58 protein-coding genes, 3 tRNA genes and 2 pseudogenes (1 of these 63 only partly in view) are annotated in these 57,671 nt (G+C 44.3%); 20 read left to right on the forward strand and 43 right to left on the reverse strand.

Annotated elements, in window-relative coordinates:
- Positions 1–597: 597 nt before the first annotated feature.
- From ASG93_RS14965 to ASG93_RS14975, 3 genes are all read left to right on the forward strand, one after another.
- Positions 598–1,326: an ABC transporter ATP-binding protein gene (locus tag ASG93_RS14965; RefSeq protein ID WP_056833200.1), complete on the forward strand. Its 729-nt coding sequence runs from the start codon at positions 598–600 to the stop codon at positions 1,324–1,326.
- The gene (locus tag ASG93_RS14970) at positions 1,323–2,369 is read left to right on the forward strand and encodes an ABC transporter permease (RefSeq protein WP_056833202.1); all 1,047 of its coding nucleotides are present in this window, start codon (positions 1,323–1,325) and stop codon (positions 2,367–2,369) included. Before ASG93_RS14965 ends, ASG93_RS14970 begins: the two co-directional genes overlap by 4 nt.
- A 115-nt stretch (positions 2,370–2,484) precedes the next feature.
- A complete protein-coding gene (locus tag ASG93_RS14975) occupies positions 2,485–3,087 on the forward strand; it encodes a TetR/AcrR family transcriptional regulator (protein WP_235550858.1) in 603 nt (200 codons plus the stop codon).
- Between the two features lie 78 nt (positions 3,088–3,165).
- Here the strand turns inward: ASG93_RS14975 and ASG93_RS14980 are convergent, their stop codons facing one another.
- Together ASG93_RS14980 and ASG93_RS14985 are read right to left on the reverse strand one after the other, a co-directional pair.
- Entirely contained in the window at positions 3,166–4,338 is a 1,173-nt protein-coding gene (locus tag ASG93_RS14980; RefSeq protein WP_056833206.1) for an MFS transporter, read from the reverse strand.
- Between the two features lie 34 nt (positions 4,339–4,372).
- On the reverse strand, positions 4,373–5,635 hold the full coding sequence (locus tag ASG93_RS14985) for an MFS transporter (protein WP_056833208.1): 1,263 nt from the start codon (positions 5,633–5,635) through the stop codon (positions 4,373–4,375).
- 170 nt (positions 5,636–5,805) lie between these two features.
- Here ASG93_RS14985 and ASG93_RS14990 point away from each other — a divergent pair, with 170 nt between their 5' ends.
- Together ASG93_RS14990 and ASG93_RS14995 are read left to right on the forward strand one after the other, a co-directional pair.
- Positions 5,806–7,275: an aminotransferase class I/II-fold pyridoxal phosphate-dependent enzyme gene (locus ASG93_RS14990; protein ID WP_056833210.1), complete on the forward strand. Its 1,470-nt coding sequence runs from the start codon at positions 5,806–5,808 to the stop codon at positions 7,273–7,275.
- Positions 7,276–7,362: 87 nt separating this feature from the next.
- Positions 7,363–7,782 (forward strand): DUF1885 family protein, encoded by a 420-nt coding sequence (locus tag ASG93_RS14995; RefSeq protein ID WP_056833211.1) that lies wholly within the window; start codon positions 7,363–7,365, stop codon positions 7,780–7,782.
- 61 nt (positions 7,783–7,843) lie between these two features.
- Here ASG93_RS14995 and ASG93_RS15000 read toward each other — a convergent pair whose 3' ends face one another.
- The 3 genes from ASG93_RS15000 to ASG93_RS15010 form a co-directional block, all read right to left on the reverse strand.
- Positions 7,844–8,155 carry a DUF1292 domain-containing protein gene (locus ASG93_RS15000; RefSeq protein WP_029196098.1) on the reverse strand — a complete coding sequence of 104 codons (312 nt, stop codon included), beginning with the start codon at positions 8,153–8,155 and terminating at the stop codon, positions 7,844–7,846.
- A gap of 91 nt (positions 8,156–8,246) precedes the next feature.
- Positions 8,247–8,864: a stalk domain-containing protein gene (locus tag ASG93_RS15005; RefSeq protein ID WP_056833214.1), complete on the reverse strand. Its 618-nt coding sequence runs from the start codon at positions 8,862–8,864 to the stop codon at positions 8,247–8,249.
- A gap of 58 nt (positions 8,865–8,922) precedes the next feature.
- Positions 8,923–9,837, reverse strand: coding sequence for an alpha/beta hydrolase (locus ASG93_RS15010; protein ID WP_056833216.1), 915 nt, complete (start codon positions 9,835–9,837; stop codon positions 8,923–8,925).
- 97 nt (positions 9,838–9,934) lie between these two features.
- On the opposite strand from ASG93_RS15010, the gene ASG93_RS15015 reads away from it, so the two are divergent.
- Together ASG93_RS15015 and ASG93_RS15020 are read left to right on the forward strand one after the other, a co-directional pair.
- Positions 9,935–10,687: an MBL fold metallo-hydrolase gene (locus ASG93_RS15015; RefSeq protein WP_056833217.1), complete on the forward strand. Its 753-nt coding sequence runs from the start codon at positions 9,935–9,937 to the stop codon at positions 10,685–10,687.
- 200 nt (positions 10,688–10,887) lie between these two features.
- Positions 10,888–12,507: an ATP-binding protein gene (locus ASG93_RS15020; protein ID WP_056833220.1), complete on the forward strand. Its 1,620-nt coding sequence runs from the start codon at positions 10,888–10,890 to the stop codon at positions 12,505–12,507.
- Here ASG93_RS15020 and ASG93_RS15025 read toward each other — a convergent pair.
- Both ASG93_RS15025 and ASG93_RS15030 read right to left on the reverse strand, forming a co-directional pair.
- On the reverse strand, positions 12,504–12,941 hold the full coding sequence (locus ASG93_RS15025) for a GNAT family N-acetyltransferase (RefSeq protein ID WP_056833222.1): 438 nt from the start codon (positions 12,939–12,941) through the stop codon (positions 12,504–12,506). The two genes, ASG93_RS15020 and ASG93_RS15025, sit on opposite strands and share 4 nt — an antisense overlap.
- 76 nt (positions 12,942–13,017) lie before the next feature.
- Complete coding sequence (locus ASG93_RS15030; protein ID WP_056833224.1) at positions 13,018–13,479, reverse strand: divergent PAP2 family protein; 462 nt, start codon at positions 13,477–13,479, stop codon at positions 13,018–13,020.
- A 266-nt stretch (positions 13,480–13,745) separates the two neighbouring features.
- Between ASG93_RS15030 and ASG93_RS15035 the strand changes: the two genes are divergently transcribed.
- Positions 13,746–14,177: a CBS domain-containing protein gene (locus ASG93_RS15035; RefSeq protein WP_056833226.1), complete on the forward strand. Its 432-nt coding sequence runs from the start codon at positions 13,746–13,748 to the stop codon at positions 14,175–14,177.
- Here the strand turns inward: ASG93_RS15035 and ASG93_RS15040 are convergent.
- From ASG93_RS15040 to ASG93_RS15075, 8 genes are all read right to left on the reverse strand, one after another.
- Positions 14,146–15,357, reverse strand: coding sequence for an ArnT family glycosyltransferase (locus ASG93_RS15040; protein WP_056833228.1), 1,212 nt, complete (start codon positions 15,355–15,357; stop codon positions 14,146–14,148). The two genes, ASG93_RS15035 and ASG93_RS15040, sit on opposite strands and share 32 nt — an antisense overlap.
- A gap of 28 nt (positions 15,358–15,385) precedes the next feature.
- Positions 15,386–15,742, reverse strand: coding sequence for an EamA family transporter (locus ASG93_RS15045; protein ID WP_056833230.1), 357 nt, complete (start codon positions 15,740–15,742; stop codon positions 15,386–15,388).
- Positions 15,739–16,083 carry a DUF2304 domain-containing protein gene (locus ASG93_RS15050; RefSeq protein WP_056833232.1) on the reverse strand — a complete coding sequence of 115 codons (345 nt, stop codon included), beginning with the start codon at positions 16,081–16,083 and terminating at the stop codon, positions 15,739–15,741. Before ASG93_RS15050 ends, ASG93_RS15045 begins: the two co-directional genes overlap by 4 nt.
- Before the next feature lie 6 nt (positions 16,084–16,089).
- Positions 16,090–16,821: a glycosyltransferase family 2 protein gene (locus ASG93_RS15055; protein ID WP_235550848.1), complete on the reverse strand. Its 732-nt coding sequence runs from the start codon at positions 16,819–16,821 to the stop codon at positions 16,090–16,092.
- 330 nt (positions 16,822–17,151) lie between these two features.
- A complete protein-coding gene (locus tag ASG93_RS15060; protein WP_156410902.1) occupies positions 17,152–17,349 on the reverse strand; it encodes a hypothetical protein in 198 nt (65 codons plus the stop codon).
- Between the two features lie 215 nt (positions 17,350–17,564).
- Entirely contained in the window at positions 17,565–18,041 is a 477-nt protein-coding gene (locus ASG93_RS15065) for a hypothetical protein (RefSeq protein WP_056833238.1), read from the reverse strand.
- Between the two features lie 21 nt (positions 18,042–18,062).
- Positions 18,063–18,614, reverse strand: a complete 552-nt coding sequence (locus tag ASG93_RS15070) for a superoxide dismutase family protein (RefSeq protein WP_056833240.1) — start codon at positions 18,612–18,614, stop codon at positions 18,063–18,065.
- A 164-nt stretch (positions 18,615–18,778) separates the two neighbouring features.
- Positions 18,779–19,105 carry a hypothetical protein gene (locus tag ASG93_RS15075; RefSeq protein ID WP_047672455.1) on the reverse strand — a complete coding sequence of 109 codons (327 nt, stop codon included), beginning with the start codon at positions 19,103–19,105 and terminating at the stop codon, positions 18,779–18,781.
- 312 nt (positions 19,106–19,417) lie between these two features.
- Here ASG93_RS15075 and ASG93_RS35110 point away from each other — a divergent pair, with 312 nt between their 5' ends.
- The 3 genes from ASG93_RS35110 (at position 19,418) to ASG93_RS15085 (ending at position 20,431) form a co-directional block, all read left to right on the forward strand.
- Positions 19,418–19,576: a hypothetical protein gene (locus ASG93_RS35110; RefSeq protein WP_156410903.1), complete on the forward strand. Its 159-nt coding sequence runs from the start codon at positions 19,418–19,420 to the stop codon at positions 19,574–19,576.
- Positions 19,577–19,734: 158 nt separating this feature from the next.
- Positions 19,735–19,944 carry an alpha/beta-type small acid-soluble spore protein gene (locus ASG93_RS15080; RefSeq protein WP_029196083.1) on the forward strand — a complete coding sequence of 70 codons (210 nt, stop codon included), beginning with the start codon at positions 19,735–19,737 and terminating at the stop codon, positions 19,942–19,944.
- Between the two features lie 187 nt (positions 19,945–20,131).
- Positions 20,132–20,431, forward strand: coding sequence for a hypothetical protein (locus ASG93_RS15085; RefSeq protein WP_235550849.1), 300 nt, complete (start codon positions 20,132–20,134; stop codon positions 20,429–20,431).
- A 109-nt stretch (positions 20,432–20,540) separates the two neighbouring features.
- On the opposite strand, the gene ASG93_RS15090 is transcribed toward ASG93_RS15085, so the two are convergent.
- Positions 20,541–20,735, reverse strand: coding sequence for a hypothetical protein (locus tag ASG93_RS15090; protein ID WP_029196081.1), 195 nt, complete (start codon positions 20,733–20,735; stop codon positions 20,541–20,543).
- Positions 20,736–21,096: 361 nt separating this feature from the next.
- Here ASG93_RS15090 and ASG93_RS15095 point away from each other — a divergent pair.
- A tRNA-Val gene (locus ASG93_RS15095) sits at positions 21,097–21,169 on the forward strand.
- A gap of 310 nt (positions 21,170–21,479) precedes the next feature.
- Positions 21,480–21,941: a DUF2569 family protein gene (locus tag ASG93_RS15100; protein WP_056833242.1), complete on the forward strand. Its 462-nt coding sequence runs from the start codon at positions 21,480–21,482 to the stop codon at positions 21,939–21,941.
- Between the two features lie 195 nt (positions 21,942–22,136).
- Here the strand turns inward: ASG93_RS15100 and ASG93_RS36960 are convergent.
- Positions 22,137–22,292, reverse strand: a pseudogene (locus ASG93_RS36960) (site-specific integrase); the annotation flags it as partial.
- Between the two features lie 144 nt (positions 22,293–22,436).
- On the opposite strand from ASG93_RS36960, the gene ASG93_RS36345 reads away from it, so the two are divergent.
- The 3 genes from ASG93_RS36345 (at position 22,437) to ASG93_RS15110 (ending at position 23,486) form a co-directional block, all read left to right on the forward strand.
- A complete protein-coding gene (locus ASG93_RS36345; RefSeq protein WP_056833244.1) occupies positions 22,437–22,631 on the forward strand; it encodes a DedA family protein in 195 nt (64 codons plus the stop codon).
- 201 nt (positions 22,632–22,832) lie between these two features.
- Complete coding sequence (locus ASG93_RS36350) at positions 22,833–23,030, forward strand: phosphatase PAP2 family protein (protein WP_268796013.1); 198 nt, start codon at positions 22,833–22,835, stop codon at positions 23,028–23,030.
- Positions 23,031–23,105: 75 nt separating this feature from the next.
- Positions 23,106–23,486, forward strand: a complete 381-nt coding sequence (locus tag ASG93_RS15110; RefSeq protein WP_056833246.1) for a hypothetical protein — start codon at positions 23,106–23,108, stop codon at positions 23,484–23,486.
- A gap of 228 nt (positions 23,487–23,714) precedes the next feature.
- Here ASG93_RS15110 and ASG93_RS15115 read toward each other — a convergent pair whose 3' ends face one another.
- From ASG93_RS15115 to ASG93_RS15125, 3 genes are read right to left on the reverse strand one after another with little or no spacing between them, the layout of a single operon-like run.
- Complete coding sequence (locus tag ASG93_RS15115) at positions 23,715–24,227, reverse strand: metallophosphoesterase (RefSeq protein ID WP_056833248.1); 513 nt, start codon at positions 24,225–24,227, stop codon at positions 23,715–23,717.
- Positions 24,220–25,581: a Na+/H+ antiporter NhaC family protein gene (locus ASG93_RS15120; protein ID WP_056833250.1), complete on the reverse strand. Its 1,362-nt coding sequence runs from the start codon at positions 25,579–25,581 to the stop codon at positions 24,220–24,222. The genes ASG93_RS15115 and ASG93_RS15120 overlap by 8 nt, the downstream gene beginning before the upstream one ends.
- A 3-nt stretch (positions 25,582–25,584) precedes the next feature.
- Positions 25,585–26,418: an alpha/beta hydrolase family protein gene (locus tag ASG93_RS15125; protein WP_056833252.1), complete on the reverse strand. Its 834-nt coding sequence runs from the start codon at positions 26,416–26,418 to the stop codon at positions 25,585–25,587.
- Between the two features lie 167 nt (positions 26,419–26,585).
- Here ASG93_RS15125 and ASG93_RS15130 point away from each other — a divergent pair, with 167 nt between their 5' ends.
- On the forward strand, positions 26,586–27,722 hold the full coding sequence (locus tag ASG93_RS15130; RefSeq protein WP_056833254.1) for a hypothetical protein: 1,137 nt from the start codon (positions 26,586–26,588) through the stop codon (positions 27,720–27,722).
- Positions 27,723–27,822: 100 nt separating this feature from the next.
- Here ASG93_RS15130 and ASG93_RS15135 read toward each other — a convergent pair whose 3' ends face one another.
- The 18 genes and pseudogenes from ASG93_RS15135 to ASG93_RS15210 all read right to left on the reverse strand — a co-directional run bounded on the left by ASG93_RS15135 (position 27,823) and on the right by ASG93_RS15210 (position 50,429).
- Positions 27,823–28,569, reverse strand: a complete 747-nt coding sequence (locus ASG93_RS15135; RefSeq protein ID WP_056833257.1) for a DUF1906 domain-containing protein — start codon at positions 28,567–28,569, stop codon at positions 27,823–27,825.
- Between the two features lie 148 nt (positions 28,570–28,717).
- Complete coding sequence (locus tag ASG93_RS15140; RefSeq protein WP_056833258.1) at positions 28,718–28,996, reverse strand: DUF2277 domain-containing protein; 279 nt, start codon at positions 28,994–28,996, stop codon at positions 28,718–28,720.
- 277 nt (positions 28,997–29,273) lie between these two features.
- Complete coding sequence (locus ASG93_RS15145; protein ID WP_056833261.1) at positions 29,274–29,630, reverse strand: hypothetical protein; 357 nt, start codon at positions 29,628–29,630, stop codon at positions 29,274–29,276.
- A gap of 726 nt (positions 29,631–30,356) precedes the next feature.
- Positions 30,357–31,880: a xylulokinase gene (xylB, locus tag ASG93_RS15150; protein WP_056833263.1), complete on the reverse strand. Its 1,524-nt coding sequence runs from the start codon at positions 31,878–31,880 to the stop codon at positions 30,357–30,359.
- A 260-nt stretch (positions 31,881–32,140) separates the two neighbouring features.
- Positions 32,141–32,214: transfer RNA gene (locus ASG93_RS15155), tRNA-Ile, on the reverse strand.
- A gap of 11 nt (positions 32,215–32,225) precedes the next feature.
- Positions 32,226–32,302, reverse strand: a tRNA-Met gene (locus ASG93_RS15160).
- Positions 32,303–32,393: 91 nt separating this feature from the next.
- Positions 32,394–32,558 carry a hypothetical protein gene (locus tag ASG93_RS35915; RefSeq protein ID WP_164484139.1) on the reverse strand — a complete coding sequence of 55 codons (165 nt, stop codon included), beginning with the start codon at positions 32,556–32,558 and terminating at the stop codon, positions 32,394–32,396.
- A gap of 160 nt (positions 32,559–32,718) precedes the next feature.
- Positions 32,719–34,470: a hypothetical protein gene (locus ASG93_RS15165; protein WP_056833265.1), complete on the reverse strand. Its 1,752-nt coding sequence runs from the start codon at positions 34,468–34,470 to the stop codon at positions 32,719–32,721.
- A gap of 24 nt (positions 34,471–34,494) precedes the next feature.
- Positions 34,495–35,751 (reverse strand): efflux RND transporter periplasmic adaptor subunit, encoded by a 1,257-nt coding sequence (locus tag ASG93_RS15170; protein ID WP_056833267.1) that lies wholly within the window; start codon positions 35,749–35,751, stop codon positions 34,495–34,497.
- Positions 35,752–35,780: 29 nt separating this feature from the next.
- Positions 35,781–38,891 carry an efflux RND transporter permease subunit gene (locus ASG93_RS15175; RefSeq protein ID WP_056833269.1) on the reverse strand — a complete coding sequence of 1,037 codons (3,111 nt, stop codon included), beginning with the start codon at positions 38,889–38,891 and terminating at the stop codon, positions 35,781–35,783.
- Between the two features lie 272 nt (positions 38,892–39,163).
- On the reverse strand, positions 39,164–41,317 hold the full coding sequence (locus tag ASG93_RS15180; protein ID WP_056833271.1) for a hypothetical protein: 2,154 nt from the start codon (positions 41,315–41,317) through the stop codon (positions 39,164–39,166).
- A 53-nt stretch (positions 41,318–41,370) separates the two neighbouring features.
- Entirely contained in the window at positions 41,371–42,849 is a 1,479-nt protein-coding gene (locus tag ASG93_RS15185; protein WP_056833273.1) for an ABC transporter substrate-binding protein, read from the reverse strand.
- On the reverse strand, positions 42,846–43,778 hold the full coding sequence (locus ASG93_RS15190) for an ABC transporter ATP-binding protein (protein WP_082614906.1): 933 nt from the start codon (positions 43,776–43,778) through the stop codon (positions 42,846–42,848). The genes ASG93_RS15185 and ASG93_RS15190 overlap by 4 nt, the downstream gene beginning before the upstream one ends.
- Before the next feature lies 1 nt (position 43,779).
- Complete coding sequence (locus ASG93_RS15195; RefSeq protein WP_414858866.1) at positions 43,780–46,707, reverse strand: FtsX-like permease family protein; 2,928 nt, start codon at positions 46,705–46,707, stop codon at positions 43,780–43,782.
- Positions 46,707–47,807, reverse strand: a complete 1,101-nt coding sequence (locus ASG93_RS15200; RefSeq protein ID WP_082614907.1) for an efflux RND transporter periplasmic adaptor subunit — start codon at positions 47,805–47,807, stop codon at positions 46,707–46,709. Before ASG93_RS15200 ends, ASG93_RS15195 begins: the two co-directional genes overlap by 1 nt.
- On the reverse strand, positions 47,770–48,540 hold the full coding sequence (locus ASG93_RS15205) for an ABC transporter ATP-binding protein (protein ID WP_082614908.1): 771 nt from the start codon (positions 48,538–48,540) through the stop codon (positions 47,770–47,772). The genes ASG93_RS15200 and ASG93_RS15205 overlap by 38 nt, the downstream gene beginning before the upstream one ends.
- 949 nt (positions 48,541–49,489) lie before the next feature.
- Positions 49,490–49,873 (reverse strand): annotated as a pseudogene (locus ASG93_RS36355) (nitroreductase family protein); the annotation flags it as partial.
- Positions 49,874–49,883: 10 nt separating this feature from the next.
- Complete coding sequence (locus ASG93_RS15210) at positions 49,884–50,429, reverse strand: GNAT family N-acetyltransferase (RefSeq protein WP_056833275.1); 546 nt, start codon at positions 50,427–50,429, stop codon at positions 49,884–49,886.
- A gap of 179 nt (positions 50,430–50,608) precedes the next feature.
- Between ASG93_RS15210 and ASG93_RS15215 the strand changes: the two genes are divergently transcribed.
- Positions 50,609–51,985, forward strand: coding sequence for a dipeptidase (locus ASG93_RS15215; protein WP_056833277.1), 1,377 nt, complete (start codon positions 50,609–50,611; stop codon positions 51,983–51,985).
- A gap of 24 nt (positions 51,986–52,009) precedes the next feature.
- The gene (locus ASG93_RS15220) at positions 52,010–52,516 is read left to right on the forward strand and encodes a GNAT family N-acetyltransferase (RefSeq protein WP_056833279.1); all 507 of its coding nucleotides are present in this window, start codon (positions 52,010–52,012) and stop codon (positions 52,514–52,516) included.
- Positions 52,517–52,601: 85 nt separating this feature from the next.
- Here the strand turns inward: ASG93_RS15220 and ASG93_RS15225 are convergent, their stop codons facing one another.
- Complete coding sequence (locus ASG93_RS15225) at positions 52,602–53,009, reverse strand: RidA family protein (RefSeq protein ID WP_056833282.1); 408 nt, start codon at positions 53,007–53,009, stop codon at positions 52,602–52,604.
- Between the two features lie 11 nt (positions 53,010–53,020).
- Entirely contained in the window at positions 53,021–53,902 is an 882-nt protein-coding gene (gene dapA / locus ASG93_RS15230; protein WP_056833284.1) for a 4-hydroxy-tetrahydrodipicolinate synthase, read from the reverse strand.
- A 123-nt stretch (positions 53,903–54,025) separates the two neighbouring features.
- Here dapA and ASG93_RS15235 point away from each other — a divergent pair, with 123 nt between their 5' ends.
- Positions 54,026–54,898 carry a LysR family transcriptional regulator gene (locus ASG93_RS15235; protein ID WP_056833286.1) on the forward strand — a complete coding sequence of 291 codons (873 nt, stop codon included), beginning with the start codon at positions 54,026–54,028 and terminating at the stop codon, positions 54,896–54,898.
- A 246-nt stretch (positions 54,899–55,144) separates the two neighbouring features.
- Here ASG93_RS15235 and pyrE read toward each other — a convergent pair whose 3' ends face one another.
- The 3 genes from pyrE to carB form a co-directional block, all read right to left on the reverse strand.
- Positions 55,145–55,786 carry an orotate phosphoribosyltransferase gene (gene pyrE / locus ASG93_RS15240; RefSeq protein WP_056833288.1) on the reverse strand — a complete coding sequence of 214 codons (642 nt, stop codon included), beginning with the start codon at positions 55,784–55,786 and terminating at the stop codon, positions 55,145–55,147.
- Between the two features lie 39 nt (positions 55,787–55,825).
- Positions 55,826–56,515 (reverse strand): orotidine-5'-phosphate decarboxylase, encoded by a 690-nt coding sequence (gene pyrF, locus ASG93_RS15245; protein WP_056833506.1) that lies wholly within the window; start codon positions 56,513–56,515, stop codon positions 55,826–55,828.
- A gap of 95 nt (positions 56,516–56,610) precedes the next feature.
- Positions 56,611–57,671, reverse strand: partial view of a carbamoyl-phosphate synthase large subunit gene (carB, locus tag ASG93_RS15250; RefSeq protein WP_056833290.1) — the 3' end only. 2,149 nt of this gene lie beyond the right edge of the window; the window shows 1,061 of its 3,210 coding nt (coding positions 2,150–3,210); its start codon lies beyond the right edge, outside the window; it ends in the stop codon at positions 56,611–56,613.

Genomic DNA, 57,671 nt, shown 5'->3' on the forward strand with positions numbered 1-57,671 from the left:
TCAAAGTTACCTGAATTGATGCATGTTCTAAGTATTTGTTGTGATAGCGCTAGCGCACAAAAATTGTGCGCTAGGTCGTCAGATCGGTCGCCACCGGGCGCTAGCGCACAAAAATTGTGCGCAAGGTATGCAGATTCGTCGCCACCGGACACTAGCGCACAAAAATTGTGCGCAAGGTATGCAGATTCGTCGCCACCAGACGCTAGCGCACAAAAATTGTGCGCAAGGTCGGCAGTTTCGTCGCCACCTTGCGCTAGAATTACGAGTGCTGAACATTGCCAACCACTTTAGCCCATAACCCTTCACAAAGTGCTGAACGACTTTAATCCAAATTTTGCAGTCTCTCAGGCGTAGCTTGTTTAGTATCAACCTTTATAAACACTCTCACTTAAGGGCGGCTTAAGCCGTTTATTTGGTTGTTAGACGAGTTTTAGTGAACGTTCGGGGCGACAATTTATGAACATACTCTTTAATAAATCCATTTAAAAATATCCTCTTCAAATGAGTGATTACTCACTTCACAACGAGCATAAAATGGCGTATGATGAGTTCATCAGATAAATGAGTGATTACTCACTCCTGAAAGAGGTGCAAGAAATGACGACAGACATATCTATTCAAGTGAATGGTGTCAGCAAGCAATTTGACGAAAAGGTTGTTCTGAATGACATTACACTGACTGTACCGAAAGCCCATATTTTCGGATTGCTCGGCCCTTCCGGATCTGGGAAAACAACGCTTGTACGTTTGATTGCTGGCATTGATGTTCCCACATCGGGGACCGTTCATGTGCTCGGGCAGCAAATGCCCCAGTTAGCGATGCTATCGCAAATCGGTTACATGGCGCAATCGGATGCCCTTTATGCAGAATTAACCGCTCAAGAGAATTTGGAGTTTTTCGCATCTTTGTATGGGTTAACGGGAACAAAGCGCAAACAGCGGATTCATGACGTCATGGAGCTTGTTGATCTAGGGTCTCATTTGAAGAAGCAAATTTCTAACTATTCTGGAGGAATGAAGCGCCGCTTATCACTCGCTATCTCTTTGCTGCATGAGCCCGGCATTTTAATTCTCGATGAGCCTACAGTGGGAATTGACCCCGTCTTACGCAAATCAATTTGGCAAGAGTTAACGCATCTCAGTCTGCAGGGCACAACGATTCTCATAACCACCCACGTGATGGATGAAGCAGACAAATGTCATCAACTTGGGATGATCCGTGACGGCATACTCATGGCAGTAGGAACACCGGATGAGTTGAAACAGGCTACTTCCTCCGCAACGATTGAAGAAGCATTCTTATATTATGGAGGTGTCAAGCAATGAGAATTCGTGCGATTGTGATCCGTATTTTACGCCAATTCTTTCACGATAAACGTACTTTAATGATGATGCTTGTAGCTCCAATGCTAATTCTTTTTATGATGTCTTTAGTGTTTAACAGTAACACCTATGTCCCTAAAATTGGCGCAGTGAATATCCCCGCTCCGCTCATTCAAAAACTGCAGGATCAAAACGCTGAAGTAGTAACCTACAGTTCAGATGAAGCCCAAACTGAGCTAGAAGCTGTGCATTTAGATGCTATCATAGCGATGAATGGGACAGCGCCGCAAGTGACCTTGGAAGGAAGCGACCCCAGTAAAAATAGAGCCGTGCTGTTCTTGCTGCAAAAAGCACTGCAAAGCGCAGTTCCAGTGAACTCTAACACTAGCTCCAGCTCCTATTTACAAGCGCCAACCATCACCTATTTGCATGGCTCTGCCGATATGGCGGCTTTTGACAATTTCGGTCCTGTTCTCATAGGTTTTTTCGTCTTCTTCTTCGTCTTCCTGCTCTCTGGCGTTTCGTTCTTGAGGGAACGAACCGGAGGAACCTTAGAACGACTGCTGGCATCACCGCTTCGCCGTTGGGAAATCGTTGTCGGCTATATTCTAGGCTTCGGTATATTTACAACACTCCAAGCAACGCTCATTGCATGGTTTGCCACTAGTGTGCTGGGATTAATGTTGGTCGGCTCTTTCTGGTACGTTTTGCTGATCACCGTCCTGCTCGCGTTGGCTGCCTTATCACTAGGAACGCTGATATCAGCTTTTGCTAACAATGAATTCCAGATGATTCAGTTCATTCCGCTTATTATCGTACCCCAGGTGTTCTTCTCAGGCTTATTCAGCCTCGATACGATGTCGATATACCTCCGCTGGATCGGTGTCATCATGCCGCTTAAATACGGAGCAGATGCTCTGCGGAATATTATGATTCGCGGTGCAGGTTGGGATCGCATTTGGTTGGACGTTCTCGTATTAGCAGCATTCACGATATGCTTCATGATCTTAAACATAGTGGCACTGAGGAAGCACCGTAAGATATAATGTTAGGATGTCCTATGTTGCAAAGCCAGTTTTGCTAAATGAAGAGGTGAACACATTGTCCCAAGTCGAACCGTGGTTAAACGAGCTTCTGCGTCTAAATGACGAAGAAGAGAAGATGACCGATAAGCAGATAAAGATTGTTCAAGCGGCCGTAGAGATTTTCTCTGAGAAAGGGTTTGCTGGCTCCTCGACCAGTGAAATTGCTCAAAAAGCTGGCGTAGCGGAAGGTACCATTTTCCGTCACTATAAAACGAAAAAAGAACTGCTGCTATCGATCGTTGCCCCCATTATGACGAAGCTCATTGCACCGTTTGCAGTGAAAGATTTTACAAAGGTATTGGAAGCTGATTATCCAAATGTTGAACAATTCTTGCGCGCCATCACGGTGAACCGATTAGAATTCGCCCGCAAACATTTTCCTGTTATCAAAATATTCATTCATGAAATCCCTTTCCATACGGAGCTGCGTGAACAATTTAAAGAGACAGTTGCCGTATTAGTGCTGGAAAAAGCTTATAAAGCCATAAATCACTTTCAGGCTGAGGGTCAATTAATCGAACTCCCCGAAGCTACGAGTATGCGACTGATTGCCTCTACGATTATTGGCTTCTTAATTACTCGATTTTTGTTTGCACCGGATTCGGAATGGGATGAACCCCAAGAAATCGAGCACACGATTAACTTCATCATGCACGGCCTATCGCCTCGCAAGCCGTAGCTAGCCGTTATAAAGTAAAAAGCTGTACACTCGCCTTCCCCTTGTCGGGAAGCTAGTGTACAGCTTTTTCTCATCTTGTCAGGCGGTTTGCTGCTGCGCCTGCGTCTGACGATCTACAAGTACGAAACGCTGCAGCAGCAGGATCGCTGCTAAGCAGAGCACGCCGCCGATAATGAACGGCAGCGAATGCGCGATGGCGAATACCGCTCCTCCAAGGAGTGGGCCCGCAATGCGGCCCAGACTGTCCATAGAGGAGCTGAGGCCCGTCGCGACGCCCTGACCCACTTTCGTACGCTGTGTAATCAGCGACGTCACACACGGGCGTATGAGGGCGTTACCTGCGCCGAAGACCGATAAGTAAATCGCAGCGGTCACCACGCTGCTCGAGTACAGCAGCAGGAAGAACCCTGCGGCGGATAGCAATAAGCCAATGCCGATCACTCGCTGCTCGGCTCCCTGTTTAACCAAGCGGCGGACAACGCCACCTTGGATTAACGCGCCAACAATACCGCTAGCTAAGAACATCATGCCGATATCGAATGGCGTTGCGCCAATCTTGCCCATTTGGTAATACTGAAGCGTCGCTTCTAGTCCTGCCAATGTGAAAGATACGAAGAATGATAACACATAGAGATACTTCGATGCACCATCGAAAGCTGTCCATCTAGATGGAGCTTTCTCCTTCAAGGAGGTGCGCTTGTCTACGGATAGCGATTCTTTCAGTATAGCAAAAGCAAAAAGAAAGGAAGCTAGTGCGAGACCAGATGCAACAAAGAATGGAAGGTACGTCCCCCAGCGGCTTAAAATCCCGCCGATCGCTGGACCGAAAATAAAGCCTAACCCAATCGACATTCCCACCATACCCATGCCTTTTGTCCGATTCTCAGCGGTTGTAATATCAGCTACATAAGCCACAGCGCAAGCCGTTGCTGCTCCTGAGAATAATCCGCCTAGAATGCGGGATACGTACATGACCCACAGATTACCGTCAGCGAATCCAAATATCAAAAAGCTAACACTAAACCCAAGCAGTCCAATTAAGATAATCGGTCTGCGGCCGATGCGATCCGATAATCCTCCCCAAATGGGGGACATGAGAAAAGAGGCAGCGGAATAGACCGACAATAGCAGCGCATTATGATATTCAGCGCCTGCACCTTTAACAACTTCCGGCAGCACAGGAATGATGATCCCGAAACCTACGAATATAGTCATCAACAAGAGCATGATAATTCCGATCTGTTTATTCATGATGCTTATAATCCTCCAAACGAATCAATTTCCCTTATCGTACCATACCTTTTTTGGGGATGGAAATGAACATTTGAAGAACAAGCAGCACGACCAGCACTAGGCCGCTCATCAAGAATGGCGTATGATAGCCATACACGTCCCAAAGCTTTCCAGAAACGATCGGCCCAATGATCATCCCCATTCCTTCAATCGTTAGGAAGAACCCCCAAACTGCGCCTCGTTTCTCCGGTGGAATGGCTGAAGCAATGAGCGCATTCCAAGAAGGAATAAGGAAGGCATAGCCGGCTCCAAGTACAGCAACCAAGATATAGAGCAGCGTCATTGTCTTCGCGAAGGTAAACAGGAGAAGCGCAGAAGCGCTTAGCAAACAACCTGCAACCAAAAATGGACGAATACCTAGACGATCAACCAATTTCCCCATCGGAACTAAGAAAATGACAGTAACAGCCCCGCCAGCAATAAGAAACATACTGTACTGAAAAGATGTAAGCTTCAATACCTCTTTGGCATAGAGTGTGAGAATGGGAGTCAATATACCAAGAGCGAACGTTTGCAGGAACATCGCAGGGAATAACAGCGGGCTGACAGACATTGAGCGCCTTACTTCACTTAGATATGTTTTTATCCGCTCCCAGAGTGGTATTGCTGCAGCTCGGTTAGAAACCAAGGCCTTCTCCGCCCTGCCCTCTCCATCCGTTCTTATTACGCCACGCTTTCTTGGCAGCATGAGCGCAACAAGAACGACAACCGTCATACAGCCGATCAATAATCGAAATCCGGTGCTGTAGTTATTTTCTCCCACGAAAAAGTTAATAGCTACTGGTCCCAGTCCAACGCCCGAGAGCCAAGCCATATAGACAACGCTCATGATCGTGGCTTTACCATCGTCGCCGGCCACTTCCGTCGTTCCTGTGATCACACAGGGCCATAATGGCGCCGTACCAAAGCCAAGCAGTGCACATCCTAGGATCATCCACATATATTGGGTTGTCGTTGCAATTAGAATGACCGAAACAAATGTCAGGAGCACACCGGTAAGCATGGTTGTTCGGTACCCCAACTTGTCAATAATCCAGCCAACAGGTGTACGAAGCACATTATCACCAATATATTGAGCAGCAAGCGTCCAGCCAATAATAAATGTCGATGCACCTAATGTCGATTTCATATAGACCGGTAAAATCGTTAAAAGTAAGGCTCCCTTCACAAATTCGACGACAAACATAATAATTAACAATTCGATCACAAATGGGGAAAACAAGCGATTATTCCGCCATTTTTGCATCCAAACCATAAGATTTCTCCTTATTTTGGCGTATTTTAACAAGTTGCTGTTAGTTTTACCTGAACTAGCACAAACTATTTTTTAAAATTAGCTTGCATGAAATCTCTATTTTGATATACTCATTTTGTTTGTTGCAATGTTTAACAAACAATCCACGATAGAAGGGAAGCGATAATCAGGTGGATCATACCCGTACCCCCCTGTTCACTGCACTGCTCACACATGCTGAGAAAAATCCAATTCAATTCCATATTCCAGGCCATAAAAAAGGAGTCGGCATGGACCCGGAGTTTCGTTCCTTTATTGGGGACAACGCGCTGTCTATCGACCTCATCAATATAGCACCGCTGGATGACCTTCATCAACCAATGGGCGTGATTGAAGAAGCTCAAAAGCTTGCTGCAGACGCCTATGGAGCGGATCACACGTTCTTCTCCGTCCAAGGGACAAGCGGCGCCATTATGACCATGATTATGACCGTGTGTTCGGAAGGCGATAAAATTATCGTTCCGCGGAATGTACATAAATCTGTCTTGGCCGCGATTATTTTCGTAGGCGCTAAGCCTGTGTTCATCCAACCTGCCCGCGATAAAAACTTAGGTATTGATCACGGAATCCCGACGCGTTCTGTTCGCCGCGCACTCGAAAAGCATCCGGATGCCAAAGCTGTTCTGGTCATCAATCCGACCTACTATGGCGTATGTACGAATCTTAAAGAAATTGTTGACCTTGTTCACAGCTATAACATGCCTGTCCTTGTCGATGAAGCTCATGGTGTACTCATTCATTTCCATGATAAATTGCCGATGTCCGCGATGGAAGCCGGAGCCGATATGGCCGCGACTAGCGTGCATAAGCTAGGTGGTTCTATGACGCAAAGCTCAGTCCTCAACGTGAAAGGGAATCGTGTTAATCCAAAGCGAATCCAAACCATTATTTCGATGCTTACGACAACTTCAACTTCCTATATATTGTTAGCCTCTTTAGATACTGCACGCAGACATCTGGCGTTAAATGGTCATGCAATGGCTGAACGCACGATAGAACTTGCACAGTACACAAGAAAACAGATCAACGAAATCAGTAACCTCTACTGCTTCGGGGAAGAGATTTTGGGTGAAGAAGCGACTTTCAGCTATGATCCGACGAAAATATGCGTTCACGTACGCAAGCTTGGCATCACTGGCTTTGAGGTCGAGAACTGGCTGCGCGATCATTACAATATTGAAGTCGAAATGAGCGACATGTACAACATTCTCTGTCTTATAACACCTGGCGACACCCAAGAGAACGTCGACACCCTACTCGAAGCCTTACGCGAGCTCTCACATATGAATGATGACGTTGCTGAAGTAAAAGAAGTTGTCATCAAAGTTCCTGCAATTCCACAATTAACTTTAACACCTCGGGATGCTTTCTATGGTGAAACCGAAATACTTCCGTTCAAAGACGCTGCGGACCGCATCATTGCCGAATTCATTTACGTGTACCCGCCAGGCATTCCCATTTTACTTCCAGGTGAAGTGATAACCCAAGAGCTTATTGATTACATTGTGGAGCATGTCGAAGTTGGGTTGCCTGTAAAAGGGCCTGAGGACCGCAGTGTTCAAAATGTGAAGGTTATCGTCGAGACACAAGCGATTTTCTAGTATCCGCCCCGAGCGGTGTATATATTGTAAAACCGTTTACATGATGCTATGATGTTGGTGATGTTTAGCGAATGAGGTGAACAAGGAATGGCTCAAAGCGCTTATATTAAATTCGTAACAGGATCCATAGTTGCCGCACTCACCTTGGATGAACTAAAGGAAAGGCTGCTGCATTACCGTGATCAGCTCAGTCAGACAGCCAAGCAGCTTGGCTGGGAGTATGACGAGGCCGGATTCCCTTATACCATTGAGACGAAGCCGGAAGGCGAAGGCAAATGGTTCTACCTGAAAGGTATCAATCCTTTATACAAATATATTGTGATTGGTGTTGGTAATGAGCAGAACCAAGAGAAAGAGCAGCATTATGTGCAAGTCGTGTTGCCCGACGACGCCACACATGGCGATAAAAGCAAGGGCAATGAATTCTGCAAATACCTTAGTAAACTGCTGAAAGCTGAACTTCATCTATTCAACGGCAGAATCATGTATTTCAATCCTAGAAAATGAATGTATGCAAACAGAAACCCCCTAACAGATCACTCTGCTAGGGGGTTCTTATGTATAGCTCTTAGTCTTCGCCTTCTTGAGCCACGATCTCATTGTAAATAGTCACTACACGTTCCCACTCTTCTTCATCTTCAATGTTGACAAGGAAGGCATCGTCGTCCTCTTCTTCAACACGGAAAATAACACCGTCAGCTTCAGGATCGTTACGATCGAGCAAAACAGCATAAGCCTGCTCTTGAGATTGGAAAGTATATACCATCACCATCTCGTGCTCTTCGCCGTTCTCGTCCGTTACGATAAAAACATCTTCCCCTTGCTCGTGATCGTGGTCACAGTCCGGGCCGTGTACATGATCATGCTTATCATCGCTCACAGGCAGAACCTCATTTCGTCGAATAATTAGTTACTTAATTATCCTAACATTTTCATAATAAGAGGTCAAACCACTTTCGAGTTTGCTTTTCCTACTCGGATTGAATCTGCTTCTCTGAGACGACTGAATAGTCGTTAGAACCATCTTGCTTCATAGCAAATTTAACGACGTACGTGCCCGCCTCGTCAAAGGAAACGCCATACAAAGGTACTTTCAGCCAAAACGATTCCTTGGATTCGGAAATTGATTTCACAACCGGTGTAATAACGCTCTTCCCACTTGGTGATACAACAGAAACCCGTACAGAATTAATGCTTGTCTTCAAATTATCGACTTGAGCAAAAACAATAAAATCTGCTTCTTTGCCGCGCTCTACAACACCAAAAGGAACGATAGCAGAGTCTTTACGCACCTCAGTCGTAAAGAACATGTGCACATTTGGTTTGTATAAGTAGGCAGTCTTGTTCGAGTTATCCCATTTCACCAATGCCTGTAGCGCATCACTTACTGCGCGCAGCGGCAGAACGGTTTTACCATCAACAATAAGAGGCGGAACATCTGCATCCCCGAATTCCACTGTCTCTTCATTAACGATTAATCGGGCAATATTATTACCTTTAAAATCCCCCCATATCGATGAAGCCACCACTGCAGCCGTACTTAGAACAAAAAACATCAGCATTAACGCTAATATCCGTTGAACTTTCATTCGCGTAACCTCCAGCTCTTGTTAGTAATCTTGTGTCTGCATCTTTATACTCCAATGATTAAGAAGAGTTGCGATGATTATTAAATTTTGATAAAAAATCCAGAACACGTTGTGTATAGGCTTCCGGCTGCATCTGATAGGAGCCAACATGCCCCGCTTTTTGTGTGATCCAAAGTTCAAATGCATCCGGATGGCGGCTCCACATTTCTTCACTGTTAGACCAAGGAATAGCCTCATCATCACGACTATGAATAAAAAGAATCGGCCTTGGATAAATGTGATCTACCGCGGCAAGCGCATCAACACGATGTGGGTTGATACCAATTAATCTAGGCAAAATAAGTAGAATTAGAGGTGTAAAAGGGAAACGTGGAAGATTAGACCATACAGGTAAATTGTCCTTTAAATAGGGACTAAGCTGACCAAAGGCGCTATCTGTTATGACCCCTAACACAGCCCTTTCTTCGGCTGCTGCTAGGATGGAAGTACTGCCGCCCATTGAAAAGCCAATCAAGCAGATTTTACTTGGTTCGCGTTCCTGAACCCAGTCGATAGCACCGAGTACATCTTGCTTTTCCAAAAAGCCAACCGTCGTTATATTCCCCTGCGAGTTCCCTGAGTTCCGAAAATCAAACATAAGCACATGATATCCTGCTTCGACAATAGATTTAGCCAAAGCCAACGCTGGAAGCCCTTTTTCCAAACGTGTTCCGGCATAACCATGAGATATAATAACGGTCATTGGGATAGCATCCGTTGGCGCACAAGATGACTTCAAAAACCATCCATCTAAACGAACATCTCTTGATCGGCTTGGGAATGTAATATTCTCCATATGCAAACCATAGTGGTCAGGCGAGTCATCAACAGGTTTACGTTGCGGATGTGTGAGCTGCCAGCCAACATAGACTGATATACCTATTAGCGCCAGACAGACTAGAACGAACAAAATACTGATAATCATCCAAATCATGAAGTAATCAACACCTTTTAATTAATGGTTGAAATTCCGTAACCTCGCATGCTACATTAGAAAAAGATGGTTTTTGTCGAACAATGGAGGCTGCTGAATGAGTTTGCAAATTCAAATGTTGGGAACCGGCAGTGCATTTGCCAAAACATTTTACAATACAAGTGCATTAATCCGTTCTAATGAATTGAACATCCTAATCGACTGCGGGGCAACAACGCCAAGATCGCTGCATGACATCGGTGTACAGCCTGACCAAATTGATGGTATCATCATTTCACACATTCATGCCGATCATGTCGGCGGATTAGAAGAAATGGCCTTTCGATTGTTATACCAATACAAGAATAAGAAGACCAAACTTTTCTTAACAGAATCGCTAGCAGGAGTCCTTTGGGATAATACGTTAAAAGGCGGCATGTATAATCCCACAGACGGTTTTAGCAGACTAGAGGATTATTTCGAAGTCATCCTTATTGACGATAATGTACCTACTAACATACTGCCTGGTCTAACCATTGAATTTATATCCACACTTCACATACCTCATAAGCTTAACTACTCACTTTTTATCAATGGCCAAACCTTCTATAGTGCTGATACCCAATTTAATGGGGAGCTTCTCGTTCAAGAAATTGTTAACAAAAGAAATTGTCATACCATTTTACACGATTGTCAACTAAGCGGGAACGGTTTTATTCATGCTACATTGGAAGAACTGCTTACCTTGCCTGATTATGTACAAGAGCGAATCTATCTAATGCATTATGGCGATGATATGATGAATTTTGTTGGGAAAACAGGCCGCATGACTTTCATACATCAACATGAAGTGATTGAAATTCCAGAATAATTATTTTACGCTCAGAACCTAGGGATGAACTGTCCTTAAGGTTTTTTTTTTGAGAAAAAGCGTGATACTTTTCAATTTTGTTTACTTTTGTTAGAAGGGATTTAGTGAATAGACAGAGAACATGTCACAAGGTGTGAGAAAGCTCAATGTGGGTCATTCAACAGATAAGCGACCGCGTTTAGTTACATTCAGGAGATGATATGGTGGTTATCAATTGGATTTTTTATGTCTATGCTCTTGTTTTTTGTCTATACACAACTATTTTGCATACTGCTTTTAACATACCCTTACTTGTTGCAGCATTGGTCCTTTACATCATCAGTCTAAGGTTTCAAATGCAGCATGCGGCAATTCCTTGGCTTCGCTTACTTTTCATTGGATTTCTACATTACATCGGTCATTCGAATTTATGTCTTCCTTTGTACATACTAACACTTTCCTTCGATATTTATAAAGATGAAAGCCGCAAAAAATCTTGGGTGTTAGCTGCTGCCTATGCACTGATTTATATTTGCAATGTTTATCTCATTATTGGTTTCTCCAGCAAGAATTTGCTGTGGATTTATGCTCTTAATAGTATACTTGATTTTACCGCGGTAGCCTTATTCACACGAGCAGTCTATTCTACAATTAGACAAGCAGATTCATTAAGAAATGAACGATATTTATATGCGCAAAAGGATTCGCTAACAGGCCTATATAATTATGAAGAGTCGCATCGTAGACTGGAACAATACATACAGCAAAAGCAAAGTCTAGTCCTTATTCTTATTGATTGTACGGATCTGAAGGCAATGAATACAACGCGCGGGTTTCAAGCGGGGAATTTCATTTTGAAGCAAATGGCTGACCTCCTGCAAATCTTGTTTAAAGACTCCCTCTTTATAGCAAGATACGGTGGTGATGAGTTCGCTGTCGTCATGCCGATTAATCCTGATCATGATTCTACAGCTTCTTTCAAGCAAAAACTTGATTCTGAACTCCCCAAATTGACTGGTATTCAAATCACGTATGGCATGGCTTCTTATCCGCTAGAAGGTTTGACCAAAGATGATCTCATTTTACTTGCAGAGCATAACTTATTTATGAAAAAGCGCGAATCATGGTTGAAGCGCGAAGAGCATATGCTCAGATCGGAAAAATTGAGAGTCGTCGGTGAGCTTGCTTCCGGGATGGCTCATGAAATTCGAAATCCGTTGACAACGGTAAAGGGATTTTTGCAAATCTCCAAGGCAAATGGTTACAATATTGAAAATTGGTATGCAATGATCATGGATGAAATTGATCGGATGAGTGACTTAACGGCAGAATTCCTCCAATTCTCAAAGCCCCATCGCATTGATTTCCAGGTCGATTCTCTCCATGAATGTGTACTTAAGGTTATTGCCTTGATGGAATCAGAAGCTACTCGTTTCGGTCACGAGATTCATTATCAAGAATGGATAGATCCGATCCTCGTATGGATGGACCAGGATAAAATGATACAGTTATTGCTTAATATTATTAAAAATGCTTGCGAAGCGATGGTAGAAAACGGCACTATCCACATGCAATTAAGCCGCGATCCGAAGAACGCGACTTTAATTATTGCAGATAACGGCCCAGGTATTCCAAGTGAACAGTTGGAGAAAATCTTCCATCCCTTCTTCACGACGAAAGCAGCCGGTACCGGACTTGGTTTATCTATTTGTTACAAAATCGTTCAAGATCATCAAGGGACCTTGGAAGTTGAGAGCGAACTTGGAAAAGGCACACGGTTTATCATAACCTTCCCCCTAGTTGAAGAACATTCACAGAATGAAAAAACCGCTTTTCTCTAAAGCGGTTTTTTCATTCTGACATGCAGGATGCCAGCATCATAAAAAGGTTCATCCGAGATGACTTTATAGCCAAGTTGGCTATAAAAGCCCTCAGCTTGACACTGTGCGTCGAGAATCGCAGATGTGCAATGCTTTTCACGAGCTTGCAGCTCCATGGCAAGAATCATTTGCTTACCTAGGGATTGGCCCCTATATTCTTTCAAAACCGCTACTCGCTGCAATTTAGCCGTCTGAGGTTGATACTCATACCAACGAGCAGCCGCAACAGGCTGATCTCCATCTAACATAAGAAAATGATGGCACGCTTGAGGTGATTCATCCTTATCATCCATTTCCTCGTGCTCAGGTACTTGCTGTTCTTCAACGAACACTTTGAACCTTACGCCAAAACAGGCTTGTAATTGATCTTTCGTTGTGACTCGAATAATTTCCATGTGAACTTCTTCCTTTCTAAGAACATTTCTTGATCTTATCCCATTCAAGAAAAGTTGTCCACATGTACCGTTCATCCTATTTCTTAGTTTCCAGCATATAACTAAAAGCACCTATGGCGATACCCAGCAGCGCTCCCCCCACGACTTCTCTTGGCAAATGACCTAAGTGTTCCTTTAAAGCTTTTCGTTTTCGTTCATGGTACAAACCAGGATGCTGTTTAGCCAAACGCTCCACTTGCTCATCGAGGTCATTCACTTCAACCGCAATCTCTCCAGCAGCCCGCCTGATTCCCATCGCATCATACATCACGACCGCTCCGAAAACCGAACTCACGGCAAAATCGATCGCAGAAACGCCTCTTTTCATCGCTATATAGGTTGCAAGTGCAGATACCCCAGAGGAGTGTGAGCTTGGCATTCCTCCGGTTTGTGTCAGCTGTGACCAGTCCCACTTTCCAGTTTTCAAGTAAAAAAGTGGCAATTTCATTACTTGAGCAGTACCAATTCCAATCACTGCTGTTGTCAATGCTCGATTCATAACCTTCACCTCACTTCTAGCATCCATCACAGGTTTAGATTCTATTCTAAAAGTTTGATACAATAGAAATGTTGACCCTGAAATGAAAATCTTAATTAAGTTTTCCTGTGGAAAACTCAGCCTATGCTTACCAAGGATAAACGACTCCGTCGTCCTTCAGGAACGAGCGCGTTTGTCAAGGTAGATGCGAAGCAAAAGTATAGAACTTATACTTTCTTATCTACGAAGAAAGTTTTCCTACGGAAAACTCTAAGGAGTGTTAATGAATGAATATTGCTTTTTTCCTTTTGCCTAAATCCGAAGTTATCACTACGACATTGCAAGCAACGCTTCGTCAAACATTAGAACGTATGGAATATCACCGTTATACGGCTGTGCCTATTCTTTCCGATGATGGTCTTTACGTAGGCACGGTTACCGAAGGAGATTTATTGTGGTTTCTTAAAAATTCAGACGGAATTGGCTTCGAAAATGCTCATCGCCATGTGCTGGCCGAAGTCCCACTGCGTGTACAAAATAAACCGGTTCATATTCATGCCGAAATGGTCGATCTTATCGATTTGGCCAAAGTGCAAAACTTCGTTCCGATTGTAGATGATTCCGATAAATTCATCGGGATTGTTCGTAGAAGCGAGATTATCGAATACTGCGCGAAGCAGATCGTATTTAAATCCCCCTCCGCTGCAGGAGAGAGGTAGTCCAGGCGCAATGAAGTAAGTAGATGACTTGCGTAATCAAATAGGCGCTGCCCAGCATCAGAAATGGAAGCATACCGTACACATAGCGATCCACCGGAATAAATACCATATGGACACTTAAAACCAAGAGAAATGCCACCGTTAAATATTGAACTGAAAGCTTGCGAAAGCTGAAAATAATCATTGCCATGCTGCCTGCAGCAATTAAGAAAGTATGCAGCTGTGCAAGTGCATTCGCATACCACGCTGGTACGGAAAAAGGATATGGTCCCACCCACATCGTTTTAAAAAATACGAGTAATTTTCCAATTGTCATCCATTTCATCCATAACAACGGTTCTTCAATCAAACCTTCTTTTATCCGTCTCAAACCTTCAACGAACTGATTATCTGTATCGATATGGTCCCAATCAATTGTTCCTCGAAAGTAGGGGTCCGTTCCTCCAAGGAACGGATTGCCCGCTTCCCCTTTGGCGATAAAAATAAAAGAATGAAAAGTTATCCAATTCCGAATCCACCAAGGCATCATGATACAGGCAAAAGACGCAGCTGCAAGCAATCCATAAGCTGCGTCTATTTTCTTCGTTTTCACCCAAAGAAACATGTAAGGAACAACAGCTAGGGGAAGTACATTCGGGCGTATAAGAACACAAAGTCCCAGCAGAGCCCCCATCCATAGATGATCCCGCCTTTTATTATCCTGAATGATACGCACCTGCATGTAAAGCAAAGCCGTAAAAACAGTCAAAAACGGAACCTCCGTCAAGATGAGTGAAGTTGACCAAACGTAGGAAGGATACACCGCGGCAAAAGCGGCGGCGATTAGCCCTGTTATGGGGTTAAACAACCTTTTCCCAATCAGAAATAAGAATAGTATTGCTCCCAGTGAAATAAAGCAATTCATGATACGAACGACCATTAATGCCGACTCCAGTTGTTCATGGCCTGTAAGGCTAAATACAGCCGCTAAGAGCAGCGGAAATCCGGGTGTCACGAGTGAATTAGGCACGGTATCGCGATAGGCAAATATGCCTTTGTCGAGCAATTGAATCGCTGTCTTCGTGTACTCTAATTGATCCCACTCTAATGGTGGGTATTCAGCTTCTAGCACATAGTGCAAGCGTAAATACAAAGCTGCAGCCATGAGCAGCAGCAAACCAAGCCAAACTCCGCGTTTCATAAGACCCTACTCTCCTTATTAGACAAACCTATCTAGCTAACAGGTAGGCGCCTCCAACTACGAAGAGCAGCCCTAACCATTGTGATGATGTAAATGTTTCCTTTAATATCAACCACCCGAACAACGCGCCCAGTACATACGCAATCGATTGGAGCGGATAAACACGACTTAGATCGAATCGACTTAGCGCATAGAACCATATCAACGTAGCCATTCCATAAAGTAAGCATCCCACTAGAATGTAAGGCTGCATCAGTACGGTTCCTAAATTATGTATCCCTGTTAATGGCGTTCGATTGAGTGCTATTTTCCATGCAATTTGACCACACACCAGTAAACATACATTTAGGAATACAATGAGAATCGGTGTCGTCATCAATCTCATTCAGACCCCTTTCCTCGCAATTGTTCTTGCAGCAGCGCAACTTCCTGTATCAACCGGGTCAATTTGCGATGAAGCTTAGAAATAACTAGCGTCAAATGCATGATAAATACTAATGAGAATAACAATCCTACCAGAAAAAGCAAGGAAGGCGCATAATAGATATGCATTCTCTGCGATACCTGATCCAATAAGCTTGGAAACACACTAAACATGGCCATGATAAGCCCTAGCACTAGCCAGAGAATAGCGTACTGCTCCTGTAGTTTTTGCCTACGAATAAGCTCTACGGAAATGAAAATAAATACCAAACAAAAAGAGATTGCCCAAACATATACATTCATGAAATATCAACTCACATTACGAATTCTTGACATACATACAGCAAGAGATACTTTAACCATATAGTAGAGCGATTTCAAAGGGGTAATGGACGATTGACCCGCTTTCCTCTCATGCATTAAAACAGATACTTCTTTCAATCTGAATTGCTGCCGTTCTAGTAAAACGATAGCTTCAACCTCCGGATAATCCTCCGGGTAATACCTTGCAAAAAGCTCAATGATGGGACGGTTCACCGCTCTAAAGCCCGATGTAGGATCTGTGAAGGTCTTACCAATCATCCAACTAATCATCCAAGTAAAAAAGAGAATACCTAATCGTCGATTCCAAGCGGAACGATAGGCGGTCTTCATCAGAAATCGTGAGCCGATGCAGCAATCCACATGTCCAGTCAAGATTGGCTCCATAATTTGAGTCAATGCTTCGGGATCATGTTGACCATCTGCATCGATCTGTATAGCGATATCGTAGCCATTCCTTGCCGCGTACATGTATCCCGTTTGCATGGCGCCACCGATGCCTAGATTGACAGGCAAATCGATTACAGCCGCATGCTGCAACGCACGGGCAACTGTAGAGGTACGATCCGTGGAACCATCATTGATGATGACAATATCCATATTAGGCTGCTCCCGCTTTATGGAAGCTACCACACCTGCTAACGTTTTTTCTTCGTTGTAAGCCGGAATAATGGCAAGGGTCTTCATTAAGTCATTCCTTCCCTCCCTACGATCATCCATTCTTAACCATCTCTATTCCCAAGCATACCCGCTTCTCCATCTGATTAAACCAAATGCCATGAATGCAAATAGATAGAGCCCGAAACGCAAAAAAAGAATGGGATTTAGTCCCCATCCTTCCCATCATCGAAGCAGCAAGTAACCCTTATACGATCAACACTTATGAAGAAGACTGTTGCGAAAACATGCGAAATCACCGTAATTAACATGCTGAATAAGTTCCAAAAAGCAAAATGTCGTTCCTTGGGTTTTGGTTTGGATTATAGAGCGCATCACTTTGGAATAGTTAAAAAAGAATGGAAAGCGTAGCGAGGTCCTCTCTATCATAAGTTAGAGTTTCACGTTGAGATCCATGTGAAACTTGATGGCGTAGGAGTCGTTATGTGGTTGAGATGCTTCAATCGAAGGGTTGACAACGCTTGTGCGCGTAACTTCATTTTGTTGATTTTGTTGATCTTGTAGTTCTTGCCATTGAATTGGCTGAATGCCAAGCTGACTCATTACGTGATTAATATCGATTTCTCTCACGATTCCAACTCCCCATCCACGGTTTGTCTCTTTCTTTTGTCTACACTTTACTTTATCGGTCATTCTGCTATCTGTAAATATGGACATATTGTCGAATCGCCTAAAAAATCAATAAATCTTTTATTAAGTTCACTTAATGAATGAAGTTAGAATTCGACAAAAAGACAAAAGAGCTGCTTCATGCGGCGCTTTTGTCTTTTCATGCACATTTTCAACTATTGTACTTGTCCATTCGATGACACTCTGGATGAAACAAATTCGCTCGCCCAATCTACCATACCATTCATTAAAGTGAGTATAAGATTGACCGCATCTTTCTCATTTAATGAACCGTTGGATTGACTGCTTACATATTGGGACGTCTTCTGTTCTAATTTTTCAACGAGATCCTTGATTTTCAATAAATCATTGGCTAAGTCTGTTACTTGCTGACCATTCGCGTCACCTTGATTAGCTCTTTTACTTTTACTTTGATTTTGATTTTGATTCTGGTCTTGACCCTGTGCCTGTTGGTTAGAGTCAAAGGATTGCTGGTCACTGCTGCTATTATTAAATTGTTGCTGCCCTTGGCTTTGTGAGCTTTGAGAGCTGTTAGTCAACATCTTCTTAACTTGCTCTAGCTCGATGAGCACCATATCGTTTTGTTTCGTTAGTTCATCCATTTGCAGCTTGAGATCCTGCGTTTTAATCATGTTGTCAGACAGCTCCTTCCCTTATTTCACAGCACCGCATGCAATTCGTTTCCCCGAATTACCGGATGGATCCGTCTTCAGATCATCTTCTTTCTCATGGATGACCAGACTTGTGCCCCCTTGTTTTAACAATGAATTCGGCCTGTCCGGAAGCAGTACTGCAGACTTAGTAATGGCATTGAACTTCCCATTTCCCTGTGCATCCACGACCAAATTGGGGAGATCCCCTGCATGGAAACCTTTCGGATTGTGAAAGCCATGTTCCTTCTTAAATGGATTGAAGTGTGCTCCTGCCGAATCAAAGTTAGGGGCTTCACAGACTGCTTTTTCATGAAAGTGTAAGCCATGATTTCCTGGTGTCAGCCCGCTAACTTGGAGATCAATCTGAACTCCATCCTGAACAGATGTTAAATGGGCAGTCCCTATGGGTTGGCCGCTCGAACCGATCATTGAAACTTGCAGCTCAGATGGTGGTGATGCGGCTTCTTTCGTCATTGTACTCTTCACACTTTGACAAGCGGTTAATACAAGCAACCCCAGACTGACAGTCATGATGATCTTAATTGATTTCATTAACGATATCCTCCCGATAACTTGGTTTTTACATAATCTACTCTTAGGATGCACAACTGCATTACACCGTAACCGCATTAAAAGAACAAATTTTTCATATTAGCGTTCTATAGCAAAAAGCCCGCAATCTCTCGATTGCAGACTTCATTCATGCCTTTATCTCCTTATAAAATCGTCATGAGTTTCGCAATGATTTGTAGATTCTCTAGCTTCCTTTTGTAGAAATGGAACTCAACCTTCGTATGCTCGACGGCGTCTTCCATCCGCAAAACTTGCTGCTGTAAATCTTTGGTGTATGGCCACATCTCCGCTTGTCGGTGAAGCTCGTTTTTCCCTGTAACCATACCGTCCCCAATAACTTCACATTCTTTGGCTAGAAGCTGATGCTTTGCCCAGGCCAGTTCCGATACCGCATCCACATAGATGGCTTCTGCTTGTTTAAGCAACTCCGGTACAAGTTGTAACTCCAAAATAACATCCGACCGATTCATTCGGATTCCTCCTAAGAGTTTTCGTAAGAAAACTAACTTCGTAAGCATAAGCTCAACTTAGCAAATCATGAACTTTTGCTGCTTCGCCTCATGTATATTCATAGAAAAAATAAAACATGCTTAATCGTGCTATCAGGCGAAAACAAAGCATTTTCTCGCAGGATACGACTTATATTGCTATTCGAATTCCACAAGGAATGACAAACGGATAAAGGTTACATTAAATCTATCATTTCGTCCACTACCCTACTTGTTTAGCCTGCTAGAAGCAGCTAAAATGATACTATACGTATCAGAGGAGGTGACAAATAAATGAGCCAAAACGAAGAAGTTGTATCCCAAAATGAAGAAGAAATCGCCCCAGAGTCCACCGAAGAAGTGGTGAGCGAAGAGGTGTCTTCTGAAGAAGTTGCAGAAGCTGCCCAAGAAGCTGCTGCTGCGGAAGAAAGCACGGAATCCGAAGAGGAATAATCCATTCTAATTATATATTTCCCCCCAGCCTTTTGGTTGGGGGTTTATTGATGTTTGGAGGACAGTAAAAAAACTTGTAAATTTTTTTGAATTTCGCGAATAAATAATCTGAACATTCAAATAATACTGGTGTACCAAAAAAAAGGAGATGATTATGAATGGCTAGAAACAACACTTTAGTCGTACAACAAGCAAAAGCAGCATTGGATCAACTGAAGTATGAAGTCGCTCAAGAAATTGGTGTCCCTCTCTCCCCTACTGGTTACAACGGTAATTTGGCAACACGTGATGCTGGTGCCATTGGTGGCAACATCACGAAGCGATTAGTGCAAATAGCTGAGCAACAACTCTCCAGCTTCAAACGCTAATCCTTTGATGTAGGAGCAAGCAAAAAAAGACTGATTCACTCGATCCTCCTTAGAGTGAAAATCAGTCTTTCTTTTTTTCCTTCGAAATGATCATATATTCCTTCAATTTCCTCACCAGTTTCCACGGAAGTGTTCTATTCTGAAATTAGTTCTAGTATGATTACATTGTCCATTATCCGATAAAGGAGTGTTAACCTTGACTGAACAATATGAAATATTCCGTGATCCCTACCGCATGCTCATTCTTTTGGCCACATTAGTTAGTGAACAAAAAGGCGAAAAAACTCTCCAATTTGACAATGTACCGTTTTTCGAGAATGATACGTTTCTCATCCAGAACGAAAAGTTTGTTTACAAAAAAATCCCCATAGAAATAACCTGGTTTCAATTCTTAGGAAGAGACATTACCTGCAATAAAGACTATACCCGTGAAGAATACAACAAAATGTTCGTTGATTGCCTCGCTTCACTATACAACATCACATAATACATACGCGGAGGCTGTAGAGTGCAGCCTCTTTTTGTTTGTAAATAAATCATAAAAAAACGCCATCTATCGGAATCATCCGATTAGAATAGCGCTTCACATAGAACCATTATTTCTTCTTCACTTCTTCTACAAATACATCACTTGCGTCACGGTTACTCCCAAGTTCAAGGATCGTATATTTCTTCTCACCAATCATGATGACATCTTCGACTTCTGGAAGCGGATCCCCTAAATATACAGTGCCTAAATATACATTACTGCTCTTCAAACGTAAATTCCATCGATGCTGTTGTTTCGTCATTTCCTTGTTCCTCCCAAGATCTACTGTCATCAAGTTACCATAAATCAAGCCAAGATGAAAGCCCTACTATCAAACAAGCTCATAAGTATGGTATAGTAGTGTCAAGATTGTCCGGAAAGGTTGGCCGCTATTATGGCAGAACAAGGCGTCTCAAAGGAAGAACTTTCTATCCTGCTCTCCAACAATGACGAGATATTCCACGGTTCACTGGCGAACATCTCCTATATACCCAGGTCCAAAAAGAAACGAACGACGAATCCTTTTTTCAAAAAGCTGTTTCTTTATTGGCGAAAATAAGTACGATAACCATGTGTTGACAATCACTTAAATCCTTGGTATATTACTAATTGTCTTCAAAAACGACTTGTTAGCTCAGCTGGGAGAGCACTATCTTGACAGGGTAGGGGTCAGTGGTTCGAGCCCACTACAGGTCATCAACCGAAAGTCCTTACTATGTAAGGGCTTTTTAATTTTTCGGGGGAGTATTACATCACTCTTAAAACTGAATTTATTCCCCCTTGGTCACGTACTGGTCACCAGCGACGCCTAATGAGCAATCTCGTTGCAGTAATCATAAGTTAACTTGAATATGAGGATTACATTAAATTAAAACGAACGGGCAGGATAGTTATAATCACTTTACGAATATTTAAAATGTGGGGTAATTTGCGATGTACGTAAACAAGACGTTATGAGAAATTGCTGCAAATCTAATATTATACTTTTGTCTATCACGGAGGCTAAATGAATACTACAATTATTGAACCCGAATTTTCAATTAAACCTAAAATTGAAGGATGGCTAGTTGTATATTTACTTCAAATAATAATAAGCATTTTGTTTTATTTATTAATAGTGATAGGGATTCTGCATTGGTGGGATGCTGGAGGTATAATACATAATGATGTTAGTGGTTATAAGTTTTTGTTGTTACTACCCGGACTTATAACGGCATGTATTAAATTACCAATTTCTCTTCTCGTTTTATTTTTAATAATCAAAAAGAAACAGATAATACCGAGATTTGTTTTTATGCTTGAAGGAATTTGTATCTTTACGAGAGTTATTGAAATAGTAAATATCACAATGCAACTTGATAGTACAATTACTCAAATCCTACAAACGATTTTATATATACTTATCAGCTTTACTTGGATATTATATTTTAAAAAATCAATAAGGGTCAAAAATACATTCTTGAAGTAATGTAAATTATTATCTGGGTAATTCATAGAAGGCAGCAACATCTCATAACATCGTATTCACGCTTCGGGCTAGCGCCCTCGGTACAGGATACCTGGTGTAGCAAGAATAACTTGGAATTATGTATTGTAGCATGAGAGTATAATCCAAGCACAAAAGGACTAAAACCGCGGCTACACGTAGCTGCGGTTTTTCCCTTTAAGAATTAAATAGCATTTCACCAAACTTCGTCGCTGATTCTAATTGCATACTAGGGAGCAAATGACTGTATGTATCCAATGTAAGTCTTATATCTACATGCCCTAATCTTTCTGCAACAATTTTTGGGTTAACTCCTTGCATGAGTAAAAGTGTTGTCATACTAAGAAAGTCCTTACATCGTAAGGGATTTTTTGTTTATTTCAAATATTATATGTGCTACTAAATAACCCTTGAGTTGGAAATAGGGTTATTTTTTCCTTTGAGCGATCAGAATATGAGGAAAGAAGGAAGATTTAATTGGGCTTTTTAACAAGCTGGTTAGAACATTATGGCTACTGGGTTCTCTTCTTTGCCCTTTTGCTTGAGATGCTTGCGATACCTTTTTCCGGGGAAGTCTCGATGAGCTATGCAGGACTGCTGATTTTTCAAGGAAAGTTAAATTGGTTCCTTTGTATATTAACAGCAGGTGCCGGTGTATCAACCGGTGAGTGAGCGTTTTATTTCCCTTGGGAAAGCATTAGGTCCGAAATGGGAGGAGAGGCTCTGGATGAAGGGTTGCGAGCATTGTTTCATCGCATCGGTCCATCTTCTTTAAGCTATCCATTCCCCTCTACATTTCCAAGTGAGCAGACATTAATTTCATTAACCGTCTGTGGCTTTGCTGCCTATTTACTAGTTCGGCATTAAGTAAAATTGAAGGTTCGCATCGCAGCAACATTGCTAGTGATCCTTCTATGTTTGCTAGTTGGTGTCAGTCGCATTTTCTTTGATGTTCAATACCCAAGTGATGTCATCGCTGGTTATGCTTTTGGAGGTGCTTGGATAAGCTTAAATGTGATCTTATTGGAGACCCTTCGTATGCTCCGTAAAAATGGATTTATCGCATCGTAGTGATTTTGTATGACAGCATTGATTTTGATGGCTTCATTTCGTACAATAACTCACAATTCAATTAGAGGTGACAAAATGAGCGATTTCTCTGATGATAGTACGCTAGTTGAGGCTATTACTGGAAAGTGGCATAGAATAGAGAAAGGAATTCGTAAAGGAACCTTTCTAATCGAATTTTCCAATACCTTGCTACTGAATATTCACGTAACCAATAACAATATTGATGTTCTTATGAAAGATAATAAAGACATTTTCAGACACATGGGTGACTTATCATTCGAAGGACTGGATACGGAGGATCATAAATTTATGTTCCATAGCCTAGGAATCGACCATGTGCATTTCAACAATCGTGATATTCGTGTAAATAACCCAAAAAGTGAAATATCTACAGTGTTTGTTAGTCTAAGTCATGATAAGAAAATAGAGACCATTAACAAATTAGCGGGACAATAGTTCCCGTTTTTTCTTTTCTGAAGAACAAAAAGCGCGAAAAACGCGCTTTCAGCTAGAGCTCCGTGAGACGAAGCTCGTCGACAGTGTCTGAGAGGTCGGAAATCGGCTTCTCAGCTTCTGCATGCATCTGCCAAAACCCAGAAAAGTGATCTAGGATCAGTATCTTGCATAATTTCCTGTACAATAAAAAAAAAGCCACTCCACGATTGGAGTGACTTTAAACGTACCTCACGACTGCTCCTCACTCACTACAACGGAATCTCGAATCTGTTCAAAAGAAACAGGCGTATAATCCCAATGCTCCACACTCACATTAAAGTAATGGCGTCCCTCATATTTCTGGCTATGAATGTGTCCGTGTACATTGAGGTAGGGCATCTGCTTGTTCATATACATCGGCTCATGGGATAAGAAAAAGAAATTCTTATAAATAATCGGGTACTCACTTACTTCGTCAAAGCCAACTTCAAGCCACCATGTTCTCGACCTTCCCCGATCGTGATTGCCTAAGATGAGGATTTTATAACCATTTAGCTCTGAAACAATGGCTTTGGTTCGCTCTTTATTCAAGAAGGAGAAATCCCCTAGATGAAATACTTTGTCTTCTTGGCTGACAATAGCGTTCCATTTGGCAATCATGGTCGCATTCATTTCGTCTGCATCAGCAAAGGGCCGAGCTTCGAAATCAATAATGGATGAATGACCAAAATGATGGTCCGAAATAAAATAGGTATTAGCCATCGTATCCCACTCCTCTACTACTTCTTAAACTTCCACGGTCCTTCCAGCATAAAGACCACAGCAATGTACATACAGGCAAAGCCCAAAGAAACGGCGCATAGCCGACATACGCTAGCACGGGTACACCTACTATGGTTCCACAGACGATGGCAAGCATGTTCCACGGAATCATAGCAGCTAGAATGAGGCTTGAATCAGCTACTACTCTGGCAAGTTGACTGCGAGGAAACCGCTCTTCCCAAAAAGGCAGCAAATTCCGCCCCGTCATCATAATTGGCAATGTTTGATTACACGAAACAAGGCCAAGCCCTAACCCAAAAAGTGAGGTTCGTACAGTCGCTGAAAGAAGTGAAGCAGACGTCTCCCCTAGCAGCTTTTGCATATAAATCTCTAGGATACGATACTTTTCTAAAATGCCACTAAATGCACCTGCGAGTGCGATAAGAGCAATCAGCTCGATCATGTTAGAAAGCCCTTTGGTTTGCAGCGAGTTAAATAAGCTGGAATGGTAGCCGTACCACATATCGTGCAACCATTCATGCCAAGTCATTTGTTGCCAGCTCATGCCAATTAGGATGGCACAAGCAATCGACAAGAGGAAGCCATTTCTTGTTTTGAACCTTAGAAGGATTGAAATCAATAAAACAAGTACTGGCAGCAACAGCCACAAGCTGATCTTAAATCCCGAAGCAAACTGCTGATTATGTAAGATGATGTTACTCTGATGCCATTCTCCTCTATAATCGCATACTAAGAAAAACCCCAGCGCGACACCTAGCGCACCTATTGTTGTGGGTAGTAAAGCTTTAAAAAGGACCTGCATGGAAACGCCTGTTGAAGAAGCCACAAGTCTGTTTGCACTGGAAAATGGCGAAGTCCGATCGCCAACGAAAGCACCCGACACGAGAGCACCTGCAACCATAGGAAGCGGGATTTGCAGCAGAAACCCCAGACCAATTAAGGGGATACCCACAGAACTCAGCGTTCCCGTAGATGTGCCCAGCACCATAGAGATGCAAACGGAAAGTACAAATGAAAATGTTAGAAAAAAACTAGGATTAACGATACTAAGACCCAAATCAATCATGTATGGTATCGTACCGCTCATTGTCCATGTAGGGATAACCACGCCAACGAGAGCAAGAATCCAAATGACCTCTTTGGTGTGTTGGATACCTTCCCACATGCTCTTCAAGAGGCCCCGAAAGGTTGTTCCCGCTCGCCAAATGAGGACAGCCAAGGTCAAAAGCCCCAATGAAAATCCAATCACTAAAGGAATATGCAGAAAATAAGCGGCAGCAAGCCCTATAATTGTTATCGTGATTACTGCACTAAGTTGTCTAATCGTTAACATCGTTTAGGCTAACATCCCTTGTATCGTTCGTTTGGTCTCAAGAATTGCTTCCTTCAGCGGCTTCGTTTCCCCTTGATATGGATGAACAGAACCAAAGGTATGGTTGCCCTCAGGGATTCTAATCCATGCAATGGCGGCATTTTGCTCAACAAGCCTCTGTGAACCTCGGATTCCTCTTTCTCCATCTTCCGTTCCCTGAATAAGGGTGATTGGGAATTTAGCACCACTAATCCTACCTACAATATCGAAGCGCTCACGATTATGCTCCATATCTTCTAGGATTTCGAGGTCCTGCGGCATGTTTTGCTTCGTGCGCCCGTTCATCGTATACGTTCGCCCCGTTGCCCGCATCTCATCTTTATTTTCCTCCGAAAATAAATCGACATTCGCGATCCCGTTCCAGCTAATCACACCGATGATATGTTCAGGATGATCTAGCGCATAGATCAAACTCACAGCCGCACCCCTGCTATGACCTAAGAGAAGTATGGGTTTCTGGGGGGGTAAGCCTTCCCGGTTACGAATATCGTTCACAACAGCATGCAAATCTTCTAGATCTTTGGAATAGGTTTCTCGAGCAAACTTTTCAAGCTCCGTAAATGCAAGCAAGTCAGCGCCCACGCCATTGTGAGAAAAATTGATCGCAATCACATCAACCTCTTCGGCTAACGCCTGAGCTACATGCGGAAACATCCCCCAATCTTTGAAACCTTTGAACCCATGACAAATAATTAATGTCCCTCTTGCCGGCTGTGATGACGTTTCATAAAAATCCCCTCTCACAACACGATCTGTCTCTATACATAATTCAAACGGTTTACCCGCGCTTGGTTTCATTCGTATGACCTTCCTTTCCAATTCGTGTTCTAAATGCTGAATACTTCTGTTATTTTATCACAAATTTAAATAGATCCGCATACGCAGGATGGCTGTTCATAAATTTAAGACATTTTGTAAAAACTTGATTATGTGCTTATCAAACTGAATTAGGAGGAGGCTAACCCATGCATCCACACCGAGCAAACAGTTTGCTCCGAAAGCTGTTATGCACGCTGTTGTTTACAAACCTACTAACAGCTGCAATAGGTATCCACACGCATGCTCAAGTCGATACACCACAGCTTGAAGAAACCGCGAGTTCTGGGAACTTCCAGCTGGTCGTTAAAGTTTCACCACATGCCGCTTATCAAACGGAAGCTATATTTGTAGATAAAAAATTACAACGAGAGCTAGAAGATGGAGGTACAGGTTCGCCATTCGTCGCTCCTCTTCCCCCAGATACCACGCTTTCCTTTGACAAAAAAGGTGTGCAACAACGATATGGTGTCACCCCGAATGGAGAAGTGGTAGACCTCGCGGCAAGACTCACGTTAAACATATCAAGTACTGCCCAAGAAACGCTGCGTGCTCAAGTTCAAATGGTTAGAGCCAGACATTATGGCGAAATCCTTTCTTGGGAGGAGGCGAGTGAAGTCCTCCCCAAATACAGTAAATTCACCATCGTAGACGTGGAGAGCGGTCTCAGCTTTGAGGGGCAGCGCCGCGCGGGCTCCCAACATGCGGATGTACAGCCGCTGACCAAATCCGACTCCGCGACGCTCAAAACCATCTACGGCGGCGCCTGGAGCTGGGACCGCAAGGCGGTCCTCGTGAAGCTGAACGGCCGCACGCTGGCCGGGTCCATGCACGGCATGCCGCATGGAGGTGACGGTATACCGGGAAATGACTTCAACGGTCATTTCTGCATTCACTTCCTCGGAAGCGTGACGCACGGCTCCCGCTCCGTTGACCCGGCGCACCAGGTCATGGTGCACCGAGCGGCCGGCTTGCTGACGGAATACATCAGCAAGCTCTCGCCCTGGGCGCTGATCGACGTGTGGATCAGCGCGGCGAACCAAGGTGACCTGCAGCTGCTGCAGGTCACCACCGGGCAAGAACAGGCGGTGCATGTGCGAAGCATGCGCCGCCTGTCCAAGTTCCCGGAGCGGGACGTGTCCCAGCTCCTTGAACTTGAAACCGCGGTTGACGTTTCGGCTACGCCGATGCGTGCGTCCGCGGTTGTGAACAAGCGAGTGCTCTTTCGCCTCGAAAGAGCTTCGCCGGGTGAGCGCTGGTATATCCGCAGCGCGGTCATTCAATGAGAAAGCCCGGCATCTCAGAGCTAGTCGAGAGATGCCGGGCTTATATTTTTTATTTCACAGTAATTTTACCCTTCATGAAATTCGGTTTACTTTTGGGCGATTATTGTTCCGGTTGACCCGAAACTTTGCGCAGCTCATTGGCTAGTCGGTGAAATTCTTCTCTAGCAACAGTAGACGACGTCGCCTCATATCCGGCCGAAAGGAAGGGTATAATCACATTGGCATCTTGAAGAGACAGCGGATACGACACGGGGGGCTCCGGCGGTACTATCGTGTTCCACCAACCTTCATTTCCGTACGATTCATCGTAATCCACGCCAATTCCATGCTCAACCACATCGTTCAAGTATTGATAAATGTTTATAAAATCGGCCTTTTGACCGCCGCCCCAAGCATACGTTTGCCAAAAATGAGAGCAAGCTCCCGCGTTACGGACAGCTTCCATCACGGTATAAGAACCATATACACCTGTCGTATACTCAGGTGTCGCCTCACTTGCTGCTCGGATATAAGCAATAATGGTTGGCATTTGGGCACTTGAGGCTTCAAAATCAACAGCAAAGTAAATACAGCTGCCAGGTGGTTGGCCTAGATTATGAGCAACCTGTACAGCCGTTGCCCCATCAGCCAAACCAGCGCTTCTTCCACCGAGAGCTCGGTTCGCGGTTGTTTCGAACACAGATACGATTTGCAGTCCTGCCTGGCTGATCGTATCCGCTTCACTTTTGGTTAACGCTTTGTAACCACTCGGAACGAGATATCTGGCTACAAACAAGTAGCCATCTTTGACGAAAGTAGCGGCGGTTTGTGCCGTTAAAGGCGTTGAACAATCAAAACCTTTGGTCACTTTCTATCACCTAATTTCTACTAGTTTTATACATGATATGCTTAACTAGGGTAGAGCGCTACAAGGACAAGTTGAAAGCCTATCCAAGTAAACACAAAAAAGGCTCTTTCCCCGTAAGAAAGGAACCCTTATTCCAACTATGATGTTATTAATCTTCTTTTGTTCCAAACCTTTTAGCATTCCTTACACGCACTCGCTCGATTTCAATCTCACGATTACGAGGCTCAGCATTAGTTACCAGCGAGTCCAACAGATTCCGTGCAACTATACTAACCTCCTTGACAGCATGATTGAACGCCGCCTCATTTGCCTTCGAAGGCTCAGTAAATCCTGAAATTTTTCTCACAAATTGCAGCGAGGCCGCCTGAATTTCATCATCGGTAGCCAAAGGATCGAAATTGAATAGTGTTTTAATATTTCGGCACATAACTTTCTCCTTTTGAATCGTTATACAATTAATTTTACAATAAACTCCGAAATTAAGCACACTATCCAATCACCGCTGCAGCTAACTATCACTCCTGGCGCATTTTAACACAATATAATTGCAATCACGGATAAACGACTCCGTCGTCCTTCTGGGACGAGCGCGTTTGTCAAGGTAGATGCGAATTAAAAGTATAAAACTTATACTTACTTATCTACGAATAAAGGCCGACGAATATCGTCAGCCTCTGTCCTTTTTCATCTATTCATGCTTAGAATTATTGATAGCCGCGAATCGATGAGCCATACGAATTGGCATAATTACTTTGTTGTTGAGGTTGCTGCATATTTTGAGACTGAAAGCTGCTTTGAGCCGTTTGTTCGAGCTGTCTGCACAACTGCGAAACGTGTTGTAATTGTTGAATCGCCATTTGGTGGCCTTGCAGCGCAGATTGAATGATTTGGACGGCTTTATGTTCCCGTTGTGCTAATTCTTCAAGTCTCATTGCATTTTGCTGCTCTTGTTGAAGCATCTGTTGGTACATCTGTGAAGATTGTTGCGTTTGGTTAATAAGTTGCGCAATGATCCCTTGCGTTTGTTGAAATTGGTTATTGATATTTTGATCTTGGTACATTTAAATTCCTCCTCATATTTTGGGGCTTAATCATCTACAAATGACTTTACGTACTTTCTTATCTTACTATTGGCAACCTTGTATAAGATCTCTCTTCGGAGTGTCTTTTATCCCAAAAAAATAAAAAAAAGGATTACTCCGACATTTAACGAGACAGTTTGTAAAGTTTGATGCAATGTATGTTGCGCCCTAGACGTAAATATCTCAAACTTTCGATTGATCATCCGTGGCTTGTTGTACTTTGTACAACATTACGCAAGATAATTTGCTTTTTCCTCGGAAATGTTGCAAAATATACAACATTTATATCCAAAATTAGCCATATTTATTTTAAAAAGGCAGAATTGTTGTAAAAAATACAACATCTTTTAGCTTGCCCCGTAGAAATCGAGGAAATTGTTGTACCCCGTACAACTTTTTATCCCAATTCACTATTTCCCCATTTCTATCCCATTTCTCAAAACATGCGAATCCCGGGCACACATTGTACGCAGTATGGCGATATGTCAAAACCCCAAACCCAAAACATATAAATTCTGGCGTCCAAGGATAAACGACTCCGTCGTCCTTCAGGGACGAGCGCGTTTGTCAAGGCAGATGCGAAGCAAAAGTATAAAACTTATACTTTCTACAAAAAAACCTGATTCCTCAGGCTTTCAACGATTAACTATATAGACAATTTGTGCCCTTTTAACTTCTCATATGAAGGAATTAAGCTCTTCACTATTAGATTGAATGACTTGTATTGGTTAAACTTAAACCACTCATTCTTTTGAACAATTCCTTATTGCATTGATATAGCTCTTTAAATAAAGCATATTGTTCTTCGTAAACGGATCTGTTCTTCAGAATAGGCGTAATCGGCCTCTCGACTTGCTTCACCACAATCTCACACGCTTCCTCTATAGATGCATATACGCCAGCCCCTACTCCTGCCATCATGGCCGCACCAATGCATGCTTGCTCTTTCATAGCGGATGGAAATAACTCACGACCCAGCACATCTGCCAGTATCTGAAGCCATATGGCACTATTAGCTCCACCACCGGCCATCACGATTCGGTCGACTCTCGCACCTAATGTCACCAATACCTCCAGCCCATCGCGCAGTGCAAAAGCCACTCCTTCCATGACAGCTCGAACCAGATGTGCTTCCTTATGCTTCAGCGTCAGACCGAACATAGCGCCTTTGGCAAAAGGGTCCATATGCGGAGTTCTCTCCCCAGTCAAGTAGGGCAGGAAAATAAGCCCTTCTGAGCCCGGAGGAACCTGAGCAGCGCTTTCATCGAGTGTCTTACTGTCCTTATTGTGGAGGATGTTTTCTGTTAGCCATTTATGTGATAAGCCAGCATTCAGCATCGCCGCCATCATATACCATTTGCCTGGCGCTGCGTGGGTGAAGGTGTGCGTTCGCAGCAAGGAATCGTATGTTGGCGTAGCTACAGGGACAAACCATTGTCCTCCTGTGCCCAACGTACATGAAGCTTGCCCCTGATGTAAAATACCATTGCCAACAGCCTGCATGGGCTGGTCTGCGCCACCAAAAACGACAATAGTACCTGTAGGAATATCACAATCGTTTGCTGCCTCAGTTGTAAGTCTTCCTGCAACCTCCCAAGGCTCACGAACGGTTGGCAGGAGTGTCTGATCAATTCCGAGCTGTCCCAACAGTTCACTGGACCAACGTTTATTGGCTACATCATAAGCTAACGTGCCTGAGGCATCCGTTGACTCGGTTCCTACTTCGCCGGTTAGTCGGTACCTGATATAATCCTTCGGCAGCATGACTTTCCAAATTTTCGCATAGGTATCCGGTTCATGCTGCTTTAACCACAACAGCGATAGGAGCAGAAAGCCGGTCGCAGCCCGGTTCTGTACCAACTTCCCTAGCTGCTCGATAGAATACATCGCCTCTATTTGTTCCTTCTGTTCAATTGAACGCTGATCGCACCAAATAATCGCCGGTCGAAGTACTTGCCCATTCATCCCAATCGCAACAAGCCCATGCATTTGTCCTGATAAGCCTATTGCAAAACTGTTACTGCTATCAGCGCTTGCTTGCCTAACTGCATCAGATAAGGATTGTCGCACTGCATCCCACCATGATTGAGGCTCTTGCTCCGCATAGCCAACCAAAGGCGAATGAATGTCATAGCTTTGCTGAGATAAGCCTACAATCCGTCCCGCGGGGTTCATAGCAGTCGTCTTAACGCTGGATGTCCCAAGGTCTATTCCGAGCAATGTTGTCATTTTATATCCCTCCTATTTCTGATAAGTTCAGCCTGTTTTTGCTATCTAGTACTGCTCATATCTCATCAGTGCCAGCATCGTGTATGAACAATTCTTCGACACTCCAAGTCGCTGTCCCTTTAGGAAGATTTAATAAGCCTGCGACATTTCGGGCTAAAATGTAAAAAAGCCTCTTCGATTCATCGAAAAGTGATGATATCGTGAGGCTAATTTGATATTATAAAATAATAAAAACCCTTATACCAAGGGTTTCCGTGCTATGGGCCCAGAGGGACTCGAACCCCCGACCAATCGGTTATGAGCCGACCGCTCTAACCAACTGAGCTATAGGCCCAAAATAAAATTTGGTTGCGGGGGCAGGATTTGAACCTGCGGCCTTCGGGTTATGAGCCCGACGAGCTACCGGGCTGCTCCACCCCGCGTCATTAGTTGCCGCTCAACAGCGACAAAAATAAATATACACTAAATGCGCGGTCTAAGTCAAGCGTTAATTTCTAGGGTATTTCGTGTAAATTATGTGTTATATCGAACGCCAAATCGCCCTTTTTTGGACTTAAATACTTCCACTTCTTGTGGACATTCATAGCCATAAATCCACCAGTCTTCTTCCATTCTTTTCGCCAGGCAGCCCGCTTGAAACTTGGAATCATATAATTTAGCCCAATATATCCAGTTCATTGTACTCACTCCGTTATGTTCATTTCGTTAATCCTATCTTATCCAAAAAAAGACCTCCTTATGAGCACTTCCCCACAATGCAATGAGTACGCTACATATAAAGCCAAAAGCTGCTTGGATGTGCTCTAGAGAGCAGGTCCAAGCAGCTTTATTTAATCATCTATTGTTTAAATGTAGTCAACAACCGTTTAACGGATTCACCATATTCGTTCGTGAATGTTTCAAATACTTTGACCTGAATTGGGAAGTCCAGTTGATTGGATCTCGCATTTAGGTTAATTGTGTTTGATCCATTGTATAAACGTCCTTCGCCTGACAATGCTTCAACTGCTTTTCCAACCGGATTACCAACATTATCGAATAATTCGAATGAGAGCTTACTGTTGAACTTATCTACCGTCACCTGCTTATCCGGCTTAATATCCAGATCCAGCTTCAGCTTATAATCATACGTCATATTACCTTGGAAAATAGCTGAAATTGTCCAATCCTTAATAGTAATACCATATGGGTATACGTTCAGAGTTTTACTTGTTGGATCATTCGTTTGAACAGGTACCTTCGCCGTCGCAAGCAGTGATTTGTAGGTCGTATCTCCACTAACCTGTTGGCTGTAAAGGTTCATTTTCAGACCTTCACCTTTTTCTGATGCTGGAAGTGCATAGGAATAACTGACCACATACGAAGCATTAGGCACAACACTAAGTGCTGTAGCTTCCTGTCTTCTTCCCCCATACGCATATCCATCTTTACTAACAAGCTCCGTTTGGATCGCTGGGATTGGGATCGGACGGTCACTGTTGTTCGTCAGTTTAAATTTCGCCACAGCTGTATTGAAGCCATCGTCTTCATTACTAGTTACATGTAATTCAACCAAAGAAACATCCACATTGGAAGGTACGAACTTATTCGTAGAATCCAGTTTAACTGGTGTACCCAAGGTGTATTCTGGAGCTGGGATGACACCTTGTGTCGCGGCACCTGTAGGGAGAAGAATATTGACACGTCCTACCCGATAGGTGTCCTCGTGGAACTTACCGTCACCCGTAGCAGTGGCAAAACTCTCTGGTGTCACGACATTCAAGCTAGTAAATTCCGTATCCAGATCAGTTGGAATGACAATATGGATATATTTCTTCTCACCTGGATCTAGCATGACAGCAGCTTCGGCGCGACTGCCGGAATAAACGTTATTTTCTGTTTTCCCATCGATCCCAAAGTTAGGTACGGTTTGACGTTCTTTGGTTGGATTTACGACTTGAATTTGAACAACCGTAGAAACACCTTTGGCTGTAATTTCCTTATGAATGTCTACAGGAATGAATCCAAGGGTTGAGTGCAAAGATGGTAAGGTAAACGGTTCCCCCCATTTAAGGATCGCAGTTGGTTTCGTTATGGTGCTGTCACTGCCGTTCCATACGGTGCCAGAGTCAACTGGAACGGTAAGCAGTGTTGTTTCTTCCTTTGGATACACCTCAAGATCCACATCTACAAAGCTAAGGTCGGTAAGAGCAACATCGTCACTCCGTTCAACCGTGGTCAAGTAGCTGAGCTCTTGCTGGCTCTTGGGTTGAATCGATTTAGGGTTTTTGGCACTTGGCTGCAGCGTATATTCGACGCCGTCTGCCATGCGAACCCGCAGTTCAAAGTCAGGCACACGCGAGATTTTACCACTTGTATTTTTAATTCGAATGACGGCACCCAATTTCGTTGAATCCGATTCGTGCTCATTGAGCATGCTTTTAATTTCGACCTCAATATTATCCGTCAGTGTATAGCTTATATTTGTACTTGCAGCTGCTGCTGCCGCCAAGTTCAGACCATCCGCAGCCCATGCAGGAAAAGATGCTGTAGTTAAAAGTGCAGCTGATAAAACAATGGTTGCTAGTGATCTCTTCATCCTCTTATTCACTTATTTCTCCTCCTTAAGTTTTGGTTAGTTACCCACTTTTATTTTATCTTGATCTTTTAGTTGATGTTGACCGGAAATAACAAGAATCTCGTCTTCTTTGACGCCGGAGATAACTTCCTGATTGGTCTCATTCAAACGTCCAAGTTCAACTTTACGCTTCTGTACCGTTTCACCATTTACAATATAGACAAAGTTATTTCCGCCTTCGCGAACGATACTAAGACTTGGAACGACAGGCACATTTTGTTCATCATCTTTGGTGAGTTCCACTTGCGCCTTGGAGCCAGGTTTCAGCTTGCCATCCGGATTCGGAACCTCCAATTCCAGATCATACGCTTTGGATTGTCCGTTAATTACATCCGATAAGTAAATCACCTTGGCTCCGGCTTTCGTCGTTACCCCTGGTATGTAGAAAGTCAATTCACTCTTGCCTCTAACAAGATTAGCCAACGATTCCGTGAGTTGGGATTTGATTTTGACCGGATTCGTCTGTTGAACTTCCCCGACGCGGCCGCCTGGTGCTAGCGTTTGACCAACAGTAACATTGAGATCCGTCAACACGCCGGAAGCTGGTGCTTTTACCTCAAGATTGCTAAGAGTCCTCTCAATATTCCGCGCATTTACTTGCGCCGATTCTAAACTAGTCTCTACTTGTGCGAGCGAATTCGTTTCTTGCAGTGTTTTCAGTGATCTCCGTGCGCTGGCTAAATCTTTCTTTCGATTACTAAGCGCCGTTTCCGCCTGCTCTAATTGAGATTTCGTTGCTGTCCCTAGATCATATTCATTGCGAACCGTGTTGTAGGCTTTCTCCAGGTCACTAACGGCGGTTTCCAATTTAGAAACACCATCCTTAGCATCTTCAATCCCGTTCGATGTCTTCTGTTTAGCCTCCGTAAGCCCTGCCTGCGCCCCTTTAATATTAACGGAATTCAAATCCTTCTGTATAAGAACATCCGTTGGATCCAAACGGAAGAGCACATCGCCCTTCTCTACGATATCTCCGCGTTTCTTCACGATTTCAATGACTTCTCCACCTGACTTCGCGACAATATCTAATTGAACGGATGATACTACGTCTCCGACTTGTTCAACTGGCTCACCAATCTTTTGTTTGGCAATTTTGGCCGTTTTGACTACCTTAACCCCTTGCTCGGCTGCAGCAGTTGTTGCTGCAGGGCTTGCTGCTGGTGATGCGGAACATCCGACGGCTATCGCCGCGCTTAGCGCGACGACACCGAATAATTTGGTACTTTGTTTAATCATAAACAACTGACGTTTCATATTCGTTTTCTCCTTTTCCCCTGTTTAGCTTATTGAAGCGCAGATCCTGCTTGCTCCGATTGAATAGAATTCGACTTTCCTTTTCTCTTGAAGAGACGGCCTTCTCTTTTCTTAAATAAGATCTCATACATGATAGGCACGATTACCAGTGTTAGCAAAGTTGAAGTCGTAAGACCGCCAATAACAACGACTGCCAAACCTTTGGAAATGATCGTTCCTTTGGATAATCCAAGTCCTAAAGGCAAGAGTGCAATAATTGTTGCACCTGCTGTCATGATAATAGGTCTTAACCGCGTAATTCCCGCTTCAATAAGGGAGTCACGAATCGAATAATTTTGCTCTCTCAGCTGCTGTACGCGGTCTACGAGTACAATCGCGTTCGTTACAACGATACCAATCAGCATGAGGAAACCGATGAGCGAAGTTACATTGATCGATTCGCCAGTTATTAGAAGTCCTAAAAGGCCCCCAATCGCAGCAAGCGGCAGTGAAAACAGAATCGCAAGCGGTGCTCTAGCGTTTCCAAAGGCAATAACCATGACCATGTAAACAATGAAAATGGAAGCAATGATGGCCATAAACATTTGCTTGAAGCTTTTATTAATATCATCGGATACGCCCTTCACTTCACGAGTAACGCCTGAAGGAAGTTCTAACTTGGCTAACTCTTCTGTAATTTTCTTGCTGACGCCGCCTTTATCTGTAGCATTAATTTTCGCTTTTACACTGATGATTTGTTCTTGGTCTTCACGACTAATGTTATTTGGCGCTTCTATCTGTTTGACTCGAGCTACCTCATTTAACTGAATCGTTTGACCGGTAGGCGTCTTGACTAAGAAAGTACCCACTTTATCCACAGAGTTTTTGTAAGCGGGATTCAACATAACTTTGGTGGAATAAGTGACATTATTAAATTTCAGATCGCCAAGCTTCTCTTCAGCAATCCAGGCGTTTACCGCTTGTAAAATTTGAGCACTAGAGAGTCCATACAAGCGTGCTTTGTTTTGATCTACCGTAATCTCTACTTCGGTTTTGGAATCACTCAAGCTGTCTTTAATGTCGTTCAGCTCAGGGAACTCCTTCATTTTATCTTTAACCAGCTGCGATGCTTGCTTGAGGTAAAGCTGGTCATCCCCTTTAAGGGAATAGGAGAAATCGGTCCCAGTTGAGGTAGGGGGCCCACCTGTAAACAATTGTATATTCGCATCGGATCCTGGAGGCATCAGTTTCAACATATCTTCCTTGTACTTCTTGACACCTTCTGTCGCATCAGTTTCTGCTGTTAGCTCGAAAAACATCATCGCTCTATAAGCATATCGGTCACTGCTTTGGTTATAACCAACAAGGGATTCAATGTATTTGAATGCTGGTTTACCGGCTTTGTCCAAATGTGATTTCAAGTCTTTTTCAAGTTCTTTGGACTTCTCATTCATCATTTCGATGGATGTTTCTCGCGGCATTTTAATCTCAATGACCCCTTGTTTAACCGATTCACTATTGGGCATGAAAGCTACCGCTAAATTAGGTACTGTAATGACGATTGAGAGAATTAGGGCAACGCCAGCCATCAATAAGGTTTTGATACGGTTATTCAATGACCATTCGATCGCTTTTTTGTATTTCTCAGCCATAGGTCCTACATGATTATCATCGTGATTGGCAAGCTTCTTGCTTCGAAGTACCATCAGCTTCGCCAGCATCGGGATAACCGTTAAGGCAACAATCAATGAGGACAATAAGGCAACGACGAGTGTAATAGCAAAAGGACGGAATACTTCACCAACGACCCCGCTAACAAATCCGATGGGACCAAATACACCCACTGTCGTAATTGTAGAGGAAGTAATCGCACTAGAAACCTGTTTCGTTGCTAATTTAATCACTGATTCGTTACGCTCTTGAGCTCTTTGCAGTTGACTGTAGATATTCTCAATAACGACGATACTGTCGTCCACGACCCGCCCGACTGCAATGGCCATTCCGCCTAACGTCATAATGTTAAGGGAAATGCCTAGCGGCCCCATGACCAGTAACGTAACAAGAATCGAGAGAGGAATCGAAACGAGAACGATGATCGTCATACGTATATTACGAAGGAACAGCAAGATCATTAATGAGGCAAGCACAGCGCCTAATCCGCCTTCTTGCACCATACCATGGATGGAATCTTTGATATCGTTGGCTGAATTGAAAATTTTGTGGAATTTCACGCCAGGGAGCGTTTTCCCCCAATCCGTCATAAGCTTATCTGCACTATTTGCAAACTCAACAGCATTCGCTGCTTTCGTTTTGTAAAGCAGTACGCCGATAGCTGGTTGATCATCTAATCTCGCAATAAACTTGGACTCGCTGATGGCTTCAACTTTGGCAATTTGTTTGAGAAGGAGCGTATCGCCTGTTTTCGTTGTAATTTTCAAATTATCTAAATTGTAAATCGTATCCATTTCACCCTTGACTCGAACCATCTGCGTGTTTCCATTGAAATCAACCGTGCCCGCAGGGCTAGATACCAATGAGGCTTTGATCAAACCCGATACATCTGCCGGGGTTAGACCATAATTATTTATCGCGGGAGCATCCAATTTAATGGTAAGTACAGCCTCCTGATTGCCTACCGAATCCACATGGTCAATCCCTTTGAGCCCGTTAAAGCCAGGAAGAATCGTATCATTGTAGGCTTTATCCAGCTCGGTTTGGTTCATTCCTGCCTCACCGTAAACCGCCAAATAATAGACCGGTTCGGAAGAAAAGCCTGCTGTTAACACTTTAGGTTTCTCCGAACCTTGAGGCATCTTCACATTGGAGATCAGGCTCTCCACGTCTTTCTTCACATCTTCAGGCTTCTTATCTTGGTCTAACTGCAGGATAATCTGTGAATAATTGTCCTGTGAGCCGGAGCTTAGGGTTTTTAATCCATCGAGCCCTGCAACAGCCTTCTCAAGCGGCTTTGTAATTTCATCCAGCACATCCTTCGGAGGTGCCACGTATGTAGTGCTAATAATGACGACCGGAAAAGTAATATCAGGCATACTTTCTACCTTTAATGTGGTTGTAGAAAACGTTCCTCCTACGACCAACAGCAGCATGACGATGAAAACCGCTGCCACATTTTTCATTGAAAACTCGGTTAACTTGGACATTCTCACTTCTCCCCTATCACCAGCTTTAATACCTACATCCTTCGTGCTCACTCAATTATCATACTTGGAATTTCTTAACAAAACATAAACTAGAGTTGAAAATTTTATGTTTTTACTCGGTCAGGATTTATTATAGCTCTTCATTTTGATAAAAACAGGTGAATGAAGTCATATTTGAGTCATAAATTGGTCATATGAGCCGATAAATGGTTATGACTTCATGTGACTTCAAGAAAAAAAGCGAAGGCTGAATGCCCCCGCTTAATAATGAATTAGTCCGTTGTGATAAACCAATCAGCTTTCTGTGAAGCCAGCAGCTTTCTCTGACCTTGAAACTCGTCATAAATACTGAGTGTATACTTCTGTAAGAATTTAGTGTTATAAATGAGGCCCGGATCTGGATTTGTAATTTTGAAGTTCTCCCGCTTACCAAGACGCATCTTCGTATCTTCATCTGCCGTTGAATCCCCGTTGATAACGTCGAAATCTTTGAAATCAAACTTTTTCTCAAATCGTTTAATCCCACCGCCATCTTCAAAAACAAGCAGCAAGTTATGGCCTTCGGTATTAATCTCTGTTAGCTTTTCTTTCGTTAATTCGTAGTTAAATTTTATAGTAAATACGTTATCCTCAATCGATGTGCCAATTTTATCAATCGTAATGGTGTAGGGGAATAATTCGACATTTTTAAGCGTTGTCGCTACATTCGTCTTCTCATCAGGCAGCCAGTAGGAAACAGGGTTCACATAGGAATCAGGGGTGGCTTTCTCACCTTCCGACAGCTTCCCTTCGGTCACTGCTTCTCCAAGAAGTAAGTTCAAATTCGCTGTCGTGTAACCTTTTGGCACAGAAGCCCATACATTTAATAACGCTTTTCCTGTTGGACTAATCTTGTTCTTTACTTCAGCAACCGTTGCTGGGAAAACCGTTCCATCTGATGATCGGAAATTAGCGACAAACTTGGATACATTCGTGAAACGCTTCTCCAAATTGGTTGCTTCGATCATAGCGGAATACATGATATTCGTTTTATCCTCATAGGTGGATACACTTCGAACAGCATACTTCGCTTTACGCCCAATATCGTTGGAAGTATAGGACTGACCCATACCAATGAAAGGAATGGCCTGAAGCTCCGCCTGTGTGGAGAACTCCAGCACATCCGTTGCTGCAGTACTGCTTGTACCAGTAGCCTCTCCTGTTGACGGTGTTTCTCCCTCATTCTCTTGAAGAACTAATTTAATTTGAGAAAATTCATACGTATACGGCACTTTCCCTGCAATTTGCAAATTGACGCTCGCTCCTGCTCCCAATCCGATTACTTTAGCCGTTTGAATGAGCTTGGCATCAATTTTCACAGCGCCATCCAGCAGGAAATACCCTGATAATTTTGGGATAGGAAGTGACTCCTCACCTTTATTGCTTAGTGTCAAATCGGCCGTCAATAGGTCTTGGTCTTCCCAAGGCAATCGGTGCAATCCATTAAGCTGAGTTGTATATACACCGGACTTACTAGTGAATGAATACTCCTTACCAACAGAGCCGCCTTCTTGCTGCGTAACGGCAGGCAGTCCAAAATTCGCAACGGAAACATTCAATTTCAAGTCAGGAATTGTTTCTGCTACCGCCAACTGCCACGAGTCCGGGGAAACGGCTACTGGAATGGATCCAGATAACTGAATTTCTTTGCTTTCCTTTGGATTGATCTTCAAATCTTTCAATCCCTTAGCTTCCAATGGATACAGCAGACCTTCTTTTGTGCGAATCGAGAAGAGGTAGGAAGGAATCGTAACCGTTTGATTGCCAGCATTCTCTAAAGTCAGATATACGGTAGGAACGTGATATTTTTCATTCTTATTGCTGACAAACTTGTTAATTGCAGCTTTCACGGTGGTTCCATTTACAGAAATTTCAGCAGCACCATCTGAAGGCGTTACATCTGTATAGGAATCCGGTACTGCGACTTCACCCAGGACACGCTCAAAGTTGGACTGGCTAAAATCCCATTTGATAAATTGGACAACGAGATCTTGCAAGTTCGTGCTGGTGTTAACGGTCGCGTAGAACGTTAAATCAGTCGTTGAACCGGGAGCAACCCGGTTCTTATCCTTATCCGCAGGCAGCAAGCGTGCTGAAAATTGATTGCCGGATTTGCTTTTTAGCCTTACCCAGTAATCAATGAATTGCAGCTCACTGCTCCCTTCGTTGTGAATGGTAATGGTAAATGTTGCGAGCTTGCCGCTTTGATCAGGCAATACATGGATCTGTTTTAATTCAAAGTAACTGCTGCCTGTAATGGAAACCTTACCTAAAGTCGTAGTAATAGCCGATGGACTGCTATCCGCCCAAACAGGTGTAACAGCTCCTAGTGCCAATGCAGCAGACAAAGCAATGGTTGCCAAGCGATAGCGTTTCTTGATGTACATGATAATGAGCGACCTCCTTCATAATATCATTCTATTAGAAATTCCAGCCTGCCTTAGCCAGCAGGCACAGCCTGTTTTGTCATCGGGTTCATAGGCGTATTCGGATTTTCCTTCATTTGTTTGAGCATCGCATCGCCCTGGGTTTGCCATTGCTTGAGCGCTTCGCGAGCTGTCGTTTTCCCTTGAAGGACATTCATAAACTGCGTATGACCAATTTCTTGTACCTGATAAATGTTAGGATTATTGCGATAAATTTTCGTGTTATTCTCCATTGGAGCTGGTGTCACATTGTAGAAAGCTTCCATATGGAAATCCAATCCATCTTTGGGCTTCAAATATTTGGAGCGTGCAACCAAGTTATAGGAGCTATGAGATTTCAATTTTGCCCAATCTTCGCCATTAATGAATTTTATGAATTTCCAAGCATCATCAGGGTTTTGTGCTTTGGCATTTATACCCATAATACCATTCATATAGATGGATCCGCCAACACCTTTTGCTTCCGGGTGGGAAGGGATTGTTACGACATCCCATTCGATGGGTGTATAGCCTTTAAAATTGGCTGCATTCTTGTTCGCATTCGTAAGCTGTTGAATTTGACCATAATTAATAATCGCCATGGCCAATCGGCCAGACATGAAATCATCATACGCAAAAGGATTATTTTGATCATACTGTCGGTTCGTTTGCTTCTGAGGATCCATCAACTCTGGGAACACCTTCTCTTTTTGCATCTGAGCCATTTTGGTCCAAACTTTTTCCCATTGGTCCGTATCCACCGTCATTTTCTCGCCGGCATCATCGAACATTTTCAATTGCAGGGGAGCTGTATACATTTGCATACCATAGAACAAATCTCCGCCTTGTGATTGCGTATTAAATGAGAAACCATTAATGCGGCTCTCCCCTTCCCCTTTAACAAGCCGTTTGGAAAGATCGAATGTCTCATCCCATGTCATCCCATCCTTTGGAAAATCGACACCCGCATCCGTGAACATTTTCTTATTATAAATGAGTGCCGAAGAGCTGAATGTGGGAGCAAGTGCGTAAAGCTTCCCGCCGCCTGCATTTTTCATGCCATCCATTACCGCTGGAACGATCCCTGCGGTGTCAAATTTATCTTTCGTTATTCGTGGATCGAGCTGTGTAAGCATGTTGCTTTCAATCATATCCGGCAGCTGTTCGTAACCAAGCATAACCACATCCGGCGGATTATCTCCCTGCATGACTTCCTTCAGCTTCTCCATGGGATCGGGCATTTTCTCTCCTGGTTGAATGTTGCCATAACGGAACTTATCATCCATCGTTGGTATCATTTCAATCTTGATATTTGGATTGGCGAATTCAAATATTTCCGTGAATTGTTGTCTGAAATATTCGTCATCACCGCCGTACATCATAGAAGTCGCGATTTTAAGCACGCGCTCCTGTTTATCATCGGTTTTTTCCCCTTTGGTACAAGCAACAGCTAGTGGAGCAACCATAGCCAGCGTTAGGGTTGTCGCAAACATTTTACGCGTAATCTTTTTCATTTTGATTTTCCTCCAACGGTTTGTGAATTTGATTCCATTCGTTCAATAACTTCACTGGTAGATAAATCTTTCGGTGCTTTAATCATAATTTTCTCGCCGTCAAACTCCATTGAAGCTTTACCGTCAATTTGCAGAGCGCTCAAGTAAGCCTTCGGAACCTGCAATCGTCCCGCGCGGTCTAGCACCACATACTCTTCATGGTCTTCACCCGTGAGCCCTGCCGAAGTTCCATCAAGCATCGAAATCGAAGGATTGCGAGCAATAAACTCCGAACTTGTCATGCCATCTCGAATGGCAACGACCCGCCCTACTTTGCCTGCCATGGACATATCGTGAGTAACAATGACAATGGTCACTCCCAACTCTTTATTCAACCGCTGGAAAATAGAAAGAATCATATCCGCCGTCTTCGTATCCACCGACCCCGTCGGTTCATCAGCTAGCAGCAAACGCGGGCGGTTAGCAAGCGAAATCGCAATTGCTACGCGCTGCTGTTCACCACCGGACAGTTCTTGCAGCTTGTTATTCAAGCGGTGGTCAAGGCCCACCCACTCAAGCAGCTGTTTCGCATAGACAGGGTCATAGTTCCCGCTGAGCATCATTGGCATTTCCACATTCTCGAGCGCGGTGAGGTACGAGACTAGATTTCGCGCATTATTTTGCCAGATGAAGCCGACGGTATGCCGTTTGTAGTCAACTAACTGCTTGTCGGTAATCTTCAACAAATCCCAATCGCCGACTTTCACTTGACCTGCAGAAGGGCGATCAAGCCCTCCTAATATGTTCAGCAATGTGGACTTGCCGCTTCCGCTATTCCCGATTATTGCCATAAGTTCACCGGCATCAATCTGTATATTTAGCCCTTGCAAAGCGACAACTTCAATCTCGTCTGTTTTATAAATTTTGACTAAGCCCTCGCAAGTAATCACCCTATTTCTCCTCTCCCAGCTTCACAGCCTGATGAACGCGCAGCCTTCTAATGTGTAAAAACAGCAGCAAAGCCCCTGTTATCATCATGAAAGCAACCACAAAATATAGCTGATAGGTGTCTTTGGAATCGAAAACAACTCGGAACGGCGGCACCTGCGTCTTCACATTCTGGGAAGTTTGGAGGAAAGGTAAGAAGAAATAACTCGTTAATTTACCAATTCCGATGCCTAACGCGATGGATAATCCAGCCGTAAAGATTTGCTCGAGGAGCAGCATGCCCGTCAATTGTTTGCGGGAAAGGCCCATGGCTCGAAGAACCCCAAACTGTACAACTCTGCTAGATAAATTGAAGAACCAATACAGCATATAGCCGATTAAGGAGACGATCACAGAAACGAGAAAGCCCAGGCTAAGAATACCAAAGACGCCGCCTCTTGCTGGAAGCTTCTTCTGAATAATGAGCTCGTTGCGAACATCCTTCACTGAAGCTAGTTCAATTCCCTTGGCCTGCAGAGCAGTAACAATTGGTGCAACTTTAGCTTCCGGTTTCATTTTGAGCCATACTTCGTAAGGTGTAATAGGTGCCTGATCGTATATGTAATCCAAATTTGCTATGAAAAATGGCGCCTGATCCGGATATTGACTCGGCCAATACGGCAGGATGCCAACAATCACGAATTCCACGGGCTGCTGACCGATCGTAATCGAAAGCAGATCACCCGCTTTAAGCGCATATTTGCTTGCATAATTCGAGGGTATGATAATAGCTTGCTCATAGCTTCCTAGCAAATTCAGATATTGATTCGGATGAGCTGGGAATAAATCGGGCCGGAACCAAGCTACTTTAGCAAAATCGGCATTATCGATCCCCATGATCATTCCCTGACCAGTTGATTTACCAGAAACAACAACGTTTCCTTTCATCTGCAAAACTCTGGCCGCAGACTGAACGCCCTCTAGATCACGGAACATTTGAAAGGGCGGTTCGACGTAACGAATCTTGGATGGTGTCTCCTCTCCAGGTTTCGGGCCGCCTTGGCCTTGGCCTCCCCCCGCACTGGAGCCACCGCTGCCACCGTTATTCCCTCCGGCACCAGATGTCCCGCCTCCCTGAGCTCCGCCGCCGCTTTTCCCTGCGTTCGGATCCTTCGGCAGATCGTCCGAGAAGCCTTCCCATACGGTTTGCAGCACAACATCTGTACCATATTGATACATGATCCGCTCCGTCGAGTTCAGATCAATCGTACGTGCAGCCGAAGAATTGTACACACCGAGGCCAAGCGTAAGAATGAGCAGCAGCATGAGCGGGTAGTAGGCTTTGGCGGAGCGGGAAAGCTGAACAAGCGTCAAGTATAGCGGCACGGGCAGGAATTTCCGCCCTAGCCAGCCGAACAATCGCAACAGCCATGGAAAGATGCGCAGAAAGAAAAGCCCAAGCGCGAAGATCGAAAGTGCTGGGACGAAAAACAGCAGCGGATGCACCTGTAATTGATCGGTCGTTAGCCCTGTTTGGACAGATAATACTTGGCGTTGATCAAATAAGTAAAAGCCGTAGCCAACAAGTCCTAACAGGACAATGTCGATGAACCAACGCTGCCATAATGGCGAGCGGTCTGACCTTGCGAGCTGCTGCTTATAGTTGACGATCGAAGATCTTGCAAAAAGGACAGCTGGAATCACACTGGCAAGAATTGCAATCAGAACAGCGAGTCCGCCATAGAGCATTGCCTCATTTGTAAAGCCAACAGGAATCGATTTACGATCTACGAACGTTAGAAATCCACTGGAAGAGCCGATACTTTTGGCCATGAACCAGCCCATAAAGGGTCCAATCAGCAGTGCAATCGCCCCAAGTAATAAACTTTCCAGAAAGTATATGCCCACAATTTGCTTCGTGCTGCCTCCACGGCTTCGCAGGATGGCAATCACACCACGCTGTCGATCAAGCGATTGTCTGGCATTCATCACAATGTAATAGAAAACCATCGCAATCATCGGAGCCGCTAATGTGAATAATAAAATCTGCATCTGCAAGCTTTGGGCTTTAAATTCAGTAAGAATTGGCTTAAACGAAACATCTACCTTTGTATCTTTGAGTTTTTGGAACAAGTTGATATCCAGACGCTCCAAACGGTTCTCAAGTGGCGTTAATTGACTGGTTTGGATATTCCGCAAATCGAATGCATAGTACCAATTGGCGAGTTGAAGCGGAATCTTCTTCTCCGTTAACAACGTCTTCATGAACACATCATCATGAATTATAAGTGCGTTTACTAGCCCTTCCAAGCCTTGAAACCAATAAGGACTCATTTCATTTTTGGGTTTGAAGGAACCAACGATCTTCACTTTTAACAACTGACTGCCGCCTGCACCCGAAACTGAATAACTGAATACGTCCCCTATATGCAGATCGTTTCGAAACAATGCTTCTTCTAAAACTACAGCTTCCAAAATGCCATTCTGCGCTTGCCCAGAAGCCATCTGCCCGAGTGACCATTCAACCTGATCGGTTAGTCCGCTTAACGTCGTTAATGTCATTTGTCGACGCTTACTAGGGTCTGCTTTTGTCCCATCTGCGGGAGTTAGCTGCGATCCTTTGATGGAATAGCTTCTTGCATAAGTCTGTAATGGAAAACCAACATCTTTCGGAATTTCATCTTGTATATACACATTGACGTCTTTGAGCTCATCTAACCCTGCGCGCTCTGTCCCAACAGCTTGATAACGCATAAGCAGTGAGCCTGCAGGAAGTCCCTCGCTTTTTTCTTCTAACGATTTGGCGACAACTCGCTTGAGCGACCCATCGGCATACATCGGAATGCTCGTGGTGAAAGCAACAGCCATGACAAGACCAAGCAAGGTGCTGAGCGTTAGCCAGCGGGTATTCCACATTTTCCGAAATAAAAACCGCAGCATCGGCATGGACATTAGCGACCCACTACTTTCTGTCCAGCTGTGAGACCTTTTACAATCTCCACATCTGTTGATGTCTGCTGGCCGATATCCACGTCCACTTCCTTCTTATTTCCTTGATTATCAATGACTTGGACATAATTCCGACCCGAATACGAGCGAAGTGCAGCCAGAGGGATCGTTGTGGCGTTTTCTTTTCGTTGTGTAATAATCGTGACACTCAGCGGGGTTCCTCGATTCAGCCCTTTCGGGAACTCATTAAGCTGCACGACCAAATAATTATCGATCGTATCCTGCTCACCTTGCCCACCTTGGCCAGGAAACCCGCCGTTATTATTGTTGTTTCCGGCTTGCGGGTTCGGCAGCTGCTTCACTTTCCCTTTGTGCTGACCGGCTGAATTAATATCCACTTGCACTTCCATCCCAATGGCTACTTTCTTCGTATCATCTGCAGTAATACTTGCTGCCACAGTTAATTCATTCAAATCTGCGAGAGTCGCAACGGATTCTCCGGTCTTCACCGTATCGCCTTTCTTAGCTGTTACAGTGACGATGGTTCCGCTGAAAGGAGCGAGCAGCTGCGCTTTACCAACTTGCGTTTCAAGCTTGGTCAGTTCTTCACGCTTCAACTCAAAATCGATCTTTGCCTGCTCAATTTGCTCAGGCGACATTTCATCCGCTTTCCGCAGTGTTTCGATCATCGTAAGCTCATCCTTACGTGTTTGAAGCTTCTTCCGCTTTAGGTCGCTCGCCATATCCGTTACATCAAGCTCCGCGATCGGCTGCCCCTTTTCGACGGAATCCCCATTCTTCACAAGAATAGTGCTGATCCGTTTGGCGGACATATCTTCGGAGAAAAACAGCTTCTCTTCCTGCAAAGCCATTAGGCGCCCACTCCCTCGCACTTTCGTTTCAAGGGTTTCCGTTTTTACCGTATATTCAGGCTTTTTGGAAAGCTTAGGCGGGTTAATCGTCGGAAGCGATTCTTCTTCCTGCTCCTTAGGCAAAAGTGAACACCCAGAAGCAAGTAGTAATGTCGAACATACAAGCAGTGCTGCTAAAGGCTTCATCGTCCAATTACGTGACGAATCTTCCGTCCACCATTTCGTAAACATGATCGGCAACCTCCAAAATTGTAGGGTCATGTGTTGTCATACATATCGTGACTTGCTCTGCTTTCATGATGCTGCGAAAAACGGACATAATCTGCGCACCCATCTGAGAATCTAGCTCAGCCGTAGGCTCATCCGCCAAAATAAGGGAAGGCCGATGCGCAATCGCCTTTGCAATCGCGACACGTTGCTGCTCGCCGCCGGAAAGCTCATATGGACGATGGTGCATCCGCTTGCCAAGCCCAACAAGCTCCAGGCAATGCTTCACTCGCTCTTTCCACTGAGAACGCGGAATACCCGCCATCCTCAGCGCTAGCTCAACATTTTCCCAAGCAGACAACAAGGGCATTAACGCATAGGATTGAAAAATAAAACCAATTTCCTTGCGACGAATCAACGTCCGTACATCGTCACTGCTGAGATGAAAGGCATGCTCACGAAACAAAATCTCCCCCTCATTCGGCTGATCGAGCCCCCCGATTAAATTAAGCAGCGTTGTTTTCCCTGACCCGGATCGGCCTTTGAGCATGACAAGCTGTAACGGTCTGAGCTCCATCTCAATCCCTTTCAGTACCTCTAACTTCTGGCCTCCAACTTGAAAGGAGCGGTACACACCACTAACCGTTAATAAAGGTGAATGGAGTTGGCTGAGACGAGAGGAACGTTCATCAGATTGCGGCTCTTCATCGATAGCTAAAGCGTCCATTGTGCTTCTTTTTCGAAACCAGCTTGCCATTTGGTATGTCTTCCTTTCATTTCCAAACTGTATGTATGATAAAATAGACGGAAGATCTTTCCAAAAGGTTTCATGAAACTGAAAATTTCCTGAAAGCTTTTTGGGGATATACCCGTTTGTATGAATCTATTAAAATATACTATCTTTTGGAAGATTCATCCATGCAACGAATTGCCTATTTTATCCATAACATTCACCCCAAGTCCCCGCAGTAACAAACAACAAAACAAATAGCCCTGCTTCTTCATCTCAGGGGATTTATGCACCGATCTGTCTTATGGTGCGGTCGGCCGACCGGAGCGGGTTTACCTGAGGAAAAATGCTTGATGGCTGGGTAGTGCTTACTAGGCCGTGGCGTAACGCCGAAAAATAGCGATGCCGTTAACAAATTGCTGGCTAATACCACAACTAATTTCGGAACGATCGGAACATGTTTATCGGTATTCTCAGCTGGATTTAGCTACTTCTTCACTTATGAGAGGACTTTTTTTGTCTTTTTTTGTCCTTTCAGGCTAATTTCCAGTCCAATACTCCTCTCACTGGATCTGAGACGTCCATTTGGGTCTTCTCAGCTGGATTTAGCTGTTTTCTTTCCCCCGAGAAGATTATTTCGGTCCTCTCAACCCTAATTCCAGTCCAATACTCCTCTTACTGGATCTGAGACGTCCATTTTGGTCTTCTCAACTGGATTTTGCTGTTTTCTCCTCTCTGAGAAAACTTTTTTGGTCCTCTCAATGATATATATCTAAAAAGACTAATCCGCCCTTTAATGGAGTGTTTGCCAGATGCGTCCTTTTCTTTTTGTAAGATATTACTTGTTCATCTTCCTATCCTCCAGTTCATTTTACAAAACTTATCCACAGATCGGCATCTTTTATAATTTCCTATAGAATAAGGAAAAGACCGCTCATCGCCACCTTCACAGCGATAAACGGTCTCTATTTATGTATTAAACATATTTCACAAACTCACCAATCGGTTTTCGATATCCGCGCGGCCGCTGGCTCGATGTATCTTCTTTCCCAATCGTAATTAACATAGCTGGAACATAGCGTTCTTCTAATTGAAGAGCCTCAATGAGCTTGTCTACTTCAAAACCGATCATTGGACAAGTGTCCTAGCCTTGATCTTTCGCAGTAATCATAAATAACATGGCCGATAGACTTGCATTCCGAATCGCCTCATCTCGCTTGAACGGCTCGCCGCGTTCTTCATAAAAATGTGTCACTTGCTGTACTTCTGCATCTAACTCTTGTTTACTAAAGAGTCCCAAATGGAAAAGCACTTCATTTATTCGTGCAGAATCCTTATACGCTTCCAAATCGCCAAGGATGGGGCAAATTTTATTCCATAGCTGTATTGCGCAGTACCATATGAATATGGTCTTCCCAAACACCATGAATTTGTAAATATTTGAGCGCTAAGCCTTCCTCATAAAAGTCCAGCTTCTCTACGACCTTCAAAGATGCTGCATTTCGAGGCATGATATTGGCTTCAATGCGGTGAAGGTTCATCTCGTCAAAAGCGTAACCAATGATCGCTTTAAGTCCCTCTGTCATGAGCCCTCGATTAAGGAGCTTCCCGTCCATTCGGTAGCCCAAATGGCAAGATTGAAATGCACCTCTAACGATGTTATTAAGCGCAATTGACCCCACAATTCGTTCTTCAAAGAGCAGCCATACCTTAAGCATCTGGCCTTCCCCGATCTTAATTGCTTCTTGCTCCAACTGCTCAGCCTGATATTCCTTCGTGAAATACGTTTCATTACGTTCTAATTCCCACGGTTCCAGGAAAGCTCGATTACGAATCACATAATCCAGAACCAGGTCTACGGAAGATTGATTTAATAAAACTAAAGACATTCGTTCGGTCTTAACCAAGAGTTTCATTAAATTCACCCCTTCTAATAATAGAATTGACCTATACAATAATACCCACTTCTATTTACATCGTGCAACTCACTTATAAAATGTGTATCTGCATCACTTATTTGCAGGAATTTACTTGCATTTGGGGAACTTAAAAGAAGCACCGATTTCAATAGCTTACAAAGAAGGAGAAATTAAACATGATTGAAACGATCAAAACCTATTTGAAAGAGCAAAGGGACCAACACATAGAGGAATTAATGCAGTTTTTGCGGATTCCAAGTATAAGTGCAGTCGCCGAACATCAACCAGATATCATTCGCTGTGCAGAATGGACGGCTCAGTCTTTGAAACAAGCCGGTCTTGAGAACATTGAAATTATGGCTACTGGGGGACATCCCGTAATCTATGCAGATTGGTTGCATGCTCCCGGTAAACCAACTGTACTTGTCTACGGACATTATGATGTTCAACCGGCCGAGCCGTTAGAGCTTTGGAACACACCTCCATTTGAGCCCGTGATACAAGATGGGAAGCTATTTGGCCGCGGCAGCACCGATGATAAAGGTCAACTATTACTTTACGCCAAAGTGATTGAGGCTTTTTTACGAACGCACGGCAGTCTCCCTGTTAATGTGAAGCTTTGTATTGAGGGTGAGGAAGAGATTGCGAGTAAGAACCTGCCTGCCTTCGTGGAAAAGTATAAAGATAAATTACAAGCTGATACCATAGTACTTTCCGATACTCAAATGCAAGGACCGGGAAAACCTGCACTTATGTATGGTCTTCGCGGGCTCGCCGGGTTTGAAATTACGGTGGATGGCGCAAATAGCGACCTGCATTCGGGCCTATTCGGCGGCGCGGTCCAAAACCCGATTCACGCTTTATCGAAGCTGCTGAGTTCCTTCCATGATGCAAACGGTCGCGTAGCGGTGGAAGGTTTCTACGATCGCGTCATTGAGCTCTCTGACAAAGAGCGCGAGGCTTTTAAACAAGTAGAACCCGACGAGAATAAGGTTCGATCGGACTTACATGTTGAAACATTATATGGGGAAAATGGGTTCTCGTTCTACGAACAAACGACTTCCAGACCGACCTTGGAAATCACATCCGTAAGCGGCGGCTTTCAGGGTGAAGGCATCAAACCAATCATTCCTAATCGTGCCAGTGCGAAAATAGCTTGCCGTCTCGTTGCCGCACAAGTGCCCGAGGAAATCATGGATTCGGTTGAAAATCATATCCGTGCCTTGTCTTTGCCTGGTGTAAAAGTGACCCTAGACCGCCAGCTGCGCGGAAATCCTTTTATCACCCCAATTGACGAGCCTGTCATGGTAGCAGCTGCAGAAGCTTATGAAGATACGTATGGCGCTTGGCCTGTATATACACGAAGCGGAGGTTCAATCCCGATTGTTGAAGTGTTAGGGCGCGTATTAGATGCACCCGTAGTGCTGCTTGGTTTTGGGTTACCAGGTGAAAACCTGCACGCACCGAATGAGCATTTCCATTTGGTCAATTGGGACAAAGGTACCGAGACCATCAGTCGTTTCTGGCTGAAACTTGCCGCAATGAAGGAATAACCACTGAAAGGAATGAGCCTTAACATGAGTACGAATCACCTAACGATCCGCGATGCCAGCTTGGAAGACTTAGCAGAAATTGTACGAATTTATAATTCCACCATTGAAGGACGCATGGTTACAGCAGATACAGAACCCGTGACCACTGCCAGTCGCGAAGGCTGGTTCCATGAACACTCAGCGGAATTCCGCCCTTTATGGGTGGTGGAAAACGGCAGTCGCATTTGGGGCTGGCTCAGCTTCCAGTCCTTCTATGGCCGACCCGCTTATAATGCTACTGCGGAAGTCAGCATTTATGTCGATGAAGCTTTTCGCGGCCAAGGCATTGGTCGTTACCTGATGGAGCATGCGATAGAAGCTAGTCCAAAGCTGGGACTGAAAACACTGCTCGGCTTCATTTTTGGTCATAACGATCCCAGCCTCCACCTTTTCCGTAAATTCGGCTTCGTCAACTGGGCCCATCTACCTGGCGTTGCTGAACTTGACGGAATCGAACGGGATCTCATCATTCTTGGTAAACGTGTAGGATAATATGTAAACAAAAAGCGCTTCCCCTCTTGCTCGCGATTTCAAATCGCCTTCTAAGAGGACAAGCGTTTTTTTATACTTAAATGCCTTACTTCCAGCCTTTCAAAGTTTCCTCTGCCAATAGGGCTTCAGCCTCAATCTCTATCAACAGCAAAGGATCTATTAAAGACTTCACTTCAACCATCGTTGCTACGGGCTGTACGTCACAGAAAAACTCCCCATGTGCCCGGCCGAACTCCTCCCATAACGTAATATCCGTTACAAACATCCGAGTTCGAATCACGTCTGACATTTGCCCCCCGAGTTCTTGCAGCGCCTGCTCAATCGTCTGGAGGACGAATCTCGCCTGTTCATACGGATTACCAATGCCAACGACCTCTCCATCCCTCATTGCCGTTGTGCCAGCTACATCAATCCGGTTCCCCGCTCGAATCGCCCGACAATAGCCTACAACAGGTTCCCAAGGTGAGCCTGTAAATACCCTAGTCCGATTCATAGCTCTCTCCCTCATCTTTGTAAATAAGCAGCTAACTTCTTCTGCAAGCCTTCTGTCACCGAAAGCAGCGGCAATCGCAGTGTTCCGGATTCAATGATACCTTGCTGCTCAAGCAGCCATTTGAGAGGTGCTGGATTCGGCTCTTCGAAAAGTAATCGAATGAGTGGCAGCAACTCATCGAATAGCTGTTTGCTCATCTCATGTTGTCCAGCTTCAAAATGCCGATAAAACGATACAAAACGCTCCGTCATTACATTCGCTGATGCGCTCATAATCCCTTTAGCACCGGAGCTAAGCGCCGCAAAAAGCAGTGAATCTTCCCCACACAAGACGGGTTTCGAGCCAATACGTGTAAGTTCAGACACCAATCGAGTGTTAGGCGTACTGTCTTTCATACCTATAACTCCATCGAATTCAAGTATCGTACGCACAGTATCAAGTTCCAACGTCACACCTGTGCGATGCGGTATTTCATATAAAATAACAGGCACACCAACGCTGGCTGCCCGGCGAAAATGTTCAATAATCCCTTGTTGACTCGGTCTATTATAGTAAGGCACTACGACTAAAACAGCATCTGCCCCTAATTTCCCAGCAGCCTCGGTCTTTTTTGCCGTGGACAACGTATCATTCGTTCCTGTACCTACTACGATCGAAGCATCTACTTGCGCAGCCTCGCGAGCTGCTTGTGCCGTAGCGAATAAGATCGCCATCTCCTCATTTGTAATCGTCGGCGATTCCCCTGTCGTTCCATTAACGACCAATCCGTCTACCTCATCTTGAAATAAATTGTAAGCTAGATTATAAAAAGAGGCAGCATCCACCTCGTATTTCTCATCAAATGGTGTAATTATGGGAACATAGATCCCATGTAAGTCTTTCTCTCTTAACATCCCAATCATCTCCTAGTCCTATTTCGTTTGTACATTCACTTTAGCATGGAACATTGGATCACAGTTAGCTATAATAAATGATAAGACTCATCAAAAATTTTGATAGTAAAGCGAGGGGTTCCCATGGATTTAACCTATTTCCGAACCTTTCGGGAGGTTGCACGAAGAAAGAGCTTCACACGAGCTGCTGAAGAATTGGGCTATGCGCAATCAAGTATTACGATGCAAATTCAGAAGCTGGAACGAGAATATGGCGTACCCCTTTTCGAAAGATACGGGCGACAGCTTCGATTAACAGCACCCGGTGAAAGCTTGCTAAAGCTAGTCTTGCAGATGCTTGACCTCTATGATCAATCCAAAGAAATGATAACAAGCGAGGTCAGCGGAACACTGACGATCGGTACGATCAACTCACTCGCTGCTTACTATTTACCGCCTTATTTACATGTGCTGAAGCAACAATTTCCTGGACTGAATATCCAGCTCTTCCCTGACAGTGAGACTTCCCTCATAACCAAAGTCAGAGATGGGGACTATGATATAGGACTTATATTAGATCGATATCCGGCCGACACCACACTTACTTGTACAAAGGTCAGGGAAGAACCATTAGTTTTGGTGGCACCGCTTGAGCATCCACTCACGAAACGAACACAGATACAACTAAGCGATTTTCAGCAAGCTGAATTTATCGTTACAGAAGAGGGCTGCATTTATCGAGGCATGTTTGAAAAGTTGCTCAAGGATCATGCTGTTCCGCTACAAATTGGATTTGAGCTCGGTAATCTAGAAACCATTAAACACTGCGTCATGAATGGGCTTGGTATCGCCCTGCTGCCCCAAATTGCCGTACAGAACGAATTGGAGCAAGGGAAACTAGCTCATCTTCCTTTTTCACATTCAGACTTAAAATTGGACCTTCAACTGCTGCTGCACCCCAAAAAGTGGATGTCCCAGCCCTTGCAAACATTCATTCAACAACTGACTCAAGGATAACCTGAGCGAATACAACAGTTCGGTGGGCAAGGGATAATCTCTAGTCGGAATCGCACCATTCGGAGTACTCGGGCAAATCCAAAACATATAAATTCTTAAAGGTAAAAAAAGAAGCTCTCCTTTTCGTAAAGGTAGAGCTTCTTCCGTTATAAACTTAAATGCGGATGTCGAGATTGCCACCCAAGTGCGGTGTCGCAGAAGCGTTAACCAGCTGTTGGGATTAAGCGCATTTTTAATTAATACTTTCTACACACCAAACGCTGCAGGATTCGATCTCCAAGAACGAAGCAACTCCATGTCCTCTTGTTTGATTTTCCCCTTCTCTAGAGCTACTTCAAGCAGTGTAGAGTAGTTGGAAAGTGTGTACAGTGGCATATCAGCAGCTTGGAACGCTTCTGTAGCTTTATCAAGCTGATAAGAGAAAATCGCCAGCACGCCCAGCGCTACAGCACCAGCTTCTTTGACTGCAATAGCTGCTTTCAAAGAGCTGCCGCCTGTAGAGATAAGATCCTCAATCACGATCACCTTTTGACCTGGTTTCACAGTGCCTTCAATCAAGTTCTCTTTGCCATGCCCTTTGGCTTTATCACGAATGTAGATCATCGGGAGACCAAGCTTCTGAGCCACCCAAGCGGCATGAGGAATGCCCGCTGTTGCTGTACCAGCAACAACCTCAGCATCAGGGAATTTCTCTTGAATCAATGCTGCGAAGCCGTCAGCGATCGCTTCGCGGATAGCTGGGTGTGACATCGTCAGACGATTGTCACAATAGATTGGCGATTTGAGGCCAGAAGTCCATGTAAAAGGCTGCTGCGGTCGAAGTGCGACCGCTTCGATATCTAATAACGACGCTGCAATATGCTGCGCGATTGTTTCGAGTTGACTCATGTTACTTCCACCGTTCCTTCCGTTGTTAGACAAAGCATGTTACACGATTGAATCGATAATCGCTTCAATCGCTGCTCTTGGATCCGCTGCGCCTGTGATCGGTCGACCGATCACGACGTAGTCCGTCCCCTGCGCGAACGCCTCAGCCGGCGTCATGATGCGCGACTGGTCGCCCACGTCGGCTCCCGTAGGGCGAATGCCTGGCGTCACGGTGACGAAACCGTCACCGCACGCCGCCTTAATCGCAGTCACCTCAAGCGGTGACGCGACAACACCCTGAAGCCCCGCGGCATGCGCCAAGCGGGCATAGCGAATGACGGCCTGCTCGACCGTACCGGTCAGGCCGATTTCGTCATTCAGCACCTGCACGCTGGTGCTGGTCAACTGCGTCACGCCGATGACAATCGGACGCACAGCTCCAGAACTTAGCCCCTTGTCGACACCCTCCAAGGCAGCTTCCATCATCTGCTTGCCTCCGGCAGCATGGACATTAAACACATCAACCCCAAGGCGCGTCACGCTTTCCGCGCCGCCTTTGACCGTGTTAGGAATGTCATGCATCTTCACGTCAAGGAACACCTTGTAGCCGCGCTCCTTCAGACTCGCGACGAAGCCGGGACCCGCAGCATAGAACAGCTGCATGCCCACCTTCACGTAGCAAGGGATGCCTTCGAGCTGCTTCAGCAGCCCTTCAGCACCTTCTGCGTTCGCATAATCCAAAGCGACCATAATGCGTCCGGTAACATCTGTGCGAGTTAGTGTACTCAAGTTCGTCACTCTCCTTAGAGCTTTGCTTTAGCAAAACTGACTTCGTAAGCATAGTCTTAGACATGAATTGGCATTGCACGTGAGGAGAAGTTGATTGCTTCAAGCATATTAACAAGCGCTCTTACTGTATCGAGTGATGTCATACAAACCACACCATTCTCTACCGCTTCACGACGAATGCGGAAACCGTCACGCTCAGGCTCTTTACCTTTTGTCAGTGTGTTCACAACGAACTGTGCATCACCGCTGCGGATGAGATCCAGAATGTTAGGCGAACCTTCGCTCAGCTTGTTCACGGTCGTCACTGGGAGACCAGCTTGTTCGATCGCTGTCGCCGTTCCGCCTGTTGCAATGATTTTATATCCTAGACGATAGAAGCCCTTTAAGATTTCAATCGCTTCTTCTTTATCTTTGTCAGCTACCGTTACTACGACAGATCCTGCCGCAGGGATTTTCATCCCCGCTCCAATTAAGCCTTTATAAAGTGCTTTGGCAAAATTGATATCGCGACCCATAACCTCACCCGTCGATTTCATTTCAGGTCCGAGCGTTGTATCAACACGGCGCAGCTTCGCAAAGGAGAACACTGGCACTTTAACCGATACATACTTGTCTTCCGGCCATAACCCGCCTTGGTAGCCCATATCCGTCAGCTTTTGCCCCATAATGACGCGTGTAGCCACGTTAGCCATCGGGATATTCGTTACTTTGCTCAAGAAAGGCACGGTTCTGGAAGAACGCGGGTTAACCTCAATTACGTACACTTCATCGTTATGAATAACAAACTGGATGTTGACCAGACCTACTACGTTCAATTCAAGTCCAATTTTCGTCGTAATGTCGATAATTTGTTGTTTAATCTCATCCGAGATGGATTGCGGCGGATAAACCGCGATGGAGTCACCGGAGTGAACCCCTGCACGTTCAACGTGTTCCATAATCCCAGGGATTAGAACCGTTTCTCTATCACAGATCGCATCAACCTCTACCTCTTTACCAAGCATATAACGGTCAATCAGAACCGGATGCTCCGGGTTGATTTTCACGGCATATTCCATGTAACTAAGCAATTCTTCATCGGAGTAGACGATTTCCATTGCGCGTCCACCTAGTACGT

It is taken from the genome of Paenibacillus sp. Soil787 (assembly GCF_001429545.1).
GTDB lineage: Bacteria > Bacillota > Bacilli > Paenibacillales > NBRC-103111 > Paenibacillus_E.

Bases quoted from the DNA above. Each gene is read 5' to 3' on its own strand.
- ASG93_RS15050 (WP_056833232.1), bottom strand. From the start codon at position 16,083: ATGAATGTATATGTTTGGGCAATCTCTTTTTGTTTGGTATTTATTTTC.
- ASG93_RS15195 (WP_414858866.1), bottom strand. From the start codon at position 46,707: ATGTCCATGCCGATGCTGCGGTTTTTATTTCGGAAAATGTGGAATACC.
- pyrE (WP_056833288.1), bottom strand. From the start codon at position 55,786: ATGAGTCAACTCGAAACAATCGCGCAGCATATTGCAGCGTCGTTATTA.
- ASG93_RS15015 (WP_056833217.1), top strand. From the start codon at position 9,935: ATGAGTTTGCAAATTCAAATGTTGGGAACCGGCAGTGCATTTGCCAAA.
- ASG93_RS15100 (WP_056833242.1), top strand. From the start codon at position 21,480: ATGAATACTACAATTATTGAACCCGAATTTTCAATTAAACCTAAAATT.
- ASG93_RS35110 (WP_156410903.1), top strand. From the start codon at position 19,418: ATGAGCCAAAACGAAGAAGTTGTATCCCAAAATGAAGAAGAAATCGCC.
- ASG93_RS15225 (WP_056833282.1), bottom strand. From the start codon at position 53,009: ATGAATCGGACTAGGGTATTTACAGGCTCACCTTGGGAACCTGTTGTA.
- xylB (WP_056833263.1), bottom strand. From the start codon at position 31,880: ATGACAACATTGCTCGGAATAGACCTTGGGACATCCAGCGTTAAGACG.
- ASG93_RS15205 (WP_082614908.1), bottom strand. From the start codon at position 48,540: ATGGCAAGCTGGTTTCGAAAAAGAAGCACAATGGACGCTTTAGCTATC.
- ASG93_RS15115 (WP_056833248.1), bottom strand. From the start codon at position 24,227: ATGGCTAATACCTATTTTATTTCGGACCATCATTTTGGTCATTCATCC.
- ASG93_RS15020 (WP_056833220.1), top strand. From the start codon at position 10,888: ATGGTGGTTATCAATTGGATTTTTTATGTCTATGCTCTTGTTTTTTGT.
- ASG93_RS15055 (WP_235550848.1), bottom strand. From the start codon at position 16,821: ATGGATGATCGTAGGGAGGGAAGGAATGACTTAATGAAGACCCTTGCC.
- pyrF (WP_056833506.1), bottom strand. From the start codon at position 56,515: ATGGTCGCTTTGGATTATGCGAACGCAGAAGGTGCTGAAGGGCTGCTG.
- ASG93_RS15185 (WP_056833273.1), bottom strand. From the start codon at position 42,849: ATGAAAAAGATTACGCGTAAAATGTTTGCGACAACCCTAACGCTGGCT.
- ASG93_RS15125 (WP_056833252.1), bottom strand. From the start codon at position 26,418: ATGAAACCAAGCGCGGGTAAACCGTTTGAATTATGTATAGAGACAGAT.
- ASG93_RS15035 (WP_056833226.1), top strand. From the start codon at position 13,746: ATGAATATTGCTTTTTTCCTTTTGCCTAAATCCGAAGTTATCACTACG.
- ASG93_RS15145 (WP_056833261.1), bottom strand. From the start codon at position 29,630: ATGTACCAAGATCAAAATATCAATAACCAATTTCAACAAACGCAAGGG.
- ASG93_RS15180 (WP_056833271.1), bottom strand. From the start codon at position 41,317: ATGTACATCAAGAAACGCTATCGCTTGGCAACCATTGCTTTGTCTGCT.
- ASG93_RS15010 (WP_056833216.1), bottom strand. From the start codon at position 9,837: ATGATTTGGATGATTATCAGTATTTTGTTCGTTCTAGTCTGTCTGGCG.
- ASG93_RS15110 (WP_056833246.1), top strand. From the start codon at position 23,106: ATGAGCGATTTCTCTGATGATAGTACGCTAGTTGAGGCTATTACTGGA.
- ASG93_RS15090 (WP_029196081.1), bottom strand. From the start codon at position 20,735: ATGACGAAACAACAGCATCGATGGAATTTACGTTTGAAGAGCAGTAAT.
- ASG93_RS15210 (WP_056833275.1), bottom strand. From the start codon at position 50,429: ATGAAACTCTTGGTTAAGACCGAACGAATGTCTTTAGTTTTATTAAAT.
- ASG93_RS14995 (WP_056833211.1), top strand. From the start codon at position 7,363: ATGGCTCAAAGCGCTTATATTAAATTCGTAACAGGATCCATAGTTGCC.
- ASG93_RS15030 (WP_056833224.1), bottom strand. From the start codon at position 13,479: ATGAATCGAGCATTGACAACAGCAGTGATTGGAATTGGTACTGCTCAA.
- ASG93_RS14970 (WP_056833202.1), top strand. From the start codon at position 1,323: ATGAGAATTCGTGCGATTGTGATCCGTATTTTACGCCAATTCTTTCAC.
- ASG93_RS15070 (WP_056833240.1), bottom strand. From the start codon at position 18,614: ATGAAATCAATTAAGATCATCATGACTGTCAGTCTGGGGTTGCTTGTA.
- ASG93_RS14985 (WP_056833208.1), bottom strand. From the start codon at position 5,635: ATGGTTTGGATGCAAAAATGGCGGAATAATCGCTTGTTTTCCCCATTT.
- ASG93_RS15120 (WP_056833250.1), bottom strand. From the start codon at position 25,581: ATGTTAACGATTAGACAACTTAGTGCAGTAATCACGATAACAATTATA.
- ASG93_RS35915 (WP_164484139.1), bottom strand. From the start codon at position 32,558: ATGAACTGGATATATTGGGCTAAATTATATGATTCCAAGTTTCAAGCG.
- ASG93_RS15170 (WP_056833267.1), bottom strand. From the start codon at position 35,751: ATGAAACGTCAGTTGTTTATGATTAAACAAAGTACCAAATTATTCGGT.
- ASG93_RS15235 (WP_056833286.1), top strand. From the start codon at position 54,026: ATGGATTTAACCTATTTCCGAACCTTTCGGGAGGTTGCACGAAGAAAG.
- ASG93_RS15140 (WP_056833258.1), bottom strand. From the start codon at position 28,996: ATGTGCCGAAATATTAAAACACTATTCAATTTCGATCCTTTGGCTACC.
- ASG93_RS15075 (WP_047672455.1), bottom strand. From the start codon at position 19,105: ATGAATCGGTCGGATGTTATTTTGGAGTTACAACTTGTACCGGAGTTG.
- ASG93_RS14975 (WP_235550858.1), top strand. From the start codon at position 2,485: ATGACCGATAAGCAGATAAAGATTGTTCAAGCGGCCGTAGAGATTTTC.
- ASG93_RS15045 (WP_056833230.1), bottom strand. From the start codon at position 15,742: ATGAGATTGATGACGACACCGATTCTCATTGTATTCCTAAATGTATGT.
- ASG93_RS14980 (WP_056833206.1), bottom strand. From the start codon at position 4,338: ATGAATAAACAGATCGGAATTATCATGCTCTTGTTGATGACTATATTC.
- ASG93_RS15175 (WP_056833269.1), bottom strand. From the start codon at position 38,891: ATGTCCAAGTTAACCGAGTTTTCAATGAAAAATGTGGCAGCGGTTTTC.
- ASG93_RS15040 (WP_056833228.1), bottom strand. From the start codon at position 15,357: ATGAAACGCGGAGTTTGGCTTGGTTTGCTGCTGCTCATGGCTGCAGCT.
- ASG93_RS15130 (WP_056833254.1), top strand. From the start codon at position 26,586: ATGCATCCACACCGAGCAAACAGTTTGCTCCGAAAGCTGTTATGCACG.
- ASG93_RS15200 (WP_082614907.1), bottom strand. From the start codon at position 47,807: ATGTTTACGAAATGGTGGACGGAAGATTCGTCACGTAATTGGACGATG.
- ASG93_RS15065 (WP_056833238.1), bottom strand. From the start codon at position 18,041: ATGATTAAAACGCAGGATCTCAAGCTGCAAATGGATGAACTAACGAAA.
- ASG93_RS15025 (WP_056833222.1), bottom strand. From the start codon at position 12,941: ATGGAAATTATTCGAGTCACAACGAAAGATCAATTACAAGCCTGTTTT.
- ASG93_RS15005 (WP_056833214.1), bottom strand. From the start codon at position 8,864: ATGAAAGTTCAACGGATATTAGCGTTAATGCTGATGTTTTTTGTTCTA.
- ASG93_RS14965 (WP_056833200.1), top strand. From the start codon at position 598: ATGACGACAGACATATCTATTCAAGTGAATGGTGTCAGCAAGCAATTT.
- ASG93_RS15220 (WP_056833279.1), top strand. From the start codon at position 52,010: ATGAGTACGAATCACCTAACGATCCGCGATGCCAGCTTGGAAGACTTA.
- dapA (WP_056833284.1), bottom strand. From the start codon at position 53,902: ATGTTAAGAGAGAAAGACTTACATGGGATCTATGTTCCCATAATTACA.
- ASG93_RS15215 (WP_056833277.1), top strand. From the start codon at position 50,609: ATGATTGAAACGATCAAAACCTATTTGAAAGAGCAAAGGGACCAACAC.
- ASG93_RS15080 (WP_029196083.1), top strand. From the start codon at position 19,735: ATGGCTAGAAACAACACTTTAGTCGTACAACAAGCAAAAGCAGCATTG.